The 57,671-nt window shown below is 28.3% G+C and carries 45 protein-coding genes, 2 tRNA genes and 2 other RNA genes (2 of these 49 only partly in view); 17 read left to right on the top strand and 32 right to left on the bottom strand.

The annotated features are described in order from the left end of the window. The 7 genes from GOY14_RS01300 to GOY14_RS01270 all read right to left on the bottom strand — a co-directional run. On the bottom strand, positions 1 to 737 hold the 5' portion of the coding sequence (locus GOY14_RS01300) for a type IV secretory system conjugative DNA transfer family protein (RefSeq protein ID WP_175809506.1). 1,219 nt of this gene lie to the left of the window's left edge; only the first 737 of its 1,956 coding nucleotides appear in the window; its start codon is at positions 735 to 737; its stop codon lies beyond the left edge, outside the window. A 19-nt stretch (positions 738 to 756) separates the two neighbouring features. Beyond that, positions 757 to 1,758, bottom strand: a complete 1,002-nt coding sequence (gene virB11 / locus GOY14_RS01295) for a P-type DNA transfer ATPase VirB11 (RefSeq protein WP_175809505.1) — start codon at positions 1,756 to 1,758, stop codon at positions 757 to 759. Positions 1,759 to 1,768: 10 nt separating this feature from the next. Beyond that, entirely contained in the window at positions 1,769 to 3,229 is a 1,461-nt protein-coding gene (locus GOY14_RS01290) for a TrbI/VirB10 family protein (protein WP_175809503.1), read from the bottom strand. Between the two features lie 21 nt (positions 3,230 to 3,250). Then, on the bottom strand, positions 3,251 to 4,057 hold the full coding sequence (virB9, locus tag GOY14_RS01285) for a P-type conjugative transfer protein VirB9 (RefSeq protein WP_175809866.1): 807 nt from the start codon (positions 4,055 to 4,057) through the stop codon (positions 3,251 to 3,253). Then, the gene (locus tag GOY14_RS01280) at positions 4,044 to 4,727 is read right to left on the bottom strand and encodes a VirB8 family type IV secretion system protein (protein WP_175809501.1); all 684 of its coding nucleotides are present in this window, start codon (positions 4,725 to 4,727) and stop codon (positions 4,044 to 4,046) included. The genes virB9 and GOY14_RS01280 overlap by 14 nt, the downstream gene beginning before the upstream one ends. A 63-nt stretch (positions 4,728 to 4,790) precedes the next feature. Further along, positions 4,791 to 5,873: a GTP cyclohydrolase II gene (locus tag GOY14_RS01275; protein ID WP_175809865.1), complete on the bottom strand. Its 1,083-nt coding sequence runs from the start codon at positions 5,871 to 5,873 to the stop codon at positions 4,791 to 4,793. Positions 5,874 to 5,900: 27 nt separating this feature from the next. Continuing rightward, a tRNA-Leu gene (locus GOY14_RS01270) sits at positions 5,901 to 5,988 on the bottom strand. A gap of 180 nt (positions 5,989 to 6,168) precedes the next feature. Between GOY14_RS01270 and GOY14_RS01265 the strand changes: the two genes are divergently transcribed. Then, entirely contained in the window at positions 6,169 to 7,422 is a 1,254-nt protein-coding gene (locus GOY14_RS01265; protein ID WP_175809500.1) for a metallophosphoesterase, read from the top strand. Positions 7,423 to 10,875: 3,453 nt separating this feature from the next. On the opposite strand, the gene GOY14_RS01260 is transcribed toward GOY14_RS01265, so the two are convergent. Beyond that, positions 10,876 to 13,920, bottom strand: coding sequence for a phosphoribosylformylglycinamidine synthase subunit PurL (locus GOY14_RS01260; RefSeq protein ID WP_175809498.1), 3,045 nt, complete (start codon positions 13,918 to 13,920; stop codon positions 10,876 to 10,878). Positions 13,921 to 14,013: 93 nt separating this feature from the next. Between GOY14_RS01260 and GOY14_RS01255 the strand changes: the two genes are divergently transcribed. From GOY14_RS01255 to hisS, 4 genes are all read left to right on the top strand, one after another. After that, the gene (locus tag GOY14_RS01255; RefSeq protein WP_175809496.1) at positions 14,014 to 16,716 is read left to right on the top strand and encodes a PD-(D/E)XK nuclease family protein; all 2,703 of its coding nucleotides are present in this window, start codon (positions 14,014 to 14,016) and stop codon (positions 16,714 to 16,716) included. A gap of 1,305 nt (positions 16,717 to 18,021) precedes the next feature. Continuing rightward, positions 18,022 to 19,407 carry an amidophosphoribosyltransferase gene (gene purF, locus GOY14_RS01250; RefSeq protein ID WP_175809495.1) on the top strand — a complete coding sequence of 462 codons (1,386 nt, stop codon included), beginning with the start codon at positions 18,022 to 18,024 and terminating at the stop codon, positions 19,405 to 19,407. 487 nt (positions 19,408 to 19,894) lie between these two features. Then, positions 19,895 to 20,467: a NifU family protein gene (locus tag GOY14_RS01245; protein ID WP_175809493.1), complete on the top strand. Its 573-nt coding sequence runs from the start codon at positions 19,895 to 19,897 to the stop codon at positions 20,465 to 20,467. Further along, a complete protein-coding gene (gene hisS, locus GOY14_RS01240) occupies positions 20,464 to 21,705 on the top strand; it encodes a histidine--tRNA ligase (RefSeq protein ID WP_175809491.1) in 1,242 nt (413 codons plus the stop codon). The genes GOY14_RS01245 and hisS overlap by 4 nt, the downstream gene beginning before the upstream one ends. A gap of 17 nt (positions 21,706 to 21,722) precedes the next feature. Here hisS and GOY14_RS01235 read toward each other — a convergent pair whose 3' ends face one another. The 8 genes from GOY14_RS01235 to GOY14_RS01205 form a co-directional block, all read right to left on the bottom strand. Next, positions 21,723 to 22,220 carry an invasion associated locus B family protein gene (locus GOY14_RS01235; RefSeq protein ID WP_175809489.1) on the bottom strand — a complete coding sequence of 166 codons (498 nt, stop codon included), beginning with the start codon at positions 22,218 to 22,220 and terminating at the stop codon, positions 21,723 to 21,725. Beyond that, positions 22,213 to 23,103: an RNA polymerase factor sigma-32 gene (locus tag GOY14_RS01230; protein WP_175809488.1), complete on the bottom strand. Its 891-nt coding sequence runs from the start codon at positions 23,101 to 23,103 to the stop codon at positions 22,213 to 22,215. The genes GOY14_RS01235 and GOY14_RS01230 overlap by 8 nt, the downstream gene beginning before the upstream one ends. Before the next feature lie 94 nt (positions 23,104 to 23,197). Beyond that, entirely contained in the window at positions 23,198 to 23,320 is a 123-nt protein-coding gene (locus GOY14_RS03320; RefSeq protein WP_255419704.1) for a hypothetical protein, read from the bottom strand. Positions 23,321 to 23,361: 41 nt separating this feature from the next. After that, positions 23,362 to 24,072 (bottom strand): acyloxyacyl hydrolase, encoded by a 711-nt coding sequence (locus GOY14_RS01225; RefSeq protein WP_175809486.1) that lies wholly within the window; start codon positions 24,070 to 24,072, stop codon positions 23,362 to 23,364. A gap of 312 nt (positions 24,073 to 24,384) precedes the next feature. Next, positions 24,385 to 24,717 (bottom strand): YbaB/EbfC family nucleoid-associated protein, encoded by a 333-nt coding sequence (locus GOY14_RS01220; protein WP_255419703.1) that lies wholly within the window; start codon positions 24,715 to 24,717, stop codon positions 24,385 to 24,387. Positions 24,718 to 24,720: 3 nt separating this feature from the next. Further along, positions 24,721 to 26,202 carry a DNA polymerase III subunit gamma/tau gene (gene dnaX, locus GOY14_RS01215; RefSeq protein ID WP_175809484.1) on the bottom strand — a complete coding sequence of 494 codons (1,482 nt, stop codon included), beginning with the start codon at positions 26,200 to 26,202 and terminating at the stop codon, positions 24,721 to 24,723. Positions 26,203 to 26,229: 27 nt separating this feature from the next. Then, positions 26,230 to 26,319, bottom strand: an RNA gene (gene ffs, locus GOY14_RS01210) — signal recognition particle sRNA small type. Between the two features lie 856 nt (positions 26,320 to 27,175). Next, positions 27,176 to 27,823 carry an O-methyltransferase gene (locus tag GOY14_RS01205; RefSeq protein ID WP_175809863.1) on the bottom strand — a complete coding sequence of 216 codons (648 nt, stop codon included), beginning with the start codon at positions 27,821 to 27,823 and terminating at the stop codon, positions 27,176 to 27,178. Positions 27,824 to 28,064: 241 nt separating this feature from the next. On the opposite strand from GOY14_RS01205, the gene GOY14_RS01200 reads away from it, so the two are divergent. Then, positions 28,065 to 28,343 (top strand): DUF2671 domain-containing protein, encoded by a 279-nt coding sequence (locus tag GOY14_RS01200; RefSeq protein WP_175809482.1) that lies wholly within the window; start codon positions 28,065 to 28,067, stop codon positions 28,341 to 28,343. Between the two features lie 23 nt (positions 28,344 to 28,366). Here the strand turns inward: GOY14_RS01200 and GOY14_RS01195 are convergent, their stop codons facing one another. Together GOY14_RS01195 and ssrS are read right to left on the bottom strand one after the other, a co-directional pair. After that, entirely contained in the window at positions 28,367 to 29,086 is a 720-nt protein-coding gene (locus GOY14_RS01195) for a thioredoxin domain-containing protein (protein ID WP_175809862.1), read from the bottom strand. 453 nt (positions 29,087 to 29,539) lie between these two features. Continuing rightward, positions 29,540 to 29,699: non-coding RNA, 6S RNA (gene ssrS / locus GOY14_RS01190), on the bottom strand. A 557-nt stretch (positions 29,700 to 30,256) separates the two neighbouring features. Between ssrS and GOY14_RS01185 the strand changes: the two genes are divergently transcribed. Then, positions 30,257 to 31,561 carry a bifunctional folylpolyglutamate synthase/dihydrofolate synthase gene (locus GOY14_RS01185; protein WP_175809480.1) on the top strand — a complete coding sequence of 435 codons (1,305 nt, stop codon included), beginning with the start codon at positions 30,257 to 30,259 and terminating at the stop codon, positions 31,559 to 31,561. Between the two features lie 673 nt (positions 31,562 to 32,234). Continuing rightward, positions 32,235 to 33,398: an aspartate kinase gene (locus GOY14_RS01180; RefSeq protein WP_175809478.1), complete on the top strand. Its 1,164-nt coding sequence runs from the start codon at positions 32,235 to 32,237 to the stop codon at positions 33,396 to 33,398. Positions 33,399 to 34,835: 1,437 nt separating this feature from the next. On the opposite strand, the gene tyrS is transcribed toward GOY14_RS01180, so the two are convergent. Both tyrS and rsfS read right to left on the bottom strand, forming a co-directional pair. After that, positions 34,836 to 36,089 carry a tyrosine--tRNA ligase gene (gene tyrS / locus GOY14_RS01175; RefSeq protein WP_175809476.1) on the bottom strand — a complete coding sequence of 418 codons (1,254 nt, stop codon included), beginning with the start codon at positions 36,087 to 36,089 and terminating at the stop codon, positions 34,836 to 34,838. Between the two features lie 257 nt (positions 36,090 to 36,346). Next, entirely contained in the window at positions 36,347 to 36,670 is a 324-nt protein-coding gene (gene rsfS / locus GOY14_RS01170; RefSeq protein ID WP_175809861.1) for a ribosome silencing factor, read from the bottom strand. A gap of 792 nt (positions 36,671 to 37,462) precedes the next feature. Here rsfS and GOY14_RS01165 point away from each other — a divergent pair. Both GOY14_RS01165 and GOY14_RS01160 read left to right on the top strand, forming a co-directional pair. After that, positions 37,463 to 37,906, top strand: coding sequence for an RNA pyrophosphohydrolase (locus GOY14_RS01165; RefSeq protein ID WP_410543578.1), 444 nt, complete (start codon positions 37,463 to 37,465; stop codon positions 37,904 to 37,906). 15 nt (positions 37,907 to 37,921) lie between these two features. After that, a complete protein-coding gene (locus GOY14_RS01160) occupies positions 37,922 to 38,710 on the top strand; it encodes a TatD family hydrolase (protein ID WP_175809473.1) in 789 nt (262 codons plus the stop codon). A gap of 10 nt (positions 38,711 to 38,720) precedes the next feature. Here GOY14_RS01160 and mdh read toward each other — a convergent pair whose 3' ends face one another. The 6 genes from mdh to GOY14_RS01130 are packed head-to-tail and all read right to left on the bottom strand — an operon-like array spanning position 38,721 to position 42,433. Beyond that, on the bottom strand, positions 38,721 to 39,674 hold the full coding sequence (gene mdh, locus GOY14_RS01155; RefSeq protein ID WP_218938845.1) for a malate dehydrogenase: 954 nt from the start codon (positions 39,672 to 39,674) through the stop codon (positions 38,721 to 38,723). Beyond that, positions 39,671 to 40,249 carry an NADH-quinone oxidoreductase subunit C gene (locus tag GOY14_RS01150; protein ID WP_175809472.1) on the bottom strand — a complete coding sequence of 193 codons (579 nt, stop codon included), beginning with the start codon at positions 40,247 to 40,249 and terminating at the stop codon, positions 39,671 to 39,673. The genes mdh and GOY14_RS01150 overlap by 4 nt, the downstream gene beginning before the upstream one ends. 5 nt (positions 40,250 to 40,254) lie before the next feature. Next, entirely contained in the window at positions 40,255 to 40,761 is a 507-nt protein-coding gene (locus GOY14_RS01145) for a NuoB/complex I 20 kDa subunit family protein (RefSeq protein WP_175809470.1), read from the bottom strand. A 3-nt stretch (positions 40,762 to 40,764) separates the two neighbouring features. Then, entirely contained in the window at positions 40,765 to 41,121 is a 357-nt protein-coding gene (ndhC, locus tag GOY14_RS01140) for an NADH-quinone oxidoreductase subunit A (RefSeq protein WP_175809468.1), read from the bottom strand. 26 nt (positions 41,122 to 41,147) lie between these two features. Further along, positions 41,148 to 41,516 carry an HIT domain-containing protein gene (locus GOY14_RS01135; protein WP_175809466.1) on the bottom strand — a complete coding sequence of 123 codons (369 nt, stop codon included), beginning with the start codon at positions 41,514 to 41,516 and terminating at the stop codon, positions 41,148 to 41,150. 2 nt (positions 41,517 to 41,518) lie between these two features. After that, positions 41,519 to 42,433, bottom strand: coding sequence for a hypothetical protein (locus tag GOY14_RS01130; protein WP_175809465.1), 915 nt, complete (start codon positions 42,431 to 42,433; stop codon positions 41,519 to 41,521). A 195-nt stretch (positions 42,434 to 42,628) separates the two neighbouring features. On the opposite strand from GOY14_RS01130, the gene GOY14_RS01125 reads away from it, so the two are divergent. Continuing rightward, positions 42,629 to 44,119, top strand: a complete 1,491-nt coding sequence (locus GOY14_RS01125) for a UDP-N-acetylmuramoyl-tripeptide--D-alanyl-D-alanine ligase (RefSeq protein ID WP_175809463.1) — start codon at positions 42,629 to 42,631, stop codon at positions 44,117 to 44,119. A gap of 646 nt (positions 44,120 to 44,765) precedes the next feature. Here the strand turns inward: GOY14_RS01125 and GOY14_RS01120 are convergent. Continuing rightward, positions 44,766 to 44,839: transfer RNA gene (locus tag GOY14_RS01120), tRNA-Arg, on the bottom strand. Between the two features lie 194 nt (positions 44,840 to 45,033). Here GOY14_RS01120 and rpe point away from each other — a divergent pair. Beyond that, the gene (gene rpe / locus GOY14_RS01115) at positions 45,034 to 45,711 is read left to right on the top strand and encodes a ribulose-phosphate 3-epimerase (RefSeq protein WP_175809461.1); all 678 of its coding nucleotides are present in this window, start codon (positions 45,034 to 45,036) and stop codon (positions 45,709 to 45,711) included. A 93-nt stretch (positions 45,712 to 45,804) separates the two neighbouring features. Here rpe and pnp read toward each other — a convergent pair whose 3' ends face one another. Then, positions 45,805 to 48,081 (bottom strand): polyribonucleotide nucleotidyltransferase, encoded by a 2,277-nt coding sequence (pnp, locus tag GOY14_RS01110; RefSeq protein WP_175809459.1) that lies wholly within the window; start codon positions 48,079 to 48,081, stop codon positions 45,805 to 45,807. Between the two features lie 15 nt (positions 48,082 to 48,096). Then, entirely contained in the window at positions 48,097 to 48,369 is a 273-nt protein-coding gene (rpsO, locus tag GOY14_RS01105) for a 30S ribosomal protein S15 (RefSeq protein ID WP_175809457.1), read from the bottom strand. Positions 48,370 to 49,174: 805 nt separating this feature from the next. On the opposite strand from rpsO, the gene GOY14_RS01100 reads away from it, so the two are divergent. After that, a complete protein-coding gene (locus GOY14_RS01100; RefSeq protein WP_175809455.1) occupies positions 49,175 to 49,888 on the top strand; it encodes a hypothetical protein in 714 nt (237 codons plus the stop codon). Between the two features lie 618 nt (positions 49,889 to 50,506). Here the strand turns inward: GOY14_RS01100 and GOY14_RS01095 are convergent. Then, entirely contained in the window at positions 50,507 to 51,673 is a 1,167-nt protein-coding gene (locus tag GOY14_RS01095) for a cysteine desulfurase family protein (RefSeq protein WP_175809453.1), read from the bottom strand. Between the two features lie 139 nt (positions 51,674 to 51,812). Here GOY14_RS01095 and GOY14_RS01090 point away from each other — a divergent pair, with 139 nt between their 5' ends. After that, a complete protein-coding gene (locus GOY14_RS01090) occupies positions 51,813 to 52,511 on the top strand; it encodes an alpha/beta hydrolase (RefSeq protein ID WP_175809451.1) in 699 nt (232 codons plus the stop codon). Positions 52,512 to 52,767: 256 nt separating this feature from the next. On the opposite strand, the gene GOY14_RS01085 is transcribed toward GOY14_RS01090, so the two are convergent. Together GOY14_RS01085 and GOY14_RS01080 are read right to left on the bottom strand one after the other, a co-directional pair. After that, positions 52,768 to 53,442 (bottom strand): ABC transporter ATP-binding protein, encoded by a 675-nt coding sequence (locus GOY14_RS01085; protein WP_175809450.1) that lies wholly within the window; start codon positions 53,440 to 53,442, stop codon positions 52,768 to 52,770. A 64-nt stretch (positions 53,443 to 53,506) separates the two neighbouring features. Then, complete coding sequence (locus GOY14_RS01080) at positions 53,507 to 53,959, bottom strand: HesB/IscA family protein (RefSeq protein ID WP_175809448.1); 453 nt, start codon at positions 53,957 to 53,959, stop codon at positions 53,507 to 53,509. Positions 53,960 to 54,006: 47 nt separating this feature from the next. On the opposite strand from GOY14_RS01080, the gene GOY14_RS01075 reads away from it, so the two are divergent. The 3 genes from GOY14_RS01075 to mnmG all read left to right on the top strand — a co-directional run. Beyond that, complete coding sequence (locus GOY14_RS01075) at positions 54,007 to 55,206, top strand: deoxyguanosinetriphosphate triphosphohydrolase (protein ID WP_175809446.1); 1,200 nt, start codon at positions 54,007 to 54,009, stop codon at positions 55,204 to 55,206. After that, positions 55,206 to 56,453: a bifunctional diaminohydroxyphosphoribosylaminopyrimidine deaminase/5-amino-6-(5-phosphoribosylamino)uracil reductase RibD gene (gene ribD, locus GOY14_RS01070; RefSeq protein WP_175809444.1), complete on the top strand. Its 1,248-nt coding sequence runs from the start codon at positions 55,206 to 55,208 to the stop codon at positions 56,451 to 56,453. The genes GOY14_RS01075 and ribD overlap by 1 nt, the downstream gene beginning before the upstream one ends. 952 nt (positions 56,454 to 57,405) lie before the next feature. After that, positions 57,406 to 57,671: the 5' portion of a tRNA uridine-5-carboxymethylaminomethyl(34) synthesis enzyme MnmG gene (gene mnmG, locus GOY14_RS01065; protein WP_175809442.1), read on the top strand. 1,657 nt of this gene lie beyond the right edge of the window; the window shows 266 of its 1,923 coding nt (coding positions 1-266); its start codon is at positions 57,406 to 57,408; its stop codon lies beyond the right edge, outside the window.

The raw sequence follows: 57,671 nt of genomic DNA, 5'->3' as shown, positions 1-57,671 counted from the left end.
GCTATTTTTTGCACATCATCAACCATTTGTCCAGGTTTTTCGCTAATCCACTCTAATGGATTATAACAATGGCTAATTCCATCTGGCTGTGCTGGGTTCCATACATATACTTCTTGCCCTTGTCGTTCCCGCCAACCACTAGTTATCTCATAATTCTCTAATTTTATATCATGTACAATAACCGAATCAGTCCAAAATAACAAATTAGGAATTACAAAACCAACACCCTTACCAGAACCTGTAGGTGCAAACAATAATGTGTGCTGATACCCGTCAGCAATAAAGTAACCTCTCTTATCCTTACCAAGCAACAATCCTTTTTTACTTCTTAATCCTGCCTTCCGTATATCTTTTTCTGACGCCCATTTCGAATCCCCATGAAGCGATTCTTTCCTTTTAAAGGGCCGCCATTCAATTATCCTCTCTCTTAAATTCCATAAAATAACTACTAAAACAGTAATAGGTAACATAAAAGATACAATTAATTTAATTTTAAGCTCAGAATTATACAACTCTGGATGATACAAACAATATTGTATATGATCAAAAATTGTTGGCCAGAGAGCTTGAGGAAAAGGAGTTAAACTAGGGTTGATTTTCTTAAAATCTACACCATCAGGACCATCAACAAAAAGATAAAACAATATTCCAGATAAATAGAAACAAAATTCTAATAAACTGAAAATTATAATACCTCCTATAAAAATATTACGCAGATGATCTCCACTATGAGTCATAAACTACTTTCTCTTAATTTTATATAAATTTACAAATTTTACTCAAAGACCTAGTAAATAATATTTCAGAAATACTCCTTTTCCCACTACTTGCCCTTTTTAGTTGAATGATAATATCAATCACATTCTTAATATATGATATAATATGATCTGGAGGCATACCAAGGTTTGCTTGCATAACCATCAATTTCATTTGCTCAAGGGCCATTGCTGGACTATCAGCATGTAAGGTTGATATTGACCCTGGATGACCAGTATTTATTGCTCTAAAAAAACTAAAAGCCTCTGCTCCACGTAGTTCACCAACTATTATTCTATCTGGCCTTAAACGTAAGCATGCTTCTATCAAATCTTGAGTAGTTACTTTTGCCCTTCCTTGCCCTCCTTTTGAAACAATCAAATGTACTCTATTAAGATGATTATCTAAAACGATTTCCCTTGCATCTTCAACAGTAATAATTCTTTCTTCAACTGGAATAGCACGCAAAGTAGCATTAGTAAAAGTAGTTTTACCAGTAGAAGTTCCACCACTAACTATAATATTTTTCTTATTTACTATAGCATACTCTAAAAATTCTTTTATTCTTTTTTGCTTTAATAGCAAATCCAAATAAAGATCTACTGGATTATCAGTCATCTCTATAGAAGTCTCAGAAAAAGCTCCCATTCTTTCATAATCATCCAATGCCAACTGCATGGTAGAAGGTTTACGAATTGACATAACCACTTTATCAAGCTCACATGCTGGAGGAAATACTATCTGTATACGATAACCATTTGGCAATGTGGCTGAAAGTAATGGTGCTTCTTCATTCAGCTTTTGTTCTGTAGCCTGAGCAATTAATCTGCCAAGAGACTTTAAATGATTAAGATCAAATACTTCTAATTTTTCACATCTTGTTTTACCACAATTTTCAATCCATACCTCTTTTGGTTTATTTATCGATATTTCACTTACACCTTCCTCTTGAAAGAGGTTTTGTAATGGCTCTAAATATGTATCAAGTGCAGCATAATTCATTTTATTGATATTAATTTAATATTGTCTGTGGAGGAAACACTATATCTTGATTAACAAATACTTTTAATGCAGTACCCTGATTAACATAAACAGTTGGGCTTTTACTTATATATCTATTAACTATATCTCGTATATCCTTAGAAAAATCATTAATTGATTTTTCAATTGTTTCTTTATAAACAGACTTATTTTCTTGCCTTTGCAGCAATAATTTTATATCTTCTAAAGTAATTTCATCAACTTTATTATCATCAATCGAACTCAAACCCAAGTCTTTTATTTCTTGCTTAAATATCTCAATTAAATTCTGTTCATTAGAAGCATTCTTAATTTTTCTAATGGCTCCAATCCTAAGCTTCCACTTATCATCTCCTATCCTTGCTTCACCCTCATGAAAATTATTTTTCCTGCCAATAATATCCTTAAAGGCAGAAATGTCTATCTCAGTTACAGTAATAGATCTCACTAAATTCATAACAGTAAATACATCAATAAGATCATAAGCTTTTTGTGCTACAACAGCCGAACTAATTGAAATACCTGCAAGTAATATTGAAGAAAACAATGCACTTGTTACTTTACTATCAACCATACCAATGATGCCTGCTCTACCTAGCTTATCAGTACCAAATGATGAAACAGTAATATCTATTCCATGAGGAAGAATAATCCTATTCCAATTTATATTTATACGATCTTTTATCGTACTTGGATTAAATGAATAATTACCTATCAATCTCGAACCTTTGGGGATTAAAATTGTATTACTAGATTCTGCATAAACATCACTACTAATTACAGCACGTAACATACCTTGTAGATCAGAATCTATTGCAGTCTCAAGAACAGCATCAATAATTTTACCTTGAGTAATCATAAATCCAAGTTTTCTCACTCTAGCAACCGTGCTCAACTGAGTTGAAGTGCTAGATAAAATACTATCAGTAGCCTTATTTTCTTTTTTATTACCTAAAATTGCTAACATTTGTACACTACGTCTATCTTTAGGATAACCATGATTCCCTATTGTAGACAATGAAGTAGGTAAATTACTAGCACTATCACTATAAGAAAAATTTTGTTTTGGCAAAACAGGTATATTTGACACATGAGTTTCTTTGAGTTTTTCTTCCTTTTTTTCAATTTGCCTTATTTCTGGTATAACTTGTGGGGTAAAAAGAGGAGGTAAAGATGGTAAATCAGTTATTATTCTTTCATGAACTATCTCATCCGGAACTTTTTCCAATTTCTCCTTTAACTCTTGAACACTTTGCTTTACTTCTTTTCTTTTAATAATTTCCATATCCTTTTCATCAGAAAAAAGATCAAAATAGAAATAATATACTCCGCCAGCTAAAAGCACCAAAATAATAACTATTAGTACTCTATGACTTTGATTAGAACCAACTGTTACTACTTTACTCTCTATTTCTGACTCATTTTCTAAATTATCACGTCTTTCTTTACCCATAATTGTATTGCATATATGAAACTAAAGTAACTTATTTACAACTTCAACCTCATCATCTTCATAACGCATAAATAACCTTTTATGCACCCCTTTTATTATAATATAACCATCAAACAATAGTCTTTTACAAGGAGATTTAGCCTTATTTTCCTCTACAAAAATTTGAGGTATTTTACTACTATCTCTAAATTTTAAATAAGTTAAATAGCCATCATCAAATAACTCTATCGGTATTATATCATCGTTAACACTTTTATTAATATATGTATAATTATACTTCGTAGCATTTTCTTGTATTACATCTTCTAGCTTATCTACAACATACTGCATTTGAGTAGGAGTTGATATTTCATCTAAATCAATATCAAACTCATCTTCCTCTTGAGGATAATAAAAACGTACTACATAAGATATATCTCTTTCAGCAGAATAATCATTACCTGTCTTTTCAACATTACTAGTAGGATATTTATCGTAGTTTGGCCTTGAGATTAGATCAAAAATATAATTTCTTTTTCTGGTAGTTATAACAATCATATTAGTACGACTACTAACTTCAAACGGCATAATAAGCAATTTATTATCATAAGGACTAATCTTCCAACTAGATGCATCACCAACAGCAATATTTTTGATTCTTTCTCCTTCTGCAAATTCTATATAAGAATAATAACCTTGGCTAAAAACAACCGTAAACACTTCGTTAGGGCTATATACAAAAGTTTTTATTCTACTGTCTACAGAAATAGGCTTACCATAATTAATTGATGCACTTACTCCCATACTTATCAACAAAATTAAAACAAACAATACTCTACACATATTCATCATCTACCCTATAAGAAGTAACCTGAAATCCTAACGGGTTAATATACCTTTGCTGATCATTCATCTCAAGTGATACATATCTATATGACATAATAGCTATTCTATTTTTTCTGATGGAACTCCCATCTTTTCGAATAAATTCCACAGTAAACCTTATCTGAAAAGTATCATCATATAATTTTTGAATTGAACGAATCTTAAACTCATTTTTAATAAAATCTGAATATACACTAAAAAGATCATCTATATTCTGCAGTTCTATATAATCTCTAAACTCATTATATACACTAGATGAAGAAAATAACCTTACCTTTGTATAATAGTTATAACTATAATTATATGGATCAAAAATCTCTCTCGACTTAATATACTCTGCAATAAAATGACTATTTAAAACCTCATCTGCAGAATATTGTTTTATCGTAATAGGATCAACCCACTGCACTATTCCTGATTTTTTTTCAATTTCTATAACAAATGGTTCGATAGTACTACTAGTACTAATTTTTAGTATAGCTAATATACTTACAAAAATTGCCACTGATAATATCAATACAAATAAAAGTAAAGTATTTCTCTGAGCAACAACCATGCTATAACAATTTGAACTCCAATTTACATCTTTATCCAATAACTTATTATTTTTTTTTTGCCTAAAAAACTTTAGCATTTTAATATCTGAAGTTTAACTTACCAATAAATTCAGTAAATCAAGAAAGCATTTACAAAAAAACTAAAACACTCTCAACCTGTGGCCCAATCTACAAAATTTTGCCTCCATATATGAATCATTATATTTATTGCGCTCCATAATAAGTGGTAAACACTTTGTAACCTCTATACCACCTCTTTTCAATTCCAACAACTTTTTATCATTATTTGTAAGTAACTGAACTTTTTTGATATCTAATTTTTTCAAAATTTTTGCTGCAACAGCAAAACTTCTTTCGTCATCTTCAAAACCCAATACCCTGTTCGCATCCACAGTATCAAGATTATATTTTCTTTGCATACCATATGCTCTTAGCTTATTAGTTAAACCAATACCTCTGCCATCTTGCATCAAGTATAATATAATACCACTTCCAGAGTCAGACATTACTTGAATTGCTTGATGCAATTGACTCCTACAATCACATGATAAACTATCTAATAAATCACCTGTGTAGCATGAAGAATGAATCCTTACTAATGGTTCAATTTCTTCATTTGGATTACCAATAATGATTGCATAGTGCTCTCTTCCACAACTTTTAGTTCTATAAGATATAATATTCACTTTTTGAGTTTGTTTTAAAAATAGAGACGTTTTACATACTTCATATACACCATAATCCTGTTGAAAACGATTTACAAATGATGTATTCAGAGCAATAACATCATTTTCTTCACACCAACCTTGCATTTCATTCTTATTCCCAAAAGTCATATCAACCACTAATGCATATGGTAATAATTCTGAAAATTTTAATAAAGCAATAGCATATTTATCTATTGTTTTTGAGCATCGCAACTTCTTTGTACAATCTTCTATCGAAAAATTTAGTAAATAAAGTAATTCATCAAAATCATTTATTGGTAAGCGTTTATCACCATTTTTCTCATCCTTTAATGTATACTGTACCTTACTTGAAGTTAAAGTAATATATAAATTGTTTGATATAAGCTTATACTGATTAAACACATTTCTTTCTAAAGTTTCAGCAGCAGCAAATAATAGATAATCACTTTCATTATATATCAAAATTGGTAAGCTACGCCTGATCTCGCTAATAGCTCTCTCTACTTTATTTTTATCCTGATTACCTATAAGCATTTTACTATACAAACAACAATAAAAAACTGGTGCGGACGAGAAGACTTGAACTTCCAAGGCCTTACGAGCCACAGCGACCTCAACGCTGTGTGTCTACCAATTCCACCACGACCGCACTTTACCCTAGCCTTTATATAATTACTTTAAATCACTTAATCATTTTAGAATTTTTATCTAAAATGTCAATCTGATACTAGGATAATTTTTAAATTACCTATACGATTATGATAAGTTTTATATTACACGCTCAATCTACTTATACATTACTCATTTTTAATTTAAGTTTGCATACACAATGAATATAGCTAACACTCTCATTTTTTTAACTTTACCTCTTATAACTAGTCTTTACTCTATTCATGCACAAATATTATATACATGGTCTCAAGTTATTCCAGAAAATAGATTAAGTGTACGTGCAATTATAGGCAACGATACATGTCCTATTGCTTATGTGGATGGTGAAAAAATAAAAATGTTAAGCCGTAGCTCAATCAACAATAATAATTACACTGAAACAGTATGTGAACTAACAATAAAAACAAGTGCTAAAAATATTAGTATTAACAATACAAAAATTCCTACACTACCAGAAAAAATTAGCAAAATTGCTTTTATTGGTGACACTGGTTGTAGGACAAACTCATTATTCCAGCAAGAATGTAATTCAGTAGATAGTTGGCCTTTTAAAAAAAATTTAGATTCTATCGCTCTCCATAAACCAGATCTAACCATCCATGTTGGTGACTACCACTATAGAAAAACAAAATGCAGAAACAAAAAAAAATGTGGAGATGTTTATGGACATAATAAAGAAGTTTGGTATGCTGATTGGTTTAATCCTGCAAAGGATATTTTATCACAATCTTCTTTTCTCTTTATTAGAGGAAATCATGAAAACTGTAACAGGGCTTATGAAGGATGGTTTAGATACCTAGATCCATACCCTTTTTCGCCTGAAAAGTGCATAGATTGCGTTCCTAGCTGGTCTTTAGATGCTGGACCAATCAGATTTTTTATCTTCGATTCTTCATCTGGTGAGGATATTTTTACAAATCAAAAGACAACTGATACTTTTAAAAAACAATTTAATAAATTAATACAGGATAATTCCAACAAGCCCACATGGTTCTTAACTCACAAGCCACTCTGGAAATCCCCTAAAAAAGCATTCTTAATGCTAAAAAACCATGGCAATCTTACACAAATTAAAGCTTTTGGAGATAAATTTCCTAGCAATGTTACTACCATAGTCTCTGGTCACATTCATATAGCCCAGATACTATTAATGAACAATGTTCCAGATCAAATAATAGTTGGAAATGGTGGCGCATTACTACATGCTCAAGACCAAAAATCAATTTACCGAAATGTAAAATTTAGTTATCCAAATGATAAAAATTACTTAGCACACGAAGTGAAAAACTTCTTTGGCTTTGGCTTTGCAATATTAAACTTAGACGACCATGAATTCACTTTCTATAATCAAGATAACAAGAAAATATATTCTATAAAATTAACAAAAGACTTTAAGCTTACAGTATTTTAAACCTTAAACTCTAAATCAAAAAGTATAGTTTCATGTTAAACAATAAAATATAGAATAAACATCAATTATCTATCTTAATTTGCTCAACACTTAATACCTAAATACGCTAACTATGAATCCACCGAAGAAAAAAAAGAAGCAAAATATAGAGCATCCATTGTTTTCTACATAAAGAGATAAAAAAGTATAAAAAATATAAACTAAAAATTAACAGTCAGAATCTATAATGGTGAACCTATCTAAATCTATCTTTAAAATAGCAAAACTATTTTAACATAAATTATTCTTTACTCAATGAAATTAATATAGTTTGTATTTTTATTATTAATAAGATTTAAATTTTCATTAAATAACCCAAAAAGATCATTATACATAATCTTTACCTTTAAAATAATAAATTTACTAATTTATGAATTGATCTAAACTAAACCACATCATTTATATTACCTTCACTAAAGTAATCTTCTAAATTAAATTTCACAATTTCTATTGACTAGAATATTAATTAAACCAAGAAAATCAGTATTTAGTACCTTACTTAATTTTGTTCTAATAAAAATTTTATTCTTAAGGTTCTTTATTATTTTGCCAACTTAGGTATTAATTCAATATTGAATACTAATATTCTTATATGGTATATAACAGTACTAAAAATATAACCATCTTTAACTTAATAAACTACTGCATTAAAATAGTATTAAAAAATCTAATTTATATAATAACCCTTTAAACCGCATATTAATAAAATAATTTAAAACTTTCATATCTAGATTATCAATATAACAAAACTACTATTATATTTTGATATATTATTTTTCAATATTCTCATAATTTCTATATCTTGAGTAATAACTACTTAAAATTCTTTATCTATTATTTTTCAAAATCACTACTTACAAAATAACTTTTTCTATATTTTTATTTATGATATTACTACACTACAACAAAATCTAAGGAATACTCTATTTTTTCTCTATTCCCTTATAATAACTAGTCAGTACTTTTATACAAACATGAAGTTCCTATATAGCATCTTTCAACAGCCTGTGATTAATTATAATTAATCTTTTTACTTTTTTTTAAAAAAAACAAAGTTGATTAGTTCTTTGTAGAAATTTTATACTAAATCTTAGTTTATCCATTCACAATAAACTCAATCGAAAAATTGACCATAGCAATATATTTTGACTAATCTATTATGAAAATAAAATAGGCACTTCAATCATATAAAGAATAAAACTTGAGAAACAACATAATAAAAAACTATGATATTCTGCAGTCTCTACATTAAAATACTAGATTCATAAACTTGATACAAAAACATCTTAAATGAATAATAAAAAAACATAATTTATGTAAAAAAAATTATAATAATTAATAAATATAACTCCTGTATGTTCAAAAAATCTTTTTACCCTAAAAAGGAAAAATATTCCCCCTATACACATAGCAATAAATATTATATACTGTAACTTATTACCAATTAACAAAAGAGAAGCTATAAAGCAATACTTCTTTCCATATACTAGAATTAACCAATATTAAAAAACTAACCGTAATATTGTTTACCCAATAATTTATCAAGTTCTTAAAAAATAAAAGCAATCTTCAATTTATTTACTAAATAAGCAAAAAAACATACATAAGTTACAATGAACATAAATTTTATACTTAGGTATATAAATTTATCATTTTTAAACATAATTACTAAAAATTAATAAATTTATCAGTAAAACACTAATATTGTCTAGTTTAGTTATTAAAAAATGATACAATAAGTAAACAAACTAGAATGAAGTATTTAAAAATCACTAATAGTAAAACGCACTAAAGGTAAAACCTACTTCAGGTGAAAAATTAATCTTCATCAAGAAGAAGTTATAAATAAAGTCGATAAAGTGAATTTTATAATAAATAAACTACTTCAGAAAATGAAAAAATAATTACTAAAATATTACTAAGTGCATAATAATAACTCAAGTCATAATAAGGTATTTGATTAAAATTTTTAATAAAGATATAAAATTTATAAAATCATTTATTAATAAAGCAAAAATAGTCAAAACTATATTATAATCCTGCTAATTTAAAAAAAGAAACTAAATAGATTTTAGTAAGGACTCATTATAACTTGAGCAAATTAACAAGTGGTATGTATCAATGAGAAAAAAGTAAATAAGAAAAAATTTTTAATTAAATTACACAGAATAATAAGTTTAAATTTACTTCAAAGCAAAAAATAGTAAATTAGAAAAATTTTAGGAGTAGTATTATCTTATAAAAAAATGAAGACATTAACAATAATAATAAAAATACTTAGTAACTAAAATTATAACTAATCAAAAGCCAAAGATTCACAGTAACAAATCCTTTAAAGAATAAACTTTGAAACTCTACTGTCAAAATAAAGATAAAAGTTTGCCTTCAAAAAATTCAGACCTTTATAAATTAAAGGTAATTTTAAAAGATTTAATGATAACTTAAAGCTTAAATCTTTTTCTTTAAAAAAAATTGTCATAGAATACTATGAAATCAAAACCTCCTTTAAAATTAGTAAACAGCTCATATTAAAACAGTGTCAACATAATGTTTATGCTCAATGAGCAATGTATTATGTAAACTATTATGTATAAAAAAAAGTGACATCTAAGAAACCTTCATTATCAGAAAATATTAACTTTCTAACTTTAATGGCAGTAATAGCAAATTAATTTTTATGAAGTACTGTGAGCTGTAAGTTCTTTTTAAACATTAAAAATAAAACTCGTGTATCAAACTAAACATTTTAAATCAGAACAAATACATAAACTTAAATTTTGACAAAAAGAGCAAATGAAAATAATAAAAAATACACACATCTAAAATCTATTTCATTCTAAATACAACTTACTATTGTATATAAAATCAATATATTTTAACTGCTAAATAACTTATAAAAAACATTACTATAATAAATCTCAATTGATTAAATTCCTATAATTCATATTCAATTTATATAATAGCTATATCAAAAGAAACTATTTAATAATTAGAAATATAAGATCACTATCAAAAAAAATAGATTAATAAAAAGTTATATCCTAATTCAGTAAGAAAAAACTTAATATTAGTACATTAAAAAAATTTAAAAGTTATATTTTAATATATTTAAATAAACTATTAATATAAAGATATTAAAGCATGATATATAAAATCAATTTTACTAACTAAATTTTATTATTTAAAACATAATAACAACTATTTATGAGTTTATATATAGCTTCTTTCTTGTTATAAGATAAAGCCATTACTACAACTTTTAAAAAACAACATAACAGACAATTTATTTAAATAATTAAGAAAAAAAACTTATAAACAAAAGTAATATATACAGATATAATTACTATATAAAAGTAATAACGTATATCTTACTTTAAATAAAAATGACTTCATTGAAGTGCTTAATACAAAATCTTATATTAGCATGCTACGATAACTATTACCTAAATCCCTTAAATCTACTTTTAAGATACCTTTTATATTTAGAACTTTTTCTTCTGTTACCTTACCAATACATGAAAAAACTATACCTTTAAATAATTCTTCAAACCTCTGCTGATTTTGTGGTGCTATAGTGACCAAAATTCTGCTTTGTGACTCAGAAAACATTGTTATCTTATTTATCAGATTCATATTCTGTTTCTGTATTCTCCCTATTGGTACTAATGAAAAATCAACTTTAGCACCCAAGTCTCCTGCAATCAGTGACTTTGCCAAAGCAATAGCTAATCCTCCTAAGTTTAATGCAATTGCAGAAACAATTATATCATCTTTTATCGCAAAGTTGTAGCGTTCATATAATTCCTTAGCACTTTTTGCATCAACTTTTGGTACATTATTATTATTTATTCCACTATATAATTGATATTCGGACCTACCAAGCTCATCGTAGGTTGTACCGAGCACATATATCAAATCTCCCGGCATTTTTACATCAAGAGATACTACATTCTCAATATTTTCTATAACTCCAATTGCTGAAATAAGTAATGATGGTGGTGCAGAGATCATTACTTCTTTACCATTTTTATCATATCCTTTAAAATCATTAAACATACTATCTTTTCCAGATATAAATGGAGTTTTAAATACAATTGCAAAATCGTAACAAGCCTTTGCAGCTCTCTTTAGCTGCCATAATCTTTCAGGATTATAAGCATCACACCAACAAAAATTATCGAGCAACGCTAGATAATTTATATTTCCTCCTGCAGCTACACAACTACGTATAGCAGTGTCTATCGCACAAGCTGCCATATGATAAGTATCAATTTCTCCATAACTGGAACCGAATCCCTGCGACTTTATAACTCCTCTATTTGAGCTGAGAATTGGCCTCGAAACAATAACTTCACTACATACTCTTCCCTTACCCTGCAGTGGTTTCAACACAGACGAACCTTGAACTTCATGATCGTATTGCACCACTATAAACTCTTTACTGCATATATTGGGTCTGCTCAGCATTTCTTTTAGCTCAACCTCTAGAAAAACAAGACTTGTTGTTGTCATTCTAGCACATGACGTATAAAAATTATTCTGACGCTTAACATTAGAATTTATTTTACACTGAGATTGAGTATCACATACATTTTGATATAAGAATTTAGACTGAGTCTTTGCAGACCATGGCTTTGTCTGCAAATAAATTTTAGGGTTACCACTATGTAAAAATTCAGTTTCCATGTCCATTATCACTACCCCTTCTGGACATTCAACAACAGCTTTACCACTATTATTAAATTCTCCAATCATACTAAATTCTACATCATGTTTTTTCATAATTTGCCTAAACGCATGAAGATTTTCTACTGATACTGCTAAGGTCATTCTCTCTTGTGATTCTGATATCCATATTTCCCATGAAGCCATGTCATCACATTTAAGTAGAACTTTACTTAAATCAACTTTAAATCCGTCCTTCCCCATTTCACCAATGGATGACGATAACCCACCTGCTCCATTATCCGTTATCGCATTATAAAGACCTAAACTCCTTGCCTCTATGATAGCATCGACTAACTTCTTTTGTGTAATAGGATCACCAATTTGCACAACTGTTGAAGAACAGCTTCCAGACAATGCTCCTGAAGAGAACGTCGCACCATGAACTCCATCTCTACCAACTCTTCCACCAAGAATTACAATTTTATCACCATTCTTAGGTTTTTTAATATGTGAAGGTGTATTACTTATATTGCGTGGAATAATTCCAACACTTCCAACAAAAACTAATGGCCTACCATAAAATCTATCATCAAAATATACCGATCCAAGCTGTGTTGGAATACCAGAACAATTACCAGCAACATTAACACCATGAATAACTCCTCTCATTATATATTTTGGCAGCAAAACCTCATCAGTACACCCCTTATCCCTATAAAATCTATCTTTTACTTCCTTGGCAAAGCAAAAATAATAAGTATTCATTACAGGCTCTGCACCTTTGCCAAAACCCACTATATCACGATTAACTCCAAGTACTCCAGTCATCGCTCCACTAAACGGATCAAGAGCTGAAGGACTATTATGAGTTTCAACTTTATCTACAATTAAGTGATCATCATCAAAAATGATTCCCCCTGCATTGTCAGAGAAAACTGACACACATATTTCAGAATTTATTTCACGTGTAGCACGCTTAATATAATGTACATATAAACCATCTTTTACTTTATCAATTGGAGAACAAAAAATATTATGCTTACAATGCTCAGACCATGTTTGTGCAATAGACTCAAGCTCAATATTGAACGGATTTCTATTCAGTTTCGCAAAATAATTCTTTATGGTTTTCATTGCCATAAGAGAAAGTCCTAAAGGACCATTACCATTGATTCCATATCTACCAATCTTTTCAAGTTCTTGATCGCTTACATCCAAATTAACAATCTTAGCTTTATTTTTAATAGTTATTTCCTTCTTTATCATGCTAGGGCATGATACTGGAACAACATCAGAGCAAATATTTAGTCTACCGTAATATTTCCAATTAAAATGACCATTTTCTCTATAAATAAGTGTACAATACTGAATGATAGGATTAAACTCATGCTTTATACTATCTTCGGTTGGTACGTCCCCTTTACCTAAAATCAATTTAGAACTTATTGCGTTAATATCAATATCCTCATAAACATAGCCTTTAGCTATTAAATATTCTTTAACAATTTGTTTTGCTGTATTACCTATATTATCAGTTACACCAGATAAAAAGCTTATTTCTAAACCCCATTTAATTTTCTGGTCTATAAAATCAGATCGAACCCCTTTATAATTACTATCATAGAAATAATAACGACAGTCTTGTATAACCTTATTGCAAAACAACCCACAAACTTCTTCATATAGCTTCGGTGATAACTCTTTACTTATGCAAATTAAATAAACGTCAACTAGACACCTATCACTAACTTGCTCATATTTATTTATAACTTCTACCCTAATATTTGCCATACAACATTATAAAGCTCCAATGTATAATAATTATTAACTTTCAAACATACTTATTTTTACTATATAATAAACACTAATATTAGTTAGTATTTCATGAAAAAAATTTTTACAATTAACTTATGCGAAAATTTTTTCAATGTGCTAATCAAGTACATATTTTCTGAATATAAAAAAGAAAAAGTTCCTGAAATAAAAATCATACTGCCTTGTAAAAAAGATGCTATAGCCTTGTTGAATGCATTCAAAAGCTATAGTACTAAAAATTTTATAATTTTACCAGAAATAATTTCACTAGAAAACATTAATGAGGAAAACTTAATATTAAATCTTGATAAAATCAAGATCATAAAACCAACAAAAAAGATACTTCTATTAATTCAATTCATCCTAGAATGGAACAAGAAAAATAATGATAATTTCTCTATTGATTTAGTTCACAACCTACTATTATTGTTTGACAAGATTCAATTCACTCAAACGATAGATCATTATCAATTTAATGGATACTCAAAAAAAATAGAAAAGTTCATAAATTCACTTACTAAAACCTGGAACAAGATCACAAAAAATTTAGGAGTAATAGATATATTAAAACATAAGAGCAATTACATAAAAAATATGATTGCTTCTTTTAAAAAAGACCAACATATAATTCTTATTGGAATTGAAAAAAGCGAAATTTATAAGTTATTAATCAAAGCTATATATAACCTCCCACTTGGAAAAATAATCTTACCCCACCTTAATTTAAAAATTAAAGAGAAAGATTGGAAATCACTCGATAAAAGACACTATCAATATAGTATGAAAGATCTACTAAATTACTTAAATGTAAATAGAAAAAATGTAAGCTTTCTTAAACAAACTCACACAGATATCGCTTCAGCATGCAAAACTGAAACCTGCGATAAAATGACTATAGAACAACTAAATTATATCTTTGATACAACTACTGATCTTAGCAAAGTTAGTAACAGGTATATTAAAAATATTGAAGTTATTACTTGTGACTCAAGAGAAGAAGAAACACAAGTAATATCATTAATTATAGAGAATGAAGGCTATAAAAACGTTTCCTTGATTGTTCTTGACAAATTACTCGCAACTCGTATAACTTGTTTATTAAAACCAACATCAGAAAACTATTCCTATATAACACTTTTAGTTTATACCATTAAAGTTTTAACTTCAAACTGGAATAGCGTAGCATTACTTGCTCTTCTCAAACACAAGTTAGTGACTTTTGGATTTTCTCAAGAAAAATATAATAAAATTTTATCTGAGCTTGAAATAAAAATACTACGTAACTTTAATACAAATGGCATGAGAGATATTATAAATGCTATCAATACCCACAAAAAACTAAAATATAAAGAAGATATATTAATTATTTTCAATAAATTAAAAATTATATTTAATTCACTAGCTAATAACATTAATTATTCCATTTCTTATATCATAACAACTCATTTACAATGTATTAATATGCTTTCCAATATAAATCTTTTAAAAATGAACAATGAAATAGGCAATTTCATTTACGATTTCTTGAATGCATGCACATGTAAAAGTATAACAATCAAATGTTCTTTAGAATTATACGAACAAATTTTAATGCTCCTCTTAAAAAAAGAGTTCTTTTCTATAGCAAGTAACTCAAATAAACTTAGTTTATGCCATAACAAAGTTGTAATACTTGCTGGATTTTATGATATACCGAGTTTCCAAAATCCATTTTTAAATGCCTCAACAAGAGAAAAATTCAACTTTCCCTCTGTGCAAGAAGAGCAAGGATATTTTTTGTATACTCTGTTCAATCTATTTGCTACAAGTAAAGTTTATATCACAAGGCTGGTGAACAGCAGAAAACCAACCATATTGAGCCGATTAGAAACTTTGTTAGTAGTAGAAAAAACAAAATATTCTTATCGTGATTGGCTAAAAATATTAAATACACCTGAATGCATTGTTCCATATACTCAACCTACACCTAAGCCTCACGCTAAAGCAAGAAAAGAAAAAATGCAAATAATGTCCTGTAGTGCAGTAGAAAAATTGATTCGCAATCCTTACTCATTTTATGTTGAATATATACTAAACATCAAACAATTAAAGGACTTAAATTATAAACCATCAATACTAGAATTTAGCACTATGATACATAGTATACTTGAAAGGCATTTATGTAACAGAAAGTCACTAATAAGCATTGCACACAAAGTATTTTCAAGCAGCCAATTCAATTTCTCAAGTATGTGGTGGGTAAAAATGCAAAAAATAATTCAATCTTTTATCAAATTTAATAAGAATAGAAACAATCATACTGAGTTAGAAAAAAATTTTTCCTATTCAATAGCTAATATTCCAACACATAACGACAGTCATATTTTTCGAATGAACAAATCATCAATTTTACTAACAGCAAGATGCGATCGAGTCGAACATTTATCTAGTGGACAGGTAGCAATCATAGACTATAAACTTGGTTCACCTCCCTCTAAGAAAGAAGTCATATCAGGTTTTTTCCCACAATTAATTTTACAAGCCTTAGCAGTAGAACACACAACAAAAAAAGAAGTTTCAGAGCTTGTTTACTGGAAACTTGATTATGATAAAATTACAGTTATTACTTTAAAAGATTTTAAGCTAAAAATGCAAGAATTTAAAAAAAACCTGCCAAGCTTTCTATTTAATTACTTAAAAGAGATTACACCTTTTACTGCCTCTCCATATTTTAATAGATTTTTAAGATTTAACAACTATAAGCAACTAGAAAGAACAGAAGAATGGTTATAAACTAGTAAATATATCAGAAAATAAATTAATATAAAATATATCTAACTTGCATACTATAAGCCTACACGGTTATTAATATGCTTTTTGCACCTCTTTACTTTTAAAAATAACGTAAAAGCAAAATATACTTTTTTTCTTTACGTTAAACAAAAACTTAACTTAATGTTTATTTCTGATAATATTCTACAGATTAAAAAACAAAATAAAATAAATTAATAAATAAACTTACCTTTAAGGTCTCACTTTTTATTTTAGCTTCTTTAATCTTTAAAGCTACTATATAAGGTATTATATTAAGCATATATTTCTATTCAATAAAGTTATGCTCAAACATATAAAGAAGACCCATTAAAACACTAAAATTATTAAAATAAGCAATTATATAACAAAATAATATCCATAAACTTAAATTTGTCATGCATATATTAATCAAAGAATTATTCCAATAACTCTAGGTTATCAAATTTTTTAGGAAGTTTTATTTAATAAAAAAAAGAGCGTCCAGTAGTTACTTCTTTAGTCATGATTAAAATTGTTACAATATTAAATTGTATAATATTACTAAAAAGCATAAACCTTAGATTACACTTAATTAAAAAAGAAGACTGATAAACAGTATACATATAGACCTAAAAAGAGGGAAATAACCTATAAAATTATTTACTAAATATTAAATTTTAAAGAAAATATACTTAAAAAGTAACTTACATTGCATCTACCACTCAAAACATAAAAATAATACAAAATACTAATTTTACAAAACACCTTTCAGAAGTGTTTCAAAAAAATGAACACAAAATAGATTGATCTGTTATATTATAATATCATATCATTTATAATGAAATTACACCTGGAATTATTGCTATTTAAACAATCACCATTATTGAGAAAATTAAAATAAAATTGCATACTTTTACAAGTAAAACATAGGACATCATTATTGACATAATAATGTTATAGTAATCATAATATATCTAAAATAACTAACCTACATATCAAAATTCATACATCAAATCAAATACATGAAATTTGCTCAAGTCACTAATTACAAATATTCTCTCAATTCATTCACCATTAAAAATTTTACAAATAAAATTAAATCTTTCTATGGACTACTTTCGTGTTACGATTCACTCAATTAAAAAAAATCTTGTAGATGTGTTCTTATTATAAATTCTTTACCTAGCAGTAAATCTAAACTTCTAAAGAATGTTGAATTATTATAAAAAATCAAGTAGCGAAAGTAATAAAATGCTTGTACTTTGCCTATACTAAAGTAAAATTATACTTTACTCAACAATTTCTATGCTTAATGAAATGCATGAAGAGTGCGGGGTATTTGGAACAAGCTATAATAAAAACGCTGCTTTTGACTCTATATTAAGTCTTCATGCTCTACAGCATAGAGGACAAGAATCCTTTGGTGTAACAACAAGCAATAACGGTAAGTTACATTCTTATTATTTTCAAGGTCAAGTGAATAGTATTCTTGAAGAAATAGGTGAAATAAAAAAATCCCTACCTGGAAATTATGCAATAGGTCACGTCCGATATTCAACGAGTGGCAGCAAGTCTGAAGTACAACCTATGCTTGGCAAAAGCAGAAAATTTGGAGATTTTGCTATAGCACACAATGGCAATTTAATAAAAACTTCTTTAATACGTGAACAATTAATCAAACAAGGATGTATCTTTCAATCAGACATTGACACAGAAATAGTAGTACGTCTAATAGAAACTAGTACAAAAAGTAGCTTTCTAGATAGCCTCATATACGCATTAAAGCAAATACAAGGTGCTTATTCCTTTATTGCAATTAATCAAGAAATAGTTATTGGAGTGCGCGACCCAGCAGGAGTTAGGCCTCTTGTTTCAGGAAAGTTAAACGGTTCTTACATGCTTGCATCTGAAACATGTGCTTTTGATATAGTAAACGCAGAATTCGTAAGAGAAATAGAACCAGGTGAAATAGTTACTCTTGATCGTAATGGAAACTTATCTTCAGCATTTCCTTTCTCACAGCAAAAGTCAAGCTTTTGTATTTTTGAATACGTTTACTTCTCGCGATCAGATAGCGTAATGGAAAATAAGTCTATATATGATATAAGAAAAGAAATAGGAAGAACGCTTGCGAAGGAAAGTCCTCCAAAAAAAGATGTAGACATGATTGTACCAATACCTGATTCTGGAACGCCTATAGCTATTGGATATTCAAAGCATTCAGCTTTACCTATGGAACTAGGAATAATCCGTAACCACTATATAGGAAGAACTTTTATACAACCAACTGCTGAAGTACGTAAAGTTAAAATAAAATTAAAATTTAATGCTAATAAACTCATTTTAAAGAACAAAAATATCATTTTAATAGATGATAGTATAGTACGTGGTAATACACTTAAAAATATAATAGTCATGCTAAAAGATGCAGGAGTAAAAGAAATTCACCTTAAAATTTCAAGCCCACCAATTAAGTATTCTTGTTTTTATGGAATTGATACACCAGAACGCAAAGATTTAATTGCTGCAAACCAATCTATAAAAGAAATAGAAGCAAGTATTGGGGTAAATAGCTTAACTTTCCTAAGCATTGATGGCCTATATCAAGCTATTAGAAAAAAGAAACGTAATAACATAATGCCTCAATACTGTGATGCTTGTTTCACTGGTGATTACCCAATTGGTAGGTAATCACTAATTAGTTAAAAAAATTAACCTTTTAAAAAAAGTTCTGACAAGAATAATATTTTATGATTACAACATCAAAGACTTTCTCTCAATAAAACCCATACTAGAGTGATTTTGGCTACTATATAACATCTACTTCACCTTATATTAATAGTAATTTGTTTTATATATTGATTATTTTACTGCCTATTTCGAGTTTACTTTGCATTTTCAATACCTCTATCTATCAAGATAAAATTACCACTAATTTTATTCTTAGTAAAATTCTAACACTATCAAATCTTCAAAATCTATTAATATAGAAGCACCCACAAAATTTATTTTCTCTTTATTTTTCACATTAAAGAGAAAATAAACACAGTAATGCTAGCGAAAAAAATACTACTACCATGAGTATCAAAAAAAAAGAGCAAAAAAGACAAACAATATATATATTCCTTTACCATTTTATGGTTAAATAGTAACAATTATAATTCTTATGGTAAACAACATGTTTATTCAAATTAAAGAAACACCAAATCAAAATACACTAAAATTCCTTCCTGGATTTACAATTTTAAACAGAAAAGAAACAGCAGATTTTTCAAACGCAAATGAGATAAAAAACTCTAAATTAGCAACAAATCTTTTTCAAATAAAACATGTAGTAAGAGTGTTTTTTGGTCACAATTTTATTTCAGTAACAAAATCTGATAAAATTGATTGGAATATATTAAAAGTAGAAGTCTTAACCACAATTACGGATCACTTTACTTCTGGTGGAAAAGCTCTAGATCAAGAAAATATAAATGATAATAAAATTCTAAAAGAAGAATTTTTTAATGAAAACGATATAGAAATTGTAAAAAAAATAAAAGAATTAATGAAAAGTTATATCAAACCTGCAGTTGCTCAAGATGGTGGTGATATAAAATTTCGTGGTTACAAAGATGGAATAGTTTATGTTGAACTGCAAGGGGCTTGCTCTGGATGCCCAAGCGCTATAATTACTCTTAAGCAGGGAGTACAAAATATGCTATGCTATCATATACCTGAAATTTTAAGTGTAGAGACTATACTATGATCATTAAAACAGTCAGAGGAACGAAAGATCTATTATTCAATGAATGGTACAAATTTAAATATATAGAACAAACAGCAAGTAAAATTTCAAATCTATATGGTTTTTTGCCTGTTCAAACTCCGATATTTGAATATACAGAAGTCTTCACAAAAACTTTAGGTAATAGCTCAGACATCATCAATAAAGAGATGTATACTTTTAACGATAAAAAAGGAAAAAGTATAACCTTGCGCCCTGAATTTACTACGGCAATTGTGAGACTATTGATTGAAAAAAAATTACAAACACCGATCAAACTATTTTCAACAGGACCTACATTTCGATACGAAAGACCACAAAAAGGAAGACAAAGACAATTTCATCAAATAAATTTCGAAGTTTTTGGTATAGAAGATCCAAAAGCTGATATTGAATTGATATCACTCGCTCAACACCTATTAACCGAATTTAGTATCGAGAAAAATTTAAAGCTAGAAATTAATTCTTTAGGTGGTAGTGAAACAATACCAAAATATAGAGAAGCTCTAATATCATATTTTAAAAAATTTAAAAATGACTTATCAGAAGATAGTCAAAATAGATTGATTAAAAATCCACTCAGAATATTAGATTCTAAAAATGAAACAGATAAAAAAATAATTTCTGATGCTCCTAGAATTAGTGATCATTATACAAAAGAATCATCATATTTTTTTGATCAAATACTAAATGGATTAACAGTCCTTGATATACCCTACACCGTAAACAATAAATTAGTTCGTGGATTAGATTATTACTGTCATACAGTATTCGAATTCATAACAGAAAATTTGGGTAGTCAAGAAGCAGTACTTGCAGGGGGAAGATATGATAATCTATTGTCTTCGATAGGTGAAAAATATACCCCAGCAATAGGATTTGCTGGAGGTATCGAGCGCATAATGAAATTAATCAATTTCTCTATAAAAAAGAAAAGACCTACTTACCTAATTCCTATTGGTAAAAATGCTGAAGAATACGCTTTGACACTCGCAAACAAATTGCGCAAGAATGGTTTATACATAATTCATGAATATAGCGGAACGCTTAAAAGCCGTATGAAAAAAGCAAATCAAGCAAATGCTAAAACTGTGCTTACTTTTGGTAACAAAGAATTAAATAGTAAAACCCTAAAAATCAAAGATATGGATACAGGTAAAGAAAAAATAGTTACTTGTGATGATATAGTAAAAAACATTGATCAAGCTTTACTTATATAAGTCGTGATAAATATAATTCACTTTGCATGACAAGAATTATGCATTTTCTGATATGCCTTTTGAAATCCAAGCAGAGAATAAGCATCATCAACAGTTGTTGCTTTTATTTTTCCACTCACCATCATTGATATTCCTTGTTTCATCCTAAGGATTAAATCCTGATCTTTTTTTATATGCTCTGTCCATGCAAAACTTCCCTGTATTATAGGTAATACATACCTAATTCTTCTATCTATATTTAGAATTACAGGCTCTTTATCATACTGAAAACCAGAAGTAACACTTACCTCATCCGCTCTTTTATCAATATAATTAACCATCACATATGGCTCACGAGCAGTTATATAATGTTCACTTTTTTTCTTAGGATAAGATATAATATAACATACTTTTTCTCCATCTTCTAATACAGAATATACAAACCAATCTTTATACTTTTCTTTCAACTGAACACTATTAACTGATGCAAAAGCACTTATTGAAAAAAATATTAGAAATAAAAAAAAACTACGCATATAAATTAAGTCTTAAACTCTCTGACTGTATATATTGTCTCACCTTGATCATGGCTTGTTCAGCTAATTGTCTTATCCTTTCTCTTGAAATACCATATTTTTTACCAAGTTCATCTAAAGTTTGAGTATTTTCAGATAAATATCTACTAATAAAAATGTCCCTTGACCTTTCACTAAGACTTGCTAATGCATTATTTAAAATTGTCTCTTTCAACTCTTTTTCTTCATACTTTTGGTAAGTTACCTCTTGAGTAGCTGAATTACAAGGAATTATATCTTGCAATTCTTTCTTAGAATCATTACCTACTTTTAAATAATTATTCAATGACTGATCCTTATAAGCCAAACGGTGATTCATTTGCACGACATCTCCTTCAGATACAGAAAGTTCATTAGATATGATTCTTATCTCCTCATCACTTAAAATTTCCCTATTTGTATATTGTAAAATTCTTTTTTTTATTTTACGTAAACTAAAAAATAATTTTCTCTGTGCTTGTGTTGTACCTATTTTTATAAATGACCAAGACTTCAATATAAAATCTTTTATTGAAGCTTCAATCCACCATACTGCATAAGTCGAAAAACGAAATCCTAAATCAGGATTAAATTTTTTCACTGCATGCATTAAGCCCATATTTCCTTCCATAATTAAGTCCATAAGCAACAGCCCATAATTTTTAAATTTCATTGCAATTTTTACTACCAAATTTAAATGACTAGTGATCAATCTATGAGCAGAAGAAACATTTTTATATTGATGCCAATTTTTGGCTAATCGTATTTCTTCCTCTTGAGAAAGCATAGGAAATTTTTGCACTTCAATAATATACTGAGCTAAACTAGCACTATTAATACATAAACCCACTGCCGGAACTAACATAATAACTTAAACTAAAATCTTAATGTATATAATATACGTAATTTTCTAGTAAAAATTCAAGTCTTCACTCAAAGAAAAATGTAAATTATTACTCTTAAATGATTAAAAACCCTATAGACTTCAATATAAGCTCAAGTAATACATAACGAGCCATGCCATTCCAGTGTTTTTGTACACTGGAATTAACATTTTTTAGATCTTTAACAACTATTAACACTAAAATAACAAAACTAAAAACAATGAAGAGTACAAAATAAACTAAAAATTAAACATTAATCCAGCCTCTGCGCCAATAGTACTATAAAGAACTTTAATTCCATCTTTAGTAGGTTGCTGACCACCTTCAGCAACTAGTTTATCAAACTTCACACCATAAGAACCAAAATAACGAGCTCCAGTAAAGAGTTTAATTTCTGGAGTTACATCATAACTGACACCAGCTTTTGCTTGATAAGCAAAGCCAAACCCATATTCTTTATCACCTATAACTTTTACTGCTAAAGGATTACTAAGATACGCTACACCAACACCAATACCAACATACGGAGTAACAGGAATATCTTCAATTGCTACATCATAATAAACATTAACTAATCCTGACAGTACATTTAAATTATCTGCTATTGCCGGAGTAGGAGCTATTTCAAACGCATCCTTACTTAGCTGTGAATAAAGCCCTTCAATATCAACTCTAATATCATCCATTTTATAACCAAAAGCACTACCACCAGCCATAAAAGAAGCTTTATAAAGATCACTAACTACATGAGCATCTGTATTCTTCTTTTTAGCACCTGTAACACCATCAATCTCCGTTTTAAACGGTAAAAATTCACCGTTGTACTGCAAACGAATATAGCAATTAGTTTCTTCATCATCTATTGAACCAACAGGATCTGAAAAAGCAGCGCTTGATAAACTTAGCAAAGTCACTAAAGCAGTTGCTGAAAAAAACTTTTTATAATGCATAATCACCCTCGTCAAAAAAATAATCCACATTTAGCAATTTAAATAAAAGCTAAAGTTAAGTCAAGCACTAACTTAATAATATAAAATATTTAGCATTTAAACTACTTTTTAGGAAAAAGTAAAAAACCACAATAAATAAAACCAGATAATTTTCTATCTACACTTCCTTTCTCTTTAAACTATAGCATTTTCTTAACTTTTCCCATTCATTTCTCTTATTGCCTACAGCTTTACTTTGATATAGCATAAAACAACCAAACTAAAGACAACATTAAGAACATCAGAAACTTTTTTTGTTAAACAGAAAGAACTCTAGAAAGGAAGCTTAAACCCAGGAGGAAGACCTATCATACTCGCAAGATTAGAAGTCGCATTTGCCATATCAGCTTCTACTTTTTTAATAGCATCATTAAATGCTGCTATTACTAAGTCCTCTACTATATCTTTCTCCTCATTTCTCATAAACTCTAAATCTATGTTTATTTTTTTTGCTTTATAACTACCTATCTTTATAACCTCCATTAACACGGAAACTTTACCGCCACCAGAAATACCTTGAAATTCTTTTCCAATATATTTTTCTTGAGCCTCTACAAGTTTTTTTTGCATCTCTTGTGCTTGCTTCATTATTTGACTAAAATCCACCACTTACTCCTTATCTTCTATATTTACTACTTTTGCACCCTTAAATGTATCAAGTATATCCTTGACTACAGATGCACAACTTAGATTTCTTATTCCTCTATTAACATAATCTAAGTCAACTATCACTAACCATTGATACTGAGTCACCTGATTCAAATACTTTTTTAAGTCATCACAAAAATCACTATTCAACTGAGATACAGCCTTTAATTTTAAATACCCAGGTTTACAATCTATTAATTGTAAATTATTACATAGCTGTTTGTAAAGATAAATTTGATTATTTTGCTGTAACAGTTGCAAAATTTTATTAAAATTATTTTTTTTTTGCTGCATATCTTCCACATCATAAGTATTACTTTGCTGTGTATCATGGGCAAGAACTTTTTTAACCACTTGTTCAGGAGAAGGCAAATCTGAAAGGTAACAGAGACTGATTAATATCATTTCAGCAGCAATATCACTACATGTCGAAGCTTTTATATCTTGAATTCCTTTAAGAAGTACTTTCCATAATCTTGCAAAAAATATTAAAGACCTCTTTGTACTTAAATTTTTTATCTTATCTCTTCCATATTCCAGCACTGAACTACTAATTTCCTTTGTAATCAAAAAACGACATATCAACTGAATTGCCTGTAATAAACTCTCTAAAATACTAAGTGGACTTACCACTTTTGCTGCTTCATCAAATATTAATAAAGTTTCTTGTAAATTACCATCTAATAGTGTTTCCATCAAATTAAATACAATATCTTCATCTACTAAACTAAGTATTTTTGTTACATTTTCTACAGATACTAAATCTTTACTATATAACATTGCTTGATTCATAAGAAATAAAGCATTACGCATTGAATTACCACAATGATATGCAATTAACTCTAATGCTCTACTTTCAACAAAAAAATTTTCTTTCTTTGCAATGTCATTTAAATGCTTCACTATTTTAATAACAGGTATTTTATGTAAATCAAATCTTTGACAACGTGCAATAACAGTTACTGGTATCTTTTTTACTTCTGTAGTTGCTAAAATAAACTTTACATTAGATGGTGGCTCCTCTAAAGTTTTAAGCAATGCATTAAATGCACTACTCGATAACATATGTACCTCATCTATAATATAAATTTTAAATTTAGAACTTATAGGTAAATAACAAACATCTCCCAATATTACTTTAATATCTTCAACACTAGTATGACTTGCTGCATCAATCTCAATTACATCTGGATGACTTGAATTTTTTATTGCTAGACAATTTTCACATAATCCGCAAGGTTCAAAAGTTGGCCCTAAAGAACAATTTAAACATAAAGCTATTATTCTTGCCGTTGTAGTTTTACCAACTCCACTACTACCAGAAAGCAATACAGACTGTGGAATTTTGTTGAGAGTAAAAGCATTTTTAAAAATATGTACTAATATATCTTGACCTATCAACTCTTTAAAGTTACCAGGACGATATTTTAGTGCTATATTCATAAACCTTCAACTTAAATATCAAACAATAAATGTAGGTATGCAACCCAAAAAGATTCTGATATGGCTGCTTCATTTCTGATCTGACCAAGTTACAGAGTTTTTGCCTGCATACCTTAAAGAATATTATACTTGTTTTTCACTCAACACAAAATATATTTATACTACTTGATAGCTTAAGGTTATTTTTTTTAGTACACTTACTTTTGAAGTAAATCAAAATTAGTTACCATACAAGCCACTATAAAAAATCACTATACATATAGTAACTATCGTATTTCTAATACTAAAATATATAATATAGAAAATAAAGAAAAACATTAAAGAAGAAAGTTTATGATTTTATATACTTTACTTCTTTCCATTTTTACAAAAATTATAAAGTCTTACTCAAAAAAAAAAGCTAAGTTAGAACTTCATATGCAGCCTATGAAAAATATAATGAATTTATGAAGATTTCTCCCCAACTCGACAAAAAAACCTCAAAATCTTAATTTAAAGAGATAATCCCAGTATAGAAACAGCAACACACAACCTGTATATTTAAAAAAAATCAATAGCAAAATATATCTGCCAACAAATAAATTTCCTCTTCTCTACCGCTAGTAAGTCTAAAATTAAGCCTTAATTAGCTGGTTTGTAATAAACTTAGTAAAGTTACTAACATTAATTCTAAAGAATAAAATCAACTAACATAATACCCCATGATTCTTTAGTAGTCAAACAAATCTGTCTTGATTATATTAAAGTATAAAGTACTTAAATTAACAAAAACATTTTGCACTAATTAGGTTTATTTCACAACAGCTAAATTCAGTAGATATATTTTGTAATAAGCTAAGTAAGTAGCTTTTTATAAAAAATAAAGTAAACTTTAAAAGATAACTTATTGAATTAAACCTGTTTCATAATATATTACTGAGAGGGTTCTTGGCTTACCCCCAAACACAATAAGAAAGTTTTAATTTTCACACACTTACGTCAGCTTTAAAGCAACAGTCATTCCTTCATCAGTTGGAATCAACACAGAGTAATATTTTTTTTTATTAGATAATCTATAATTAAATTCCCTCATAGCATACCACAATTTTTCTGATTTTTTCTTTGGAGCTGACTCCAAAAATACTGTGTTAAATAATAAAGTGTTATCAGCAATAATTAATCCATCCTGTTTAATATATATCTCCGCCCAATCTAAATATTTAGGATAATCAACCTTATTAGCATCAATAAAGATCATATCAAATGGTGCTTGTGCTGATAACTCATTGAGTTTTTCCGATGCGTCGCCTTCCATTAAAGTAATCTTACTATTCAAATTAAAAGCATTAAAATTTGCCTTTGCTACACTTGAATGTTCAAGATTATTTTCTATTGTATATATATGACCATACTCAGGTAAAGCTTGCGCCATACAAATTGATGAATAACCATATAATGTACCAATTTCAATAACATTTTTTACTTTATGAATTTTTATAAAAAAACTAAGCAGCTTTCCCTCTTCAGCACTAATTTGAATGTGTTTCTTACTTTTAAAAATACAACATTCCTCTATCTCTATACAATCCTTTACAAATAAGTTTCTTATATATGATAATTTCGTAGCAAAGTTATTACGCACCATAATATTTTACTAAAAACTTTAATTACGTAAAGTATATGTATTAGCTTGAAATAGTAGAAGCATTTACTTTAAAATAGTATTTAACAACGTAAAATTTTAAGTGACAATAATTATTATATATAATATTATAATTAACTAGTATAATAATCAGCTTATTATTGCTGTGTTATAACTAAAGGGACTGCTGTGGCGCATTCCTCTTTATTAAAAATATTTTATAATCAGTCAGAGGTGGTATATGTCTTATAATATTATTGGTGAAATCGAACCATTAAATAAAAAATCCAACAAAGACGAAGGGGTTGCATTACTGCACAATCCAGCCTATCGTGAAAAATATAAGGAACGTTTTGATGAAGCCCAAAAGAAAGTTATGGATATGGTTCAGTTTTATGATGGGACGATCATGCTAATAGAAAATAAAATTGCTATGTATTATTATGCCTGGCATAGCAAAAAAAGAGAATTTGAACGCAAAAAACAGCAAGCAGTGATAAAAAACGACAGCACAACATAGTGACCTTTATATACTAAGCTAAGCTATAGTGGTGATTGCTTCACTATAGCTTTCTCCATATAGCTATCTATTATATTAGTTAAGTATTCTAATGTTTTATACCCTTCATGTTTAATCTTATCGTACTCTACATACAATTTATCATTATTAAGCTTAATAAAAAATATTGGAGTACCTGTAATGCCAAGTTTATTAATTGCCAATGATTTATCACCTATAACTTTATCCATTATTTCCTTATCGTTAATACATTGGTTAAACGTGTCTTGCTTTAAATTACTTAGCGCAGCAACTTTTTGTAATACAGTTAAGTCACTAAAATCAGAGTAATTCCATGAATCTATTGAATTAAAAACAGCTTTATTAAAGTTAAAATAATCTTCTGCTTCTTTATAACAATGACTTAGCATTGCAGCTTTCAACCCCCTATAATCCATAGGAAAATGACGAAATATATATAACATTTTACCTGTATCTATGTATTTCTTTTTAACTTCAGGAAAAACTTCTTTATGAAAAAGATAACAGTGATAACAAGTTAATGAAGCATACTCAATCATTAAAATTGGTGCCTTGGGATCCCCCAACAATTTATCATCAAACAATGGCAATAGTAGTTCTTTTGGTGTTATTTCACCAATGTTTTGAGTAATATACTGACCATTATAGACTAAGTCTTGTTTAATAACAGCATAAGAGTTAACACTCATGAAAATTAATATGAACAACAGCCTTAAGATCACTACAATACAAACATTAATTAATAAACTATACATTTTTACACAAATAAATGTCAAGATTATTTAGCAAGACTTCCAATCTTATTTTTATAATAATTATTTTGCTTGATATATTATTGATATATTGAATTTAATAAAACTACAAAATAAACTAAACTTGAACTCAAATCTTATTAAAAATTTTACTCATAACTTATCTTTACTTTAAAAATAAATTTTCATTTGTCTTGTAAATATTTAAATACCCCATATTATTATATAACTTCAATGGTAACTAAATTATACCCCTGCGATAATTTTTTCTTTAAAATCTAAGACCTTTCTTTTATTCTTTAATAAAGAAAATCAATACACTTCTCAATACCAATTATAAGCTATAACATATAATAGATTAGAGAAGAAAAAACATCTTGTTCTTGATGGACTATACGTAAAAATCAATTTAATTAGCTCTTAATAGAATCCGTATCTATCGTTAGTTTTAGTAGATCCTGAGACCTAAAGTTAAGTGGGTATCACATATTAACTTTAACAAAATTAACAGAGGCAATTCCCTTGACTAGAAATTATCGCTCGGGAAAACTAACTTAACTCATAACGAATAGAACAGATTCTTATCAAGAGTATAACCAATTTAAATACATTGTGCTATAAGTATATTCAGATTAACAATAAAACTAATCACGAATGAAACTTTATATTCTAAATACTAGATCAATAAATATACTATAATAAACCATTACTTAAGCTTGAATCATATTATTATTTCCACTACTATCCTTTAAAAATTTATCAAATATACAATCACAAAATTTTTATGCATAATATCTTTAAATCAAAACAACATAAAAAATTGATAATACATGTAAAAAAAACTCACAGTCATTAAAAATATTCATTCAAAATATTTTGGTTTTTTATAAAATTTAAAGAATATTGAAATAACTTTAATTAGCTTAAAAAGCAGTTAATAAAACCTAACTACTTTTATAGTAATAAGATTTATAAATATTGATTTAAAGCTATTAAAATAGTAACTTCTTCCTAAAATAATGATATTACTTAATGAATAATATAAGCATTTCGATTTATCACTTCCCAAAATTTCTGTTAGAAAATTGACATGCATAATATAATTAAGTATTAATAAGTGAATTAAACAATAAATAATCTATGACATACATGCCTCATTGGCCTAAAATACTTTTTGGCAATAAGCCAAAAAATTTTTCTCTTCAAAATATAAAAATTTTTCTAAATAGGCTAAAAAATCCTGAAAGAAAAATGCCTCCAATAATTCACATAGCTGGAACCAATGGAAAAGGCTCAACATTATCATTTGTAAGATACATACTACAAGCAGCAGGATATAAAGTACATACATATACTTCTCCACATCTAGTAAATTTTAATGAAAGAATAGTTATCGCAGGTAATTATATTAATAATAATGAATTACATAACTTATTAGAAGAGTGCCGTAGTGTAATTACAAATCAACCTATCACCTTATTTGAAGCTACAACTATTGCAGCTTTTTTAGCTTTTTCTCGTCATAAAGCTGATATTACTTTAATTGAAGTTGGTATGGGTGGAAGGTTAGATGCAACAAACATTATAGATAATCCAATCTTAACAATTGTTACTTCCATTGCATTTGATCATACTGAATATCTTGGTCCTACTTTAGAAATCATAGCAAGTGAAAAAGCTGGCATAATGAAACATAATGTTCCTTGTGTAATAGCACCACAAAAAAGATCTATAATGAATACACTAGAACAATATGCAATAAATAATAAATCTCCTTTATTTAGAGGAGGACATGAATGGAATTGTAAAAAATATAATAGTCAAATGATTTTTCAATCAGCTATTCAATCGATAAAATTTCCCTTACCATCTTTAAAAGGCAACCATCAAATAATTAATGCAGGAAATGCCATTGCAGCATGTAGTATTTTGAGTGGAAAGTACGGGTTTAATATTAAAAAAGAAGATATTATCTCAGGACTACAACATACTTACTGGCCCGGAAGACTAGAACTTATAAAAGAAGGTAATCTAATTTCTTTATTACCAAAAGATTGGCATCTATTTTTAGATGGTGCACACAATAACGACGGTGCAAGAGTATTAGGTGAGTGGATACAAGACAATTGTGCTGAAGGTATATATATAATTTTTGGTATTACGCGCAGCAGAAGTGTGGAAGGGTTTTTAAAATACTTAAAGCCATATATCAAATTATTATGTGCAGTTTGTATTAAATCTGAGCCAAAAGCAACAAATACAGACTTAATTAAACAAAAAGCTGGTAATATAGGAATACATGCAATCGAATGCAAGTCAATTAGTGATGCTATATTGAATCATATACTGAAAGCTTCTATTAAAAATATTAAAACAATATTAATTTGTGGTTCATTGTTTTTAGCCAGAGATTTTGCTATGGAAAACTTTATCAAATTCACATAAACTTTTGAGTATAACACAACATTATATACTAAAGTCCTCCGGTTAAAACTTCCAGTATAAACATAAATAACAACAAAAGTAGCACACTCAATGACCAAAATAAAGTTAATACATTAAAATCATTAATAGCTAAATATAATTTCATACATAAAACACTCAAAGTATAAAATACTTTTACTAAAAATAAATTTTTTAGCACTTTAATTTAGTCTTTTATTACCTCATAATCTTTGCATTTTACTCAAAGTTAAATATTAAAAAAATATTAATTTAATTAAATTTCTCCTTATTTAAAATAAATATTCTTAACAATCAAATTAAAATAAAACTTGCATAAAAATATAATAAAAAATATACCACTATAGTAAACTTATAAATAAAACATTATTTATATAAACCTGATAAAATAAAAGAAATTACAAAACATTCCTAAAAATAAAGAAACAATAAAAATTCTAAAGAAGAATATATTATTGTTATCAACACTACTATAAAAAAACTTACTTATATCTTTTATATCATCAACATTCATAACTCCAACACCTAATTGTATACATAATCTATCAGTAACTATTCACTAAGTTATCTTTTGCCTAAGTAAACTTAAAACTATTTCTGCTATAAATTTTCACAAGGAGTATATTTTCTTCAAGAGAAAAGCTATATTATAATCATGAATAATATCATTATAAAAAAATTTGGTGGAACTTCATTAACTAATTTAAATCGAGTTGCAAACTTGATCAAACAAGACGTTCAGAAAGGTTGTAATGTAATCGTTGTCGTTTCTGCTATTGCAGGATTCACTGACCAAATGGTTTTCCAAGCTAAACAAATCTCAAATTTAAATTGTACAAAAGAATTATCAGAATATGATGTCTTACTTTCAGCAGGAGAACAAATTTCTTGTGGTTTACTAGCAATCACTCTTCAATCTATCGGAGTAAATGCCAAATCTTGGCTTGCTTGGCAGTTACCAATTATAACGAATGATTCCTATTCTGAATCTCAAATAAAAACAATAAAAATTGATCTTTTAAAAAGATCTTTTGCTGAAGGTTACACTGTTGCTATTATTGCTGGTTTTCAGGGTATACATGCCAATAGAATCACTACCTTTGGCAGAGGAGGATCTGACATATCAGCAGTAGCACTTGCAGTAGCTTTTAACACTAAGATTTGTAAGATTTTTACTGACATCGATGGAATATATACAGTTAATCCCCAAATTATACCCAAAGCACATAAACTTAAGTTTATTTCTTATAATGAAATGCTAGAAATAGCATCATCCGGTGCTAAAATACTACATTATCGTTCAGTACAGCTTGCAATGAAACATAATATCAAAATACAAGTATTATCTACTTTTAAAGAGGTAGAAGGAACCACAGTACTGAACGAAAAAGATATACTAGAGAGATATCCAATTACTGGAATAACTTGCAGCACTAATGAAATTCTAATTACTTTTACTAATTTTAGTAATATCTTAAATCCATTAAAAAATATGCTAAAAGCAAATATTAAAATTAATATAATACACGGATCAAGTTTCATAGTCCCAAAACCCTATACCAATTTAATAAAAAAACTATTTAAAAAAAACAGAAACTATGTTATAAACAATAATATAGCTAGAATCTCAATAATCGGTATTGGTATTATGTCCAATACTGAAGTAATACAACGCACACTTAAGATCTTAGAGGAAAAGAACATAGAAGTATTTGCCATCACAGCAACAGAAATTAAAATCAGTATAATTACTCGAAAAGAATATGCTGAAGTTCTAATCAAAGATTTATATACTGAATTAATATATAATACTAAATAATGATTTTATACAGAGCTTTCTTTGATTTAATGAACTGAACAAAAAATAAATTCTTCAATATTTAGGAAAATAATTAAAAAAGATAAAATAAAAAAGGTAATAAAATTAAATTTATAAAAAATAAACAAAAATAATTTAATAAAACTAATTTGCATTATAGTAAAGATATTAACCACAACAAAATCAAAAAAAAACAAGTAAGAGTATATAATATATTACATAAACAACAATATTTTACTATTATTTAATCAAATAATATAAATATTATGAAAATAAAATGTTATAGTAAGATTTCCTTCAGATAATATATACCTCTTCCAACCTCGTTACCTGAAGTTTTTTTTACATCTCAAAGAAGAAGAAACTTCAAATACAAATTTATAACTTGTGTTAGCAAGAGCACAGCATAGTAAAATCAAAAGATTTTAGCATACTACAATTTCTTACTCAAAAAAATCAAATTATTACTTTGTTCAAACAGATAATCTACCAACATAACTTTAATATTGTCTATGAAGAAACAAGTATAAATTTATTAATCCTTTCTTTTTATCATCAATCATCTTTGTTTATTTATCAATTTTGCTAAATCAGCTATATAAGCTAATCCTAAATAATTTTACATTTAAAAAAATTGTAATAGCAAAACTAAGCAAACTTAGCATTAATTTTAACATAATCCTTGCAATTTTTAATCATTTCACAGTAAAATTATCCAACTTAATAACTTACCATATTCATACCTAAATACTACCTTTTTACCAGTAAAGTCTACCAATAAAATACCCTCATGACAACTTTAAAAATTAAAAATCTTGCTCTATAGCTCACTGTCAAATATCCAACATAATATAATTTTCCTGCACAAAAGAAAACTACATCACTACTTTGAAGTGTTTGGATGGTGATTAATAAGCAGCATAAACATCATAATTTTTCAATTAATCTACATCTAAAGATTAAATCTTTCCAACCTTTTACCATACCACTACTCAAAATAATCTTTACCAAATTTTCAATTTTCACCCTACTTCCTACTCTTCAGTAATTTATTATCTAATATAAACCTCTTATAACGAATCCTTCAAAACTTTTGAAGTTATAACACACAAGTTCCTATATAAAAAAGCTTATTACATAACTTCAAAACCAAAATGATATCAGACACAAAATTTCAAAGAATATTTTTTTGTCATTAAAAACAGTTATTTCTCTATCTCAGAAATAACTACTTTTTCCATATTTTAATAAACTCAAATATATTTTGAGTATAATTCACTAGTAGCTTAAAGTTTTACATTGAAAACTCTACCCTTTTTATAAACTAAAGATCTATCTCACATCTTTGATCCAAAGTCATACAAATAATATATATTATTAATTTTTTTATCCACCTAACCACCTAGATACAATTCTTAATCTATAAATCTACTTTCTTTACTCATCCACTATTACTTTAATATGACGTTTTTTTCCTGCTGATAATTTTATAGACGACCTACTTTTAAAATTTTCAGAATTTATTATATAATTAATATTATTTATAGTAATATCATTAACTTTACATCCGTTACCTTGTATTAAACGCTTTGCAGCACTCCTTGATGGCTCAAGATTAGCATTACTCAACAACTCTATTAAAGATACACCATTTATCACCTGTTCTTTTGTTATAGTATACTTAGGAAGTAATAAATCTTCTCCACTTTCAAAAGCAGAAAATGCAGCAGCTTGTGCAAGCTCTGCTTCTTTTTCACCATGACATATTTTTACAGCTTCTGTTGCCAAAACTTTTTTTGCTTCATTTATTTCCTGATCTTTCAAAGATTCAAGTTTCTTAATCTCATCAGTTGGTATATCAGTAAGTAGTCTCAAAAAACGCCCTACATCTTGATCATCAACGTTACGAAAATATTGCCAATAGTCATAAGGTTTGAACATATTACTATCAAGCCATACTGCTCCACTTTCTGTTTTACCCATCTTTGTCCCTTGAGTATTCAATAAAAGAGGAGTAGTAAAACCAAATAACTCAGGTAAGTTCAACTTTCTGCCAAGTTCAACCCCATTGACTATGTTTCCCCACTGATCTGACCCACCAATTTGTAAACGACAGCCATATTTTTTATTCAATTCAATAAAATCATAGGCCTGCAGTAACATATAGTTAAACTCTGAAAAATTTAAATTTTGCTCTCTATCAAGTCTAGTTTTTACACTATCAAAGCTTAACATACGATTTACAGAAAAGTATACCCCTATATTACGCAAAAAATCTATGTACTTTATACTATCTAACCAATCTTCATTATTTACAATCACTATACTACTCTCACTGCTATTAAAAGACATTATTTTCTCCAATATCTTCCTTATACCAGATACATTCTTCTTGATATTTTTTATAGATAAAATGCTCCTTGCTTTATTTTTAAAAGATGGATCACCAATTTTTGTTGTTCCACCTCCAAGCAAGACTATAGGCTTATAACTAAACTTTTGTAAGTGACGCAGCATCATAACCTGAATGAGATGACCAATATGTAAACTAGGCATTGTGCAATCAAATCCAATATATGCAACTATGTAGTTATCCTGTAACAATAATTGATTTAACCCTTCAATATTTATACACTGGTATAAGTATCCTCTTTCTTGAATAAAATCTAAAAATTCTGATTTGTGTTCCATTATATTTTTAGTGAATTATTTTAATGTAAAAACCATTATTGAAGAACTCTAGTAAGAGTATCTTCAATATGTATGCTAACCCAATTTTTTATATCATTTTACCAAAATAAGTTACTAGTAATACTTATTTATAAGCAAGATTTCCGACTTTAGTTAGTTACAAGAGTTCGATAAAATCTCTCTCTAAAAAGTTCTTTCTTATTCATTTTAAAGATATAACACCTACTATATTTATACATGAGCCATTTAAACGGCAGTCAATCATTCCCCCATAATTCTTCTATTTTATAGTATTTTCTTACTTCTGACCTAAATATATGCACCATTATATTTTGAAAATTCACAATTACCCAATTGCCATGCTCCATACCTTCTACATCTATTTTATCATACAACTTAAGATTGTTTATGATATCTTCAGCTAATGCTTTAACATGACGGTTTGAGTTCCCAGATGCAATAACCATATACTTTGCAATAATAGTTTTATTTTGCACATTAAAAATAGTTATATCATAACCTTTATTTTGATCTATAATATTTACAATAACATCTCTTATTAATTTTAAATCTCTAGGCATGCCGCTCATCACCTAAATTACATATTTACTAACGATAATATACTCAAAATTCTAAATATAAAATATAATCATCATTAACCTAATTAATTTAAACTTTCTAATGTTAATATACACAGTATATACAACATAGAACCTTTACTATATACACCCAAAAATAATTTTTAATATGTGATTTATTACAATAAACTCACAATTATTTAATCGCCTTTCTTAAAAAAAAGCCTACTATTCATTCTACTGCAAAAGCAGTATTTTATTCAAAACAATTAATACATCAATGTAGTAATAACATATTTACACTAAGTTCAAGTTCTAAACTATTTAATGCTGAAGTCTATAATATCTGAGAAAAAAATCTTTTCTAAAAATAAACCAGCAATATATAAAAGTATAATGCAAAATCAAAGTATTTTATCAGAACTTAAAGATAATAATAATGTCATAACCAGAAAACATATAGAGCTAATATTAGATTGAGTAAAAAAAATAAGTGTAAAAATATTCATAAAATCTGCTCAATAACTGAAGAAGTAATAAAATTATTAAATCAATAAAGAATATCGAGAAAAAAACGTTAATTCAGATTTTATTATAAAAATAACTTAAAAAACAAAGACCATTTCACTAAAAGCTCACTTTAAATTATTAATTTAAATTTAAGTATAAAAAATTTAAAAAAAAGTTGCAAAAAAATGAACATTAGGGTTAAAATAACTAAAATTTTTACAGTAATTTAACTAAACTACTCTCGTGGTTAGGAAAAAAAATAAATATCGTCCTTGTGTTGGAATAATGCTATTCAATAAGCAAGGAGATATTTTTGTTGGAAAACGTTTTGACAGTGACCTCTATTGGCAGATGCCACAAGGAGGTATTGATAATGGTGAAGAGTTGGAAAAAGCAGCATTACGTGAGCTCTTAGAAGAAGTTGGCACTGATAAAGCAAAAATTATAACTAAAAATAAGAATTGGATATATTATAACTTACCTAAAGAGCTAATACCAACTCATTGGAAGGGAAGATATTCTGGTCAAAAGCAAATGTGGTTTTTAATGAAATTTTGTGGAGAAGATAAAGATATTAATATTAATTACACTGATCACTCAGAATTCAAAGAGTGGTGTTGGCAAAACATAGATAATTTAATATCCAACGTTATACCTTTTAAAAAAGAAATTTATAAAACTCTAATAAAAGAGTTTTCTTCTAAAATAAAAACTCTTATTATTAAGTAATATTTATGGGTGCTTATGATAATAGATTCTCATTGCCATTTAATCCATTTTTCTGATGAAGAAATACCGAAAGTGGTTTCAAGAGCAAAACAAAACAATGTAAAGATTTTACATAATATATGCATAAATATCAGTAGTATTCCAAGATTGCTAAAAATTTCCTTACTCTATGACCATATTTACTCTTCTATTGGTGTACATCCACTCGATATTACTGTAGAAAATGGTAAATTTATACATGTTGATGAATTGGTAGAGTTCACTAAGAATCAAAAGGTAATTAGTATCGGTGAAACTGGATTAGATTTTTATGAATCTGATAATAAAAGCAACCAAAAAAAAAGTTTTATATCACATATAGAAGCAGCAAGAATAACAGGATTACCTTTAGTTATTCACACTAGAAATGCTGACCATGAAATAATTGATATATTAAGGTCAGAAATAAAAATTGGCACTATCAGTGGAGTCATACACTGCTTCGCATCCTCAAAAGAGTTTGCTTATCAAATTATGGATTTGGGATTATATATTTCATTTTCTGGAATCATTACTTTTAAAAGCGCTAATTCACTCAGAGAAATTGCACAAAACATACCACATGAACTTATTCTAGTAGAAACTGACGCTCCGTACTTATCACCTGAGCCTTATAGAGGAAAAAAGAATGAGCCAACAATGATAAATTATACTGTAAATTGTTTGGCAAAATTATGGAATGAGTCGCCTAATAAAGTAGCAGAAGTAACCACAAACAACTTTTCTAAACTATTTACAAAATTTAACTCTGAAAAAAGTCTATAAAATTAAAAATTCACTCATAAAAATCTAAAGATTTTACGAGCTTTCTTACTGCATCTACAGATTTTTTGAACATCTCTAATTCACTATCATTTATCTGAACTTCTAAAATTTTTTCAACTCCACTTTTCCCAATAATTACAGGAACACCAATAAATAAGTCTTCTATACCATATTCACCATTAAGATAGGCAGAACATGATAATATACGCCTTTTATCTTTTAAATATGATTCCAGCATATATACGACTGAAGATGCAGGAGAGTAATACGCGGACCCAGACTTAAGCAAATCGACTATTTCTTTACCACCATTACGAGTACGCTTAATTATTTCATCAACTTTCTTTTGTGTAATAAGGTTCATACTGATAATTTGAGTAAGAGGAATACCAGCAACTGAAGTATAATTAATCAGCGGTACCATAGTATCACCATGCCCTCCCAACACAAAAGTAGATATATTTTCAATAGAAATATTTAATTCCTCTGCAAGAAAATAACAAAAACGTGCAGAATCAAGTACTCCTGCCATTCCAACAATCATATTGGTTGAAAAACCTGAAAATTTATGTACCACTGAAACCATAACATCCAAAGGATTAGTAACCACTATTACAAAAGCGTTTGGAGAATACTTTTTAATATTCTGACCTGACTCTTTCATCACTTCAGCATTAATTTGAAGTAGATCATCTCTGCTCATTCCAGGTTTTCTTGCAATACCAGCAGTTATTATAATCACATCGGAGTTTTTTATATCTTCATATCTATTTGTACCGATAATACTAACATTGAATCTGTCAATAGGAGATGATTCTACAATATCCAATGCCTTACCCTGAGGTATTCCATCACTAATATCAAATAAAACAATATCACCAAGCTCTTTAAGCGCAATCATATGGGCGAGAACCCCTCCAATGTTCCCTGCACCAATCAAAGATATCTTTTTTCTTCGCATCATTCTCTCTCCTTTATATCTATCTTCGTAGTCTTACCTTCCCAAGGAGACAAGCTATCAAATATACGAAAATCTTGTGGTAAATCTATAGGGTTATATACAACCCTTTTTGCTTCTACATCATATCTTACTTCTTCATAACCGGTAAGAGGAAAGTCTTTTAACATAGGATGACCTTTAAATCCATAATCCGTCAAAATTCTACGCAAATCTGGATGATCAGAAAATTCTATTCCATACATATCATATACTTCACGTTCAAACCATGAAGCTGTACTGAATATCTTCACTATACTTGGAGGAACATCATTTTCATCTAACTGAAGTTTTATATGTAATCTAGTATTATATACAATGCTAAGTAAGTTATATATTAACTCAAAACGCTTTTCTCTACCTGGATAGTCAACTCCAAAAATATCAACTAATAATTCAAATCTACATTTTTCATCACTACGTAAAAAAAGTAAGTAATTTTCAATATCATCTAAAGATGAATATACTATAATAGTACCATCATTTTGCTGAATACATCTACATTTAATTTTTTTTTGTATATATTTCATAATTTTACTCATTATACTTATACATTCTTAGTTCTTTTTATTTTATTTTGTAAACATAACATTCCATATAACAATGCTTCAGCGGTTGGGGGACACCCAGGAACATATACATCAACTGGCACAATTCTATCACAACCACGAACCACTGAATAAGAATAATGATAATAACCACCACCATTTGCACAACTTCCCATAGAAATAACATATTTAGGATCTGGCATTTGATCATATATCTTACGTAAAGCTACCGCCATTTTATTAGTTAACGTACCAGCAACAATCATAACATCAGCTTGTCTTGGACTTGCACGAAACATTATACCATATCTATCAAGATCATAACGGCTGGATGCAGTATGCATCATCTCCACTGCACAACACGCCAAACCAAATGTCATCGGCCATAACGAACCAGATCGTGCCCAATTAATTACATGATCGATTAAAGCACCAAATTTAGTAACAAAAAATCCTTCTTTTTTATAAGAACTATAATTATTTTCGGATAAAATTTGACCTTTCATAAACTATTCCTCCCATTCTAATACACCTTTACACCACTCATAAATAAAACCCACAGTAACAATTGCAAGAAATACCATCATAGAGCAAAACCCATAATAACTTATCTCAGATAAAGAAATAGCCCAAGGAAAAAGAAAAATAACTTCCAAATCAAATATTATAAATAATATTGAAACTAAATAAAATTTAATATCAAAAACTTTCCTTGCCCTCGATAAAGGATCAAAACCACATTCATATGTAGAAAGCTTTTCACTATCTGGCTTACTTATTGTAAAAAACATAGGTAATATACCTAAAGTAAAAGATACTACAACCGACAGACAAATAAAAACCACTATAGTTAAATATTCATTCATTATAGTAAAACATATAAAAAGCAATACTATAAGTTTACATGCTTCCCTAGTTTTTTACCACCTAAAATGTGTACATGAAAGTGTAATATAACTTGTTCTCCATTTTCGCCATAGTTAGTAACTAATCTGTATCCTTTTTTTTCTAAATCATATCTGTATATTAACTCTCTTACTCTTTTAAAAAAACTTACTATCTCCTTCGCAGAAGCTTTTAAAATAAAGTCATCATATGAAATATATTGATTTTTTGGTATTACCAAAATATGAACTGGTGCATCAGGATATTTATCATGAAATGCCAACACATCTTTATCTTCATATACTTTCTTACAAGGTAACTCACCTCTTAATATTTTAGCAAAAACATTATTACTATCGTAATTTTGATCACTCATATTTAAGAACGGCTTTTTCCTCCTCTTTCTTTATTAAATATAAAAGACGATTTTACTACTTTACTAGAAGAAACACCTTCAAGACTTGAAAAACTATTTCTCATTTTAAATTCTTTTACTTGTTTTTCAACATTTTGAGGTAATTCTATAGAAGATAAAACTTTTTTATTCCTATAAGGAAAATTGTTAGGATTAGTAATATTAAAATCTCTACTTGTGATATCTTCTGATGACTCTTCTAGCAACTTACCTACAGAATGATTTATAGATGATTCTGATATACATCTACTACCTTCCTGGAATAATGCCTCCTCAATACCATGTAACAATTTCCTATCTGTGTGAGTTATAAATTCCCCACAAGTTATTCTTGCCACAGCTTTAAGAATATAACCAGCTTCACTATAAATTTTTCTAACAACAACCTGTTTTATCTTCTCTGGACTCTTTTCTTCATACCTAGAATCACTTTTAACATTATTAATAATTTCCTCAATATTAACTGTAATTACAATTTTATTACTTTCTTTATTTATATTTATATTTAAATATTTACTATTTAACTTTTCTATTTCGTTTAACTGTTTTTCAGTTAAACAAAATAAATTTCCAGTCAAAGTTCTTGACGCAAGAAAGATTACTAATCCTTTTTCCCGTTTTATTATTTGTACACCAAGACTTTTGCTAGCCTTTGTGATTTTTATAGGAGCACTATATTTTTTTTCTTCTTTAGACACATTTATACCAACAGCTTCCTTCAATGAAACTTTAATATCATGTTGCATTTCACCTATTGAAGCACTTGTTTTTTTTATAGGATAAATAAACGCCTTAAACGGAAGGAGAGATATATTTTTTATAATTCTTACCCCATTTTTAGCTACTTTATGTATTCTACCCCAAATTGATTCCTCCATATTATATACACCTAAAGTACCTTACTATAAATAAAATAGTGTAACACATTTTATTTATAGATAAAAATATTTAAATCTCTATATTTTAGAGAATAAAGAAAATCAGAAAAATTGCAATTTTTATTCAAACTTTAAACAGGCAAAAATATATAATACTTTATTTTTTTATTATTTAGATCCACTCAATATAAAATTATGTTTAAATGGAATATAAGTAATATCATTAACGCTACTAATGGAAAAAAAGAGGGCAATTGTAACCGGATATATAGTTCAAATATTTCAATAGATACAAGAAGCATAAAAAAAGGTGATATATTTATTGCTCTCAAGGGAAAAAATTTTGATGGACATGATTTTCTACACGAAGCCTTTTCAAAAGGAGCAACACTTGCAATAGTAAACAGGAATAAATACAGGAGCTTTCCTTTAATTCTTGTACAAGATACCTCTAAAGCTTTGTGTGACATAGCATCATATTACATCAAAAATGTCCTTACTAAGACTAAAGTCATTGCAATTACAGGTAGCATTGGGAAAACCACTACAAAAGACATGCTATACACTGTCTTATCACAATATGGAGTTTCTCATGCAAATGAAGGTAACCTAAATAATAATGTAGGATTACCTTTAACAGTTCTAAAAGCTCCAGAAAATTGTCAGTATTTAATTCTTGAGATGGGAATGAATAAAGTTGATGAAATAAAAGAATTATCAAAGATTAGTAATCCTGACATTGCAATCATCACTAATATAGAACCTAATCATATCGAGAATTTTTCGTCAATATTTGATATTGCACAAGCAAAATTAGAAATTTTATATGGCATGAAAACTAAAAGCACTTTAATTTTAAACAAAGATAATAAATATTATGATTATCTCTCATCATACAGTAATAAAAATATCGTCAGCTTTGGTAAGGACAAAAATGCTACAGTTTGCTTATTGGACATAACAAGAATTAATAAATCTCTTGTTATTCCAGCACACAAACACTGGAATGCAAGAAATATAATTACAAATGAAAGTATCACAAAATCACATCATAAATTAATATCGTACAGTAAAAAACAAACTACTTATGAACTAAGCTTAACAATCACACTAAACAATAACCAAATTATAAAGTGTAATTTATGTTCTAGGGGTGAACATTTTGCATATTCTGTATTAGCGGTCACAGCAGTTATTCGAAGTCTAGGACTTAATTTATCAAAATTACCACTTGCACTTAAAAAATTTAATATAACCAAAGGTAGAGGTAGTTTTCATAAAGCCAAATATAACAAAAAAAATATATACATAATCGATGATTCCTATAATGCAAGTCCCACTTCAATGAAGTCTGCAATACAAACTTTAGGCACATATTCTAATCAAAGGAAAGTAGCACTGCTTGGTGATATGCTAGAACTAGGAAATAAAAGTGTAATATTTCATAAAAAATTACTTAACCATATTAAAGAATATAGTATTGATAAAGTGTACACAGTAGGTAAATTTATGCTAGAATTGAATAAACTTTTACCAAACAATATAAGAGGTACACATTTTAACAATTCTAATCACTTAAAAAGTAATTTAGCTAATATTATTCAAAACAACGATATAATTTTAATTAAAGGCTCACAAGGAGTAAAAATGAATCTCGTAATACAGGAATTTGAAATAGAAGACTAAATTAATTATTATTTTAATTTAAGATTAAACTAATAAAAATTTTCTTATGGTAAAACATAAGTTACTTTCTAATCAAGAGTTTGTAGAAATAAATATATCATAAAATACTTATAATAGTTCTTATTTAATAAGAATATTTATTCATAATCAAGCAAAAAATCCCTTTCCTTAAAGGATATAAAAATTTAGCTAAAATTCACAAACTTTAACACACATTAAACTTCATTTATCGTAATCGAAAATAAAATAACTAAATTTTAACCAAAATATATCACTTACTTAAGCAAATTGACTGACATATAATCACTTTAGTAAATAAAATAAAAAAGCCTTATAGCCATGCTTTTAACTAAAGCAAAACCCTAAAAGCTCATTAAGTTTTACTCTAAATATTGTATATAGAAAATACATCAATTAATCATATAGCTTTAATCTCATATAAAACTAATAAGCTCTTTTCTTGGTAAAGAGAACCATTTTTTTTTATAAAACCTATATGTCAATACCCAATTATATACTCACCTTGAGCTCAGTCCAGATTATAAGGTTAAACAACCCAATCAAAATTAATTCTACCTTGAATAACAAAACTCATTTATTATTAATTCAACATAATTAAAATACTTGAGAAAAATATTGATAAAAGTGCGTCCAGTAGGATTTGAACCTACGACCCACAGCTTAGAAGGCTGTTGCTCTATCCAACTGAGCTACGGACGCATACATTATTATATAAGCGTTTCTGGAAACATACAAAGTCAAGATGTTTCATGCAAGCATAACATTTAATAAATGGTTAAAAAAAATTCATTACTAGAAAATATCACATCAATCTGCTCAAAATTCATAATTAAGTATTAGTGACAAAATTTTTTTAATAAGTTATTTTTACTTTATTAGCAAACGAAAATAATATGAGTATCAAAATTGCACCTTCTATACTTTCAGCAAATTTTGCAAAATTAGGAAAAGAAATAAAAAGAATCAACAACTTAGGTATAGATTATATCCACATAGACGTCATGGATGGAAATTTTGTTCCGAGTATTACAATAGGTTCAGGCGTCATTTCTGCAATACGTAAATATACCAACCTTCCCTTTGATGTACATTTAATGATAAAATCACCTAGTAAACATATTGAAAGCTTTATCAAAGCTGGTGCCGATATTATCACTGTACATGCAGAAGCAGAGGTTTATCTGAAAAAATTAATAAGAAAAATAAAGTCATATAAAAACATAAACAATACAAAAAAGACAGTTCAAGCTGGAGTTTCAATTATTCCTTCCACTTCCCCTAAAATACTCGAAGATATAATACATGAAATAGAAATTGTACTAATTATGACAGTAAATCCTGGGTTCAGCGGGCAAGAGTTCATTTATTCACAACTAAACAAAATAACCCTTGTGAAAAAAATGATACAAGAGCGTAATCTTAAAACACAAATTGCAGTAGACGGCGGAGTAACTCTTCTAAATGCAGCTGATATAGTAAAAGCAGGCGCAGATATCTTGGTTACTGGATCAGCAATATTTAGAGCTAGAGACATAAAAAAAGCTGTAAACAACTTTAAAAATCTGTTTTAATTACCTAAATTTTTATCTAATATAAAAAAATTAATTACCAATATCATATTTAATATCAGATAACGAATAAAAAAATAAGTAAAAACTTAATTTTTAATAAAAGCCAGGTGAAGAATCATCATTACCAAATTGTGGCCTATTTCTATTACCAAAGCTAGAACGAGAGCGAATGGAGCGTTTACGGTATCCACCACCAGCTTTTTTATTAAATGAACTATTATTATAATAACCTCTATCGTTTGAACCATCCTTCTTATTCTCGTTATACAATTCCCCTTCAAAAAATTCGCCTGTTTCTTGATTAACACGACGCCTTGATAATTTTGGACATCCACCTTTCTCAAAATCAATCACTAACGCTCTAAAAATATCACCATATTTAAGTATATCCCCAATAGATTCTATATGTTGATTTGCTACTTCACTTATATGCATCTTACCTTTCCTTCCATTAAAAAGTTCAAGCTCCACAATCGACTTATCTATTTTTGTAACCTTAACATCAACTATAGCACCCTGCTCTAGTTCTGTTATAGAATCAATTAACATATTTTTTGCTATTTCAGCTTCAACACTACTCATAGCAAATACAGAAACTTTGCCATCATCTCCTATTTCAACTTTTGCATTACTTCTCTCACATACATTGCGTATATTTTTTCCTTTAGTACCAATAGCTACAGAAATTTTATCTTTATCTATATAAAATGATGTCATTCTTGGTGCATGACTTTTTACATCATCACTATGCTTTGAAATTACCGCATTCATTTTTTCTAAGATATGTAATCTTCCAGCTTTTGCCTGTTCTAAAGATTTTTCAACAATTTCAAAACTTATACCAAAAATTTTCATATCCATTTGTAGTGCCGTGATTCCTTTACTAGTTCCAGCTACTTTAAAGTCCATATCACCAAGATAATCTTCATCACCTAATATATCAGAAAGCACTACATACTCGTTCCCATCTTTAATAAGACCCATAGCAATCCCAGCAACTGGAGCCCTTATTGGTACACCTGTATCCATTAAAGCAAGAGAAGTTCCACAAACTGTTGCCATAGAAGAAGAACCATCTGATTCCAAAATTTCAGATACTACTCTTATCGTATAAGGAAATTCAGATTTATCAGGTAAAACAGGATGAATTGCTTTCCAAGCAAGTTTACCATGACCGATTTCTCTTCTTCCTGGTGCACGTACAGCAAAAGTTTCTCCAACAGCAAACGAAGGAAAATTATAATGCAACATAAAATGCTCTCGTCTATCACCTTCAATATCATCCACAATTTGTTCATCCTGTGTAGTACCAAGAGCAGTAACAACAAGTGCCTGAGTGTTACCCCTTGTAAATAAGGCAGAACCATGAGTTTTAGACAAAATATTAACTTCAACTTCTATTTGACGTACTTCATCGTATCTACGACCATCTATTCTTACCCCTTTTTTTCTAATTATCTCACGTACTAAGGATCTTTCAAAACTTTTTAGTGCATGCATGATTAGCCTATCATCCTTTCCAGATTCCTCTTTTAAAGTACTTAATATATCATTTCTAAGCATTTCTAAAGTTTGAACTTGCTCTTGCTTTACTGTTTGTAAGTATGCTTTCTCAAAAGCTTCACTATACTTTCTAAGATCTTGCATCACATCTGATGTATTAATAGAGATGAAATTTTCACATTTGATATCAACTGCACCAGCAAACTCTTTTATAAATTTAATAACAGGTTGAAGATGTTCATGACCAAATTTCATTGCACTTAAAACATTTTCTTCAGAAAGCTCCTTTACTTCTGATTCAACCATTAAAATAGAACGTTCATCACCAGACAAAAATAAATCTAAATTACTTACTTTCATCTCTTGAGCAGATGGATTGAGTATATAGTTATTATTTTTATCATAACCAATCAAAGCTCCAGCTATGATAAAATGAAAAGGAACACCAGAAATTGCAAGAGCTGCAACAGTACCAATCAATGCCGGTACTTCAGGAGGATTAACAGTATCATAAGTTAATAAATTACATACTACACTAATCTCATCACGAAAACCTTCTGGGAATAGCGGCCTTATACTTCTGTCTATGATTCTTGAAATTAAGGTTTCTCTATCAGATGGTTTACCTTCTCTTTTTAAAAAGCCACCAGGAATCTTACCTACAGCATAACTTTTTGCAATGAATTGCACATTTAGAGGTAAAAAATCAACGTTTTCTTCTTTCTTTTTACGTACAATAGTCACTAAAATAGCAGTATCACCATAATTTACAACCACTGCACCATCAGCTTGACGTGCTATTTTTCCTGTTTCTAAAGACAAAATACGACTACCCCACTCTATAGATTTTTTTATAATCTTAAACATATTAAATCCCTTAAATTACTTTCTAATGCCCAACTTTTCTATTAACTCTTGATAAGCCTTACTACCAAACTTACGCTTAATATAACTCAAGTGCTTGCGTCTTCTACCTACCAATATAAGCAAACCACGCTTAGAGTGATAATCATGCTTATGCACTTTAAAATGCTCAGTTAGGTTATTAATCCTCTCTGTTAAAATTGCACATTGTACAAAAGAAGAACCTGTATCATTTTTCCTAGTTGAATATGTACTTATTAAATTCCTTTTTCTTTCAGACGTTATTGACATCTCAACCTCACTTCAAAGATTAAAAATAAAGACGAAAAGACTTCACATAACCATGGTAAAATCACAAACTACAACAAGTATATTACTATCACCTATTCTACAATATAATTTAAGGTATCATAATACTTTAACTTGCGCAAGTCATTAATAATAAAAAAAACTCCTGTCCTTCTTTAGATTTCACTTAGCTTCTTTTAAAGTAAAGAAGATAAATTTCAATTTTAAGCATTGACTCTAAGATAATTTTATAGAAAAATTTTTACCCCTTTGCCAGTTATCAATCATTACTGATTCAAACTCTCTAAAATTACCAGCATAGTTCCTCTTAAACTTCATAATTTACCAAATATAGTTTCAATATAATCCTACTTTAATCTCTTGTGATCAATCTATATATATACCACTACTACCACATAAATAAACCATAAAAAAAACAGCACCTATTATTTATAGTACCAAACAAAAATCAATCTAAGTTAACATACTTACACCTAGATACTAAGAGCTTTATATTTGTTTTTTTCACCTTCAATAACCTAATACCTTTGTTTCATTAATCTAAATTGAGAAAAGTCTGCTTTATCATTAATAATACAATAAAGTTCTTGATAGCAAAATTTATTTAACTATTCAGATCTTTAAATACACATTAAATTCATATAATTTTAAATTATCCCATAATAAATAGCTCTAAACTTAAAATAACTAAAAACAATTATTACCAAATTAGCACAAATAAAACTTGACTAACATACGTTACCAATATAAAATTAATTTTTATTAATTTTAATTGGAGAAAGTATTTATGACTACGAAATCAAGCATATGGAAATGGGAAAATACCGCACCTGTAATAAAAACAAGTATTGAAAGTACAGTCGTAGTTGCATCTTTAGCAGCAGCAATAACTACAATATTAGTTGCCACTAACGCAATTACTGGACCTACATTTCTAGTATCTGCCGCTAATCCTATTGGAATTGCAACTCTATTTGTTATTACCGCATATTTTACAGTAAAAGCTATTTCTTCGTATCAGCAAATGCATGCAATAGAAAAAGCTCAAAGTAAAACTGATAATGACTGTAAAGACACAAATTTTGCTACTCTTATTGATGATGTAGTAAAAAGCGGCAAAATTATTGAAAAAAAGGTTCAAGGAACAGATGGTAAAAGTATCCAGCAATTATTTTTGATACTCCCAATCAATGATTATAAAGCCCTAGTAGGAAATGATAAAAAAGCAGTGCATGTATTACTAGCAGGAAAAAAAGTCGAAGTTGAACTTGCACATACAGATCCTAAAGATAATGCTAGCGAATATAAAGCAAAAGTAACTAAGGTAGGTGGTAAAGATCAACTTGCTGACATGAAAACAGAACTAGGCATGAATAATGCTAGTTCACTAAAAGTCGCAGTAAGTAACCAAGATCTGAAAGCTTTAAAAGCTAATGTATCAGCCAAATTAGCAGATGTCGCAGTAGAAGAAGCTATAGAAAAAGCTAGAAAAGCAGTTTAATATTATGAAGTGAAGAGGCAAAATTTTGTCTCTTTACTTCTCATTTTAAAACAAAAAACTCACAATAACTAATCTAAATCTAACTACATTTTTTAATCAAAAATCTTTTACCTTTAATTTTTTAAAAAATACTATTTTACCCTTTAATATCATCTAAGCTCCAGACACAAAACTAATAAAATTATTAACCTACAAGAAAATAATTTAATAAACATAAAAAACAGCTGAGCATATATTAAATATAATATTCTTAATAACTGCCAAACTTTATTATCCACTCTTAATATAAAGATATATTATAAAAACGGATATTCATATATAAATTATCTCAAATATAAATCTTCAAATTTTTTTAAATAAAAAAGCAAAAGAAACTTAGCAATGAACTATTTATTCTTTAATACCTAAGCTCGCACTTCATACTATTTTAAACATTTTATAATTATATTATGCTATCAAGATAAAAATATAAATATAGTAAAATTATTAATATTCTACATTAGTATATAATGCTTATTATTTAACTACACAAACTTAAAATAACTCGAACAATCATTATGATCAATGATAAAGACTACACAATTTGTTAAGTAATTTTTTTTATTTTTTTAACCCAAATTACTTACACATACCTAAAGAATATTTTTTATAAATACTATACCAACAATCAGCTATTCTTTTTATATCTTGTGACTTAGTTTGTGGACCTATACTAATCCTAATTGAACATTTTGCTTGCTCTTTCGTCGCTCCCATTGCAAGTAATACATAAGAAGGCTCAATCTTTTTATTAGAAGAACATGCAGATCCACTACTCACTGCAATATTATTTAAATCAAAATACATGAGTTGTATGTCACTCTTAACTCCTGGCATACAAATGAAACTTGTGTTTGGCAGTCTTTTAGAGTTCTGACCAAAAATTTTTATACTATCACCAACAAAACTCAATAACTTACTCTCTAATTGATCACGTAGTTTCTTAATTTTATCCATTTTTAATAAAAGATCTGGAATATTTTGTAATGCAGCAGAAAGACCTACAATTGCAACAATATTTTCTGTACCACCACGCAATCCTTTTTCTTGCTCACCACCAACTATTATAGGTTCTATTATAAGGTTTTTATTAAATACTAAAACGCCACCACCTGCTATACCACCAAACTTATGAGCAGACAAAGTAAGCAAATCTACTCCTAAATCTTCCATATTAACTTTAATTTTCCCTACACTTTGAGCAGCATCAGTGTGACAAATTACCCCAAATTTATGCGCTATTTCAGCTATTTTTTTAATAGGTTGCACAACCCCAGTCTCATTATTAGCCATCATAACTGACACTATTACTTTATTTCCCTTAAGTTTACTTAAGATCTTTTCTAATTCTAGAAGATCAACTATACCTTCTTGGTCAACAGGTATTATATGTGGATTATATACAGAATTAAGAATCGAAGGATGCTCTATAGCTGAAACTACATACTGAAAGCCTCTCATTCCCCTCATAACAATATTATTTGCTTCAGTTGCACCAGATGTAAAAACTACTTCCTTATCACTTGAAACATTAATAATATTATATACAACATCCCTTGCATCCTGAAGAATTTTTCTTATTTCCTGTCCTTTTCTATGTAATGATGAAGGATTTAAAATTCGTTTCGATAAAACTTCGAGTATACTTCTCCTCACACTATTACTAACTAAAGAAGTTGCATTATAATCAGCATATATATAATTACTTTTTTTTAAAAAAAATGAACTTGAAAATCTATCCTCCATTCCTTATAAAAACTCCTCTCCTATCATTAAATATATAAAATATATATTTACTTTAACATAACAAAAGCTTATTGCAAAAACAGAAGATTAATATATAATTTAAATATCTATTAAATTAACCTTTAAACTAGGAGCAAAAGTGGTAGAAGTTTTTTTAAACAATGCAGCAAAAAAAATAGAAGGTGAATACTACCAGAGCAAAAGTATTAATGCACCAGTTGTATTAATTCTACATCATCATCCCCAATATGGAGGTAATATGGATAGTAAAATAATACATGGTATATACACATCTTTTATTGACAATAACTTTTCTGCATTAAAAATTAACTTTAGTGGCGTAGGAAAATCTACTGGAACTTTTGATAAAGGTATAGGAGAATTAACTGATGCAGCAATAGCAATTGATTGGCTTCAAGAACACAATCCTAGCAACGTTCCAATCTGGGTTGCTGGATTTTCTTTTGGAGCATGGGTTGCTATGCAATTAACAATGCGTAGACCTGAAATAGTAGGTTTTATTGCTCTTTCTCTCCCAGCAACTAAGTATGATTTTTCCTTTCTTTCTCCTTGTCCAGTTCCTGGACTCATAGTACAAAGCAGTAATGATACAATCTCAGAAGAAAGTGATATAACAGAATTAACAAAAAGGTTGATGAGCTCAGTAAAAAGTGATCATATGGAATATCATATAATAGATAATACCAACCATTTCCTAAGAAATAAAGAAGAAGAAGTAGTTCAAATCATAGACGAATATATAAAACTACGCTTAAATAACACAGCTATTTCTCTACAAAAAGTAAAAAAAGAAATAAAAATAAAAGAGTATGCCTAATCTCTACAACAAAAAAATAAGTATAATAATATAAGTAGGAGGTTTGTTTGTGTTTAAGAAACTATTATTCTTAATTTTAGCTATATTTATGTTATCAGGATGTTTTTTAAATAAATCACATAAGTTAAAAAGTCCATGTATAAAAAGCAATAAAAGTACTTTATGTGAATTATACCCTGTTAATGACCGTTGGCTAAGTAAGTACAAGATTAAATAGATTATAGTTTCATACTTCATACTCTTATACTTTTTTTTTTTACAACCTTACCAAAGATCCATTCTTTAGCTGTAAAACACAATCTGCCTTTCCTGCAAGGAAATAGTTATGTGTAACTATAACCATAGAACTATTATTTTCCTTGACATAAGAACGTAATAATAAAAACACATTTAAAGAATTTATTGGATCTAAGTTCCCTGTCGGTTCATCTGCAAGTAAAAGTTTTGGAGAATTCACAATGCTTCTCGCAATTGCAATTCTTTGTCTTTCGCCACCAGAAATTTCAGATATCATACTACCTGCCTTATTTTCTAAGCTAAATTTTTCCAGAATTGCCTTTGCACTTTCTATCGCCTTAGATTTACTTTTACCTTGAATAAGCTGAGGAAGCATAATATTTTCTAACACCGATAACTCCTGCAATAAATAATGAAATTGATAAATAAAACTAAGAAAATTCTTTCTTATATGAGTTCTATATTTACTGCTAGTTCGTGTACAATCTACCCCATCCACTATTACTACACCTGAAGTTGGTTTATCTACTAAACCTGCAATTTGTAATATAGTTGTTTTTCCTGACCCAGAACTACCAACTAACGCAACCACTTGCCCTCTTACAACCCTTAAGCTAACATTTTCTATGATAACAAAATTCTTCTTAAAACTTTTACTTATAGAAACTAATTCTAATGTTACACTATTACTCATCTTTAAAGGCTTATCAGTTACTTAAATTTCGTACTAAATTTTGAGGACAGGGAAAAAACTCTCACTAAACTGAGAAACTACTACCACAGCCACATTGAGACTTGGCAAGAGAGTTACTTACTTGAAAACCAGAACCACTTAAATCTTCAGTATAATCTATAACTGAGTTACCTAAAAACTTCGCCGAGTAACTATCAATCATTAATATAGGTTGTCCATTCTCATCATTAACTACTATATCTTCATTTTTATTTTTTTTACTTAAATCAAAACCACTTTTATAATCTTTAATTTCCTCATTATTATCATTGAATTCACCACTATAATTATCATCTTCATCATCTGATGATAAATCTTTATTGATTTGATCCATAAGGAAACTATACTTAAAACCAGAACACCCACCACCTAAAATTGCGATTCGCAAAATAGAACCCTTATCTCCCTCTTGCTCTATAAGAGAGCGAATTTTCCTTAACGCACTATTAGTTAAGTTAATATTGTAATCTATTGACATGATAACCACCATTCATTATCAATAATTTATAATAGTAAAAATTTTACATGTCAAATAATAATTTTTTGTTAAATTATGCATGTTTTCCACATAAAACAAGGGGAAGGTATTTTAAAGAATCAGAAGATGAAAATCGTAGCTGTTTTCAACGTGACAGGGATCGCATTATACACTCCAATGCACTTAGAAAATTAGGATACAAAACACAAGTTTTTATCAATTATGAGAACGATTATCATCGCACACGACTCACTCATAGCCTTGAAGTTGCACAAATTGCAAGATCTATTGCACGTAGGCTTGGTTTAAATGAAGATATTACTGAATGCATAGCACTTGCACATGACCTAGGTCACCCTCCATTTGGTCACACAGGAGAAAACGCTCTAAGGAAATCAATTCAAAACTTAAATATTGATAATGAAAGATATCAATTTGATCATAACGTTCAAGCTATAAGAATTTTGACTTATCTTGAACAAAAACATGCTGATTTTAATGGTATGAACTTAAGTTGGGAAGTAATCGAAGGAGTTGCAAAGCATAATGGACCTCTACTCGGTAAGAATGCAGCACTTCATACAAATAATCAGCTATTATTAGAATATAATAAAAAATATGACCTAAAACTTGAAAAATTTTCAAGCATTGAAGCACAAGTCGCCTCAATTGCTGACGACATCGCATATAGTGTTCATGATCTTGATGATGCATTGAGAGGTAATTTAGTAACTATAGAAGATTTACTCAATATTCCTTTAATTGGAGAAATATTCAAAGATACAAAAAGCAAATATTCAAAATTATCTCAGAACAAGCTAACACATGAATCACTTAGCAGAGCTATAGGAATTATGATAAGTGATGTTGTTTTTCAAACCAAAAAAAATATTAAAGGTTATAAAATAGAAAGTGTAGAAGATGTAAGAAGTTTAAACAAAATGCTAGTTATATTTTCACCAGAAGTTGCAAATGCTACAAAAGAAATAAAAAAATTCAACACAGAAAAAATATACAAAAGCTATAAACTCAACAGAACAATGAATAAAGCAAAACGTATAATACAGGAGCTTTTTCAATGCTTTTATGAAAACCCTAAACTATTACCCATAGAATGGAATAGACTCACCTATGAATTTGAGCGTTCTATAGTAATATGTGATTACATCTCTGGTATGACAGATAGATTTGCCATACACGAGCATAAAAAAATCTTTGACACTTCACATGAAATGACTCCTTTCTAATGACAGATGATTATTTTATGTCAATAGCACTAAAGCTTGCTGAAAAAACTCTTGGAAGAGTTGCACCAAATCCAGCTGTTGGCTGTATCATAGTCAAAGATGATGTAGTAATTGGCAGAGGTTACACAGGAATTGGTGGACGCCCACACGCAGAAATAATTGCCTTAAAAAGTGCTAAAAATTTTACTCATGGTGCAACTATGTATGTCACTCTTGAGCCATGTTGCCATTTTGGGGTTACAGAACCTTGTACTGCAGAAATTATAAAATCTAAAATAAAAAGAGTAGTAATTGCAACAATTGACCCCGATAAAAGAGTTCTAGGCAGGGGCATTAAAACTTTAAAAGAAGCAGGAATTGAAGTTAAGCAAGGCATCATGCAAAAAAAAGCAGAAAAATTAAATATTGGCTTTTTTACCACTCAGAAATTACATAGACCATTTATAACTTGTAAAATTGCAATGACTCTAGACGGAAAAATTGCAACATTCACAGGTAATAGCAGATGGATAGTAAGCAAAGATACAAGAAATTGGGTACACACACTCAGAGCAAAACATGACGCAATTATGATTGGTAGCAATACCTTAATCAAGGATAATCCACTGTTAACTTGTAGATTACCAGGACTTGAAGGTAGATCACCAACCAGATTAATTATTGACAGTCAAGGAAAACTAAAAGAAGAGCATAATATTGCAAAAACTGCAGATAAAGTAATAACTTGGGTAATTACAAATAAGAAAGTAGAAAAAAAAATACATAATATTAATTATTTAATAGTTAATTCAAATAGCAAATCCCCCATTACCTCAAAATCACTCTCCTCAATTCCACTTTCCAGACACTGGAACTTAGAAAATTTAGTCTCAAACCAGTACACTAAACGTTTGCATAATAAACCCAAAACTTCAATTTTACATACTGAAATAACATCAGAACAAGAAATATCTAATGTTCTTGATAAGAAAATATGTCTAAAAGATATGGCATCAAAACTTGTGTCAAAAATTGGTATAACAAGGCTATTAGTTGAAGGTGGAAGGATACTCATTACAGAATTACTAAAGTGCAACTTAATAGATAGATTGATAATTTGCCGTAGTGGTAAAATTCTAGGTAATGATGCTATTCCTTTTATAGGAAATTTAGAGATTAAATTCATCAATAACTGTTACCAATTCAAAAAAGTAGAAATAATAGACTTTGATGAGGATATAATTGAGATTTGGGATAAATTGCTATAATTTACAATATTTTCTTAAGATATAAAAAAATCACCTTTATAATAGGTTAAATTATTTTCTTTATAAATTAATAACCACTAAACCTATCCAATATCACCTTAAATAATTTGAACATTACCACCAATAACCCAATTCACTAACTTTTACTTCTAATGACATATTAATTTTACTGTCTCTTTTTGCTTAAGTAATTTTAATAACTAAACCCTCTAGTCTTATTTAAATTCATCTTGAACTAGTTGTCTTTATCTCTTATCGACTTAGCACTTTTAGATGCTTAAACATCATTTATTTCTATTATTATACATTTACTTTATATTAATAAGCAACATAGTAAAGTACATAATAATAACAAAAAAACTATCCTTCATAATTAAGGTTGCAATTATATTAACAATACAAAATTTAAGCCAATAATTAATTTAGCAAAAATAACAATATTATTACTATCATTAGATATAAATAAATTATACTTAGATACTTATTTTACTATACTTATAGTATATTTTTTTTACTTACACATATTCTTTGAAATACCTATATAAAGAAAAATACTTTTTAACAATAACTATAATAAATATTAAATTTAGTCTAGCTTAGAATTAACATATATGACTAAATAATTTTCTTTTAAACACGATTTTTAGCTAAAACAGTAAAAATATCATTTTTATATGATAATCTTTAATAACTATAATTAAGCTATTTTTAATTTAACTAAAATCTTTAGTATAAACAAAGTTTAGTAAAGAAAGAGAGAAAAAAAGCTGAATACTATATCTATTCACCTATTTGCAAATCCTGTACTAGTATTCTATATAGTCTTCAGTTCTATATCTCATGACTAAAAAATTTAAAATACCGAACAGTTATTTAAAATACTACATTATCATAAAATTTGACATTTACCTTCGATAATTAGAATATTAGTAAAATAATAACTAATAAAAACATGTATAAGTATGATGTGGTGGTAATAGGTGGTGGCCACGCTGGATGTGAAGCAGCTACAGCTGCAGCTCGCCTTGGTGCATATACACTACTTATAACTCATAAAATTTCAACTATAGGAGAAATGTCTTGTAATCCAGCAATCGGTGGAATTGCAAAAGGTATTGTAGTAAGAGAGATTGATGCCCTTGATGGAATAATGGGAAGAGCAATTGATCAAGCAAGCATACACTCAGTTATTTTAAATGGTAGCAAAGGTGCTGCAGT

Origin of the sequence: Wolbachia endosymbiont of Dipetalonema caudispina, from assembly GCF_013365495.1 — a bacterium.
Classification (GTDB): Bacteria; Pseudomonadota; Alphaproteobacteria; order Rickettsiales; family Anaplasmataceae; genus Wolbachia.
This window is presented reverse-complemented; position numbering and strand designations above follow the sequence as displayed.

Excerpts from the sequence above, each read along its gene's own strand:
- GOY14_RS01245 (WP_175809493.1), top strand. The coding sequence starts at position 19,895 with ATGTTTATTCAAATTAAAGAAACACCAAATCAAAATACACTAAAATTC.
- hisS (WP_175809491.1), top strand. The coding sequence starts at position 20,464 with ATGATCATTAAAACAGTCAGAGGAACGAAAGATCTATTATTCAATGAA.
- GOY14_RS01290 (WP_175809503.1), bottom strand. The coding sequence starts at position 3,229 with ATGGGTAAAGAAAGACGTGATAATTTAGAAAATGAGTCAGAAATAGAG.
- GOY14_RS01075 (WP_175809446.1), top strand. The coding sequence starts at position 54,007 with ATGTCAAATAATAATTTTTTGTTAAATTATGCATGTTTTCCACATAAA.
- tyrS (WP_175809476.1), bottom strand. The coding sequence starts at position 36,089 with ATGGAACACAAATCAGAATTTTTAGATTTTATTCAAGAAAGAGGATAC.
- GOY14_RS01150 (WP_175809472.1), bottom strand. The coding sequence starts at position 40,249 with ATGAGTAAAATTATGAAATATATACAAAAAAAAATTAAATGTAGATGT.
- purF (WP_175809495.1), top strand. The coding sequence starts at position 18,022 with ATGCTTAATGAAATGCATGAAGAGTGCGGGGTATTTGGAACAAGCTAT.
- GOY14_RS01185 (WP_175809480.1), top strand. The coding sequence starts at position 30,257 with ATGACATACATGCCTCATTGGCCTAAAATACTTTTTGGCAATAAGCCA.
- GOY14_RS01225 (WP_175809486.1), bottom strand. The coding sequence starts at position 24,072 with ATGCATTATAAAAAGTTTTTTTCAGCAACTGCTTTAGTGACTTTGCTA.
- rpsO (WP_175809457.1), bottom strand. The coding sequence starts at position 48,369 with ATGTCAATAACGTCTGAAAGAAAAAGGAATTTAATAAGTACATATTCA.
- GOY14_RS01230 (WP_175809488.1), bottom strand. The coding sequence starts at position 23,103 with ATGTTAGTTCCGGCAGTGGGTTTATGTATTAATAGTGCTAGTTTAGCT.
- ndhC (WP_175809468.1), bottom strand. The coding sequence starts at position 41,121 with ATGAATGAATATTTAACTATAGTGGTTTTTATTTGTCTGTCGGTTGTA.
- GOY14_RS01125 (WP_175809463.1), top strand. The coding sequence starts at position 42,629 with ATGTTTAAATGGAATATAAGTAATATCATTAACGCTACTAATGGAAAA.
- virB11 (WP_175809505.1), bottom strand. The coding sequence starts at position 1,758 with ATGAATTATGCTGCACTTGATACATATTTAGAGCCATTACAAAACCTC.
- GOY14_RS01180 (WP_175809478.1), top strand. The coding sequence starts at position 32,235 with ATGAATAATATCATTATAAAAAAATTTGGTGGAACTTCATTAACTAAT.
- GOY14_RS01260 (WP_175809498.1), bottom strand. The coding sequence starts at position 13,920 with ATGGCAAATATTAGGGTAGAAGTTATAAATAAATATGAGCAAGTTAGT.
- GOY14_RS01160 (WP_175809473.1), top strand. The coding sequence starts at position 37,922 with ATGATAATAGATTCTCATTGCCATTTAATCCATTTTTCTGATGAAGAA.
- GOY14_RS01135 (WP_175809466.1), bottom strand. The coding sequence starts at position 41,516 with ATGAGTGATCAAAATTACGATAGTAATAATGTTTTTGCTAAAATATTA.
- GOY14_RS01235 (WP_175809489.1), bottom strand. The coding sequence starts at position 22,220 with ATGCGTAGTTTTTTTTTATTTCTAATATTTTTTTCAATAAGTGCTTTT.
- GOY14_RS01100 (WP_175809455.1), top strand. The coding sequence starts at position 49,175 with ATGACTACGAAATCAAGCATATGGAAATGGGAAAATACCGCACCTGTA.
- GOY14_RS01255 (WP_175809496.1), top strand. The coding sequence starts at position 14,014 with ATGAAAAAAATTTTTACAATTAACTTATGCGAAAATTTTTTCAATGTG.
- dnaX (WP_175809484.1), bottom strand. The coding sequence starts at position 26,202 with ATGAATATAGCACTAAAATATCGTCCTGGTAACTTTAAAGAGTTGATA.
- GOY14_RS01165 (WP_410543578.1), top strand. The coding sequence starts at position 37,463 with ATGCTATTCAATAAGCAAGGAGATATTTTTGTTGGAAAACGTTTTGAC.
- GOY14_RS01080 (WP_175809448.1), bottom strand. The coding sequence starts at position 53,959 with ATGTCAATAGATTACAATATTAACTTAACTAATAGTGCGTTAAGGAAA.
- GOY14_RS01095 (WP_175809453.1), bottom strand. The coding sequence starts at position 51,673 with ATGGAGGATAGATTTTCAAGTTCATTTTTTTTAAAAAAAAGTAATTAT.
- GOY14_RS01265 (WP_175809500.1), top strand. The coding sequence starts at position 6,169 with ATGAATATAGCTAACACTCTCATTTTTTTAACTTTACCTCTTATAACT.
- rpe (WP_175809461.1), top strand. The coding sequence starts at position 45,034 with ATGAGTATCAAAATTGCACCTTCTATACTTTCAGCAAATTTTGCAAAA.
- GOY14_RS01145 (WP_175809470.1), bottom strand. The coding sequence starts at position 40,761 with ATGAAAGGTCAAATTTTATCCGAAAATAATTATAGTTCTTATAAAAAA.
- GOY14_RS01280 (WP_175809501.1), bottom strand. The coding sequence starts at position 4,727 with ATGCTAAAGTTTTTTAGGCAAAAAAAAAATAATAAGTTATTGGATAAA.
- GOY14_RS01275 (WP_175809865.1), bottom strand. The coding sequence starts at position 5,873 with ATGCTTATAGGTAATCAGGATAAAAATAAAGTAGAGAGAGCTATTAGC.
- pnp (WP_175809459.1), bottom strand. The coding sequence starts at position 48,081 with ATGTTTAAGATTATAAAAAAATCTATAGAGTGGGGTAGTCGTATTTTG.
- GOY14_RS01130 (WP_175809465.1), bottom strand. The coding sequence starts at position 42,433 with ATGGAGGAATCAATTTGGGGTAGAATACATAAAGTAGCTAAAAATGGG.
- GOY14_RS01085 (WP_175809450.1), bottom strand. The coding sequence starts at position 53,442 with ATGAGTAATAGTGTAACATTAGAATTAGTTTCTATAAGTAAAAGTTTT.
- mdh (WP_218938845.1), bottom strand. The coding sequence starts at position 39,674 with ATGATGCGAAGAAAAAAGATATCTTTGATTGGTGCAGGGAACATTGGA.
- rsfS (WP_175809861.1), bottom strand. The coding sequence starts at position 36,670 with ATGCCTAGAGATTTAAAATTAATAAGAGATGTTATTGTAAATATTATA.
- virB9 (WP_175809866.1), bottom strand. The coding sequence starts at position 4,057 with ATGAATATGTGTAGAGTATTGTTTGTTTTAATTTTGTTGATAAGTATG.
- ribD (WP_175809444.1), top strand. The coding sequence starts at position 55,206 with ATGACAGATGATTATTTTATGTCAATAGCACTAAAGCTTGCTGAAAAA.
- GOY14_RS01200 (WP_175809482.1), top strand. The coding sequence starts at position 28,065 with ATGTCTTATAATATTATTGGTGAAATCGAACCATTAAATAAAAAATCC.